The organism is Aquabacterium sp. CECT 9606 (genome assembly GCF_918741295.1).
Classification (GTDB): domain Bacteria; phylum Pseudomonadota; class Gammaproteobacteria; order Burkholderiales; family Burkholderiaceae_C; genus Aquabacterium.
The window spans coordinates 965553-1023084 of the sequence record NZ_CAKKNB010000002.1 but is presented as its reverse complement, the minus strand read 5'-3'; the positions used below and the strand labels follow the sequence as shown (position 1 = coordinate 1023084).

The window sequence follows — 57532 nt, the reverse complement described above, 5'->3', positions numbered from 1 at the left end:
GAGGCACGGTATCGATCTCGGGGGTTCGAATTCAGGAAATCTCGACCACGCCCGTTCAAAATCCCCTGCTGACTTTGTACAACGCTGGCCCCAGCAGCGAAACCTACCGTTGTCCGCTCACCTCCGAGGTGCTCTGCGCTCGGTTCAGCGATGCTGCTACAGGCAAGCCGGCATCATTTCCAATCACCCTGGCGCCAGGCACCTTCCGCATCCTCGTGCGGCAAGATACTGACTTCAAGGACACCGACCAAGACGGCGTGCCCGACATGCTGGACGCCTGCCCTGCCACAGACACTGATGACAGCGCAGACGAAAACGGCTGCTCCCTCGATCAGGATCAAGGCAGCCCGGCGCGAATCCCCGCCACCAAACCTTTGGCGGCGTTCTCGAACGAATAAGGCTTGACCGCCTCCCGGCATTGGCGGCTCATCTGGCCCCATTGCGCCTCGTTTGTCAGCATGCGCTCAGCACACACAGCCCAGCTGGCCACGTCCATGTCGAGGACATGGCCCGTTTCGTTATCCCGCACCAACTCATGGGCGACCCCTGCCTGGGGCGAAACAATCACGGGCACGCCCGAGGCACAGGCTTCGTTGGCCACCACGCCCCACGCATCACTGGAGGTGGGGAACAAGCTGACCTTGGCGCGGAGGTAATGCCCCGGGAGCTCCGCCTGGCGGGCAAAGCCGGGGAACTCGACCGCCACCAAATCGGAGAAATTGGCAGCACGTTCACGCAGGACCTCATCCAACGGGCCCGAGCCCACCATGAGCATGGAGACCCGGCGCTTCAGTCGGCGGGCCAATTCAGCCGCCACATCCAAGGCAAACAGCGGGTGTTTTTCGGGCACAAAGCGGCCGCAGAAAATCAGGTCCACATCACGGGTGCGTTCTGGCTGCGACATGAACAGGTCGTTGTCGGCGCAGAGGTGTGATGTGTGCATCTGCGTGGGGGACACGCCATAGCTGGCATACAGGGCCATGGTCTGCTTGCTTGGCCCGATGAAAATCGATATCCGGGGGTACAGAAAGCGCCGCACCATCCGGTGAGCCCAAGACAGACGCCCTTCCGTGAACACCGTTCCATCAATGAACAGCGCCAAACGAAGCTTGCGCTTCAGCGCGTACAAACAAGCCAACACATAGGTGGGGTTGAAGCCATTGACCATCACCAATTCGGGTTTGAACTCGCGCAAAAAGGTGATCACGTCAAAGTTCAAATGGATGAACTTGCCACCGATGCCGATGTAACGTTCCTTGAGGTAGTGTTGCTTGAAGCGGATCTGGCTCAAGTCCCAGGCCCGATCCGGCTCGCGCATGGTGCTGAACACAAACACCACCTCCAGATCATCCTCGTCTGCCACAGCATTGAAGATGGGGATTCGGTAGGGAGGAGGGTTATTGGTGATGATGGCGATGCGGCGTTTTGTCGTGTGCATTCCCAAGTCTCAGTTCATACCGGCTGGCCATCCAGACGACCAGGAGGGCCACCAGATTACCCACCGCCACGGCATAGATGGTGGTTTCAATGAAGGCCAGGGTCAGCACCATTTGCACGGCATAGGCCCCGCCAGATATCCACAACCATCTGTTTTGAATTTGTCGGCAAACAAAAACTCTCTCGTGCACAAAGTTGTGCGACAGCACCAAGGCAGATGCAGCATTGAGCAGCAGGAGTAAAAACAGGCGCTCCAGTTCGAGTTTGTACAACCACGCCAAGACGGGGCTGGCCGCCAACACCGCCACACAGCATGCCAGTGTGACGCGCAGACATCGGCGCAGCTCCTGGCGCACGATGGCGGGATCGATGTCACCGCCGGGCTTGGACTGTGCCTGCAACAAGCGGTGCATGATCGCGCCCCCCCAGCTGTTGGCCGGCAGCAGCATGACCACGCTCCACTGCAGGCCAACCGTGATGAAGCCCAAGCCCACAGGCCCATGCGCATGCATCACGAGGTACATGAAGCAAACCCAGTTCGTCAGACTGTTGAGTACATTGGCGCCAATCTCTGGCACCGCTCTGCCAAGGTAAGGCCACAGGTTAATGTGCTCCGGAGAGAGGGGGGCCTCGGCCAGGGCTTGTTTGCTCAGAACGGGCTTTCTCGTGGTGCGCCACCAAACCACCAATGCGGGCACGATGCCCACCAGTGCCGTGACCAGCAAGGCCCCCAAAAAACCATGCGCGGCCATGATGGCCATCGTGGTCAACAACCCGAGGGCGGTCATGGCAATGGTCGGGATCGTCATCAACTGGGGACGTCCATCGCCAGAGCAAACGCCCTGAGCAGTTTGCGTCAGAAACTGCCCCACCACCAAGGCAAGCAGCAAGGGGACCATGGCGATCAGCCCAAAGGAGGAGGATGCATCCTTGCCCATGCCCCCGCCAAAAGCCAACCACAAGGCCAAACCCCCACTGACGGCCACGCACAGCAACAAAGGCATGCGCGCCGCCCGCCATGCGCTGCGCAATCGATCAGGGCCTCGCCCATGGGCGGTTGCCTGGGTCACGGCATTGGCCAGCGCGACCGACAAGGGCGTTGAGGTGCTGCTGGCCGTGATCAACAGGAATGAATAGCTGCCCAGTGACTGCAAACCACTCCAGCGCGCCAACAACAGCGACACAAAGAAGCCGTATCCCCGCAAAGCCAAGGCTGCAAAAAACAACCAAAATGCAGGTGATCGCAAAGTGATCTGCAACCGCTCAACCCGCGTCACAAATCACCCTTCAGCGAAGCGTTGAGTTTTCAACAGCAATGGCTTTTTGTTCCAGCGCACACGCTCCAGATAGGCCGCCGTGGCCACGCAAATGCCAAAGGCCATCGTGGCTGGCGCGGCCGTGCCTGTGAAGGATTTTTCAGCGAACGAGTGCACCAATAAAAATCCAAGGCACTGCATGCCGCAGATGGTCAAGGCCCTGTCGCGTCCCTGGTCACCGACCACCGCTTGGCGCCCAGAGAAATAACGCACAAAAATGTACAGGCAGTAAAAGAAAGCAAGGAACAGCGGCACCGTGCCCACCAGACCAACACTGATCATGCTTTCCAGAACACCGTTGTGGGCCGTGGCGGCAGAGTTACCCCACATGTCTTCCCAGGTTCGCGGGATCTCGATCCGAACGCTGCCCAGGCCATAGCCAATCCAAGGACTGTCGTGGATCAAACGCACACAGGCCTTCCAGATTTCGTCTCGCCCGGTCAAGGACGACAACTCCGACACACCGCCACCGCGGGAAAACAGTTCAGCAGCCGTGGTCATGATCGCATTCATCACGCTGGGGTAGAGCATCATGAAGCCAAAGCAGGCCGCCAAAAACGCGGTCAGCAGCACACCCATGGAACCGTAGGTCATCACAACCCACACCGAAGTCACGCTCACCAAAAAAGCAATGATGCTGGTGCGGCTGTTGGTCAGCAGCAGCAAGACGCCCAGCATAGCGCATGCAAGGCCATGAATCCACCGCCACTCACGCTGGCTTTGGTGCTTCCACACCAACATGCCGGAGATCAAGCCGATGGCCATCACGGGCCCCAGACTGTTGGCCGAACCAGTCAGGCCACGCAATCGGAACGAGCCCGCCATGGTCATGTCCTGCGCCTGGAGAGGCGAAATGGCCAACACCACCAAGGAACCGACGGCCATGACCACCGACGCGATGTACAAGGTCCGCCAAAGGCGGAACAAATCCTCGTGCTCGCGAGTGGCGTAGTCAGCGGCCATGAACGCGATGGCCACCAGGGCCACGCCCGAACCAATGCCCAATATCACGGCACTTGAGTAATAAGACGACAGCAAGCCATAAGCCGCGTACATGAAGAAAAGGACGACGACCGGTCGCACAAGCAGGTGTTTGGCCCCGGTGAAAATGCCGTAAATCAAGAGGCACAACGAGAACAGGCCTTTGACCACGGACTGAAGATCGGCGCCCCCCCCCGCCACCAAGCCTTCTCGAAACGTCGCGTCAAATGAAAAGTAAAGCAACCCGACCAGAAAGAGCCCTGCCGCGCGCGACGGATTCACCAAATAAGAAATGCCGGACAGGAAAACCAGCAAGGTGCTCAATAACAGGAGGGGGCCATGCAATAAAAACATGCCCTCGCCACTGAACACCATGAAAAGGGCGAACAGGAACATCGCAATCGACGTGACAAAAATCACCGCCAGAAAGCGCTGGGAACCGGTCGCCAGAGCCCCTGGGTTGCCGATGGCTGCCCACTGATCGTTCAGCCTCAAGGCCTGTTCCCTCGACGAATCACCAGAAATGACTTTGTCATCCACAAGAACTTCTCAGCCTTGATGTCACAGCCTTTGAAAAGGGTGTGCACCTCAGACGCCGTCAACAAGCGAATGTTCTTGATGCAATCATCGATTTCCTGCTGCGCAGGTTTCGTCACCCAGCCCCAGACAGACAGCCAACGAACAAGCCTGCGTTGAATGCGGAAAGGCAGCCAATGGATGAAAGGCGCAATCAAATGAGGCTCTACAGGAAACCACTTGTTGGGCGTTTGCAGGTAGATGTCTCGCCCACAACGCAGCAACTCCCGGGCAAACTTTTGCTGCTCTGGCCAGCCACCAACGTGCTCGATCACCGAGTTTGAAAAAGCCAGGTCGAAGCTGCGATCAGCAAAGGGCAACTCGCACCCATTGGCGCAAGAAAATTTGTAGCCAGCCGCCACAACGGCGGTCTGGTGTGCCGTGTCCAGGTTAACGATGGTGATGTCCTTTGTCGTCACAGACATGTCCTTCCACCAGTTCGATGTTCCACCGACATCCAGCACGGTCGCGTGCTGGTTCAGATTCGGAAACAAGGACCGGATGGCCTGCATGCGCGCAGGCCTGAAACGCAACATGAAAAAACGATAGATCTTGTGAATATCCACCCAGATATCCTCTCAGGAACCGGAAAAAAGATTGCCGTAAAGCATGAAGCCTGCGATGTCCATCATCACTCGTGATAGTCATAGGCTTGGTAGCCGGCTTGCTTGACCAAACTGTCGCGCTTGGCCGCGGTGTAATCGCTCAAGACCATTTCAGCCACCAGTTGCTGCAAGGTGATCACCGGCGTCCAACCCAATTTGGTCTTGGCCTTGGTTGGATCGCCCAGCAGGGTTTCAACTTCGGTCGGACGGTAATAGCGAGGATCAACACGCACCACCACATCACCGACCTTGCATTGGGCCAGCATTTCACCGTTGACCGGCTCCACAGCCACCACTTTGCCCACCTCTTGCTCGGCATCGCCTTCAAAGGCCAGCGTGATGCCCAGCTCCTTGGCCGAGAACTCCACAAACTGGCGCACGCTGTACTGCACGCCAGTGGCGATGACGAAGTCCTCGGCCACCTCCTGCTGCAGCATCAGCCATTGCATCTCGACATAGTCGCGCGCGTGGCCCCAATCGCGCAGCGCGCTCATGTTGCCCAGGAACAGGCACTCTTGCAGGCCCAGCGCGATGCGGCTGATGGCGCGCGTGATCTTGCGCGTCACGAACGTCTCGCCACGCACCGGGCTTTCATGGTTGAACAGCACGCCATTGCAGGCGTACATGCCGTAAGCCTCGCGGTAGTTCACCGTGATCCAGTAGGCATACAACTTGGCCACCGCGTAAGGGCTGCGGGGGTAGAAAGGCGTGGTTTCCTTTTGCGGAATCTCTTGCACCAGGCCATACAGCTCGGAGGTCGAGGCCTGGTAAAAGCGCGTTTTCTTTTCCAGCCCCAGGATGCGGATGGCCTCCAGCAGGCGCAGTGCCCCGATGCCATCGGCATTGGCCGTGTACTCGGGCTCTTCAAAGCTCACGGCCACATGCGACTGCGCGGCCAGGTTGTAAACCTCGTCGGGCTGCACCTTTTGCATGATGCGCACCAGGCTGGTGGAATCGGTCAGGTCGCCGTAGTGCAGGATAAAGTTGCGGTTGTCAACATGCGGATCCTGGTACAGGTGATCGATGCGGTCGGTGTTGAACAGGCTGGAGCGGCGCTTGATGCCGTGCACCTCGTAGCCCTTCTTCAACAAGAACTCAGCCAGATAAGAACCGTCCTGCCCTGTCACCCCGGTGATCAACGCTATTTTTTTTGTCATGTCAGACACCATCAAGAACCAAAAAAACGAGGCCTGAAGCCCGAAGGCATGGCCTTTTCCAGATCTGCGATGAACTGGTCATGCAGACGGTAATCAGGCCTGCCCGCCAACGCGGCAGAAGGATCGGCCAGCGACGAAATGCGCATCAGCATCCCATCAACAATGTAGCCCTGCAGGCCGTAGCGCAATTGCTGCAACTTGCGGTCAAGGCCGGGCGTCGATGCGGTTTCATTGAGCGTCACCCAATAAGTGATGGGCTCAATGCGACGATCAGCCTGGGCCTCCAACCGCACGACATTCAAGGCATGGGCCGGCAATGCCACCGGCTCCTTGCCAAAACCCTTGATTGTGAACCCTTGCGCCACATAACAAAACTCCGGCCGGTGGGCGGCGGTTGATTCCGAGTTCTGGTTGCGGCCATAAGCAATCGACAGCATGACCCGTTGCCCCTGCGCATTGACGTAAGTGCGGTTCAGCGTTTCCGAATACAGCGTGTCCAACTGGTTTTGCACTGTGGGATCGGGTAACACAGGTGTCATGCTGGGATCGATCTTCCACCCACCAAAAGACTCTGGCACCACCTTGTTCAGCACGATGGCCGGCTTCTCGTCGGCGATCATCCTGGTGGGCTTCAGCCAGACCGCAGCGCCAGCACCAGCCAGCATCAAGGCCCCGGCCAGCAAAACCGCCAAGGGCACGCGCCGAGACACCTCGGCTTGCTTGCTCATCGCATCAGCGGCCATCGCGCGCACCTCCCAAGTCGTCAAAACGGGCCGCCAGCAGCCGGTCCAGACCATAGGTCAACACCAGCGCCACAGAGAACAGCACCAAGCCTGCGAATTCGTGCGCAAAGCCTTGCCCCACCTCATCGCCCAGGTAATAGGTGATCAGCACAAGGATGATCACGCGGGTCACATTGGCAACGAAGGAGATGGGGACGATGCCAATGGCCAGGATCACATTCCGGGTCTTGGACTTGTAGTTCATGATGTTCATGTACAGCAAACCCAGGGATTCGAGCGTGAACAATGAGTTCAGTCCGGAGCACGCATCGGCCACCAGCAATTGATAAGGTCCGATCATCAAAGTGACGCCAGTGCGCCCAATCGGGTAGCCCGCCCAGTACAGAATCTGTTCGGCCACCATGGACACGGCGCTTTTAAGCGGCAAAGTCAACGCCTGCACAAAGGCGCCCGGCAGAGGCACCATGAACAGCAGAAAAAAAATCGGAAACCACGCCCGTCGAACCGCTGCCACACCTTGGATCAAAAGCAGGCTGGCAACCAGCACCAGTATGAGAGAGCTTGCCTCGAACTCAATGACCCGCTGAGAGCGACCCACCACGTACATCAGCAGCGCAACCGCCAAGAGCAAAAAACCTGGCACCACTGCCGGCTTGGCCGGCTGGCGGAACAAGTCTGTGCGCATGCCCCAAAGCAGCCAGGCACAAGCCGCCAGGATCAAAGGGCCGTGCCCCTGCTCATCCGTGGCCCAAGTGGTCTGGGCCAGCGTCATGAATGTGGGGACGTACATGACCGCGAATGCAAGGCAAATCACGGCAAGCGACCACACCGGAAACTTGACAGGCGATGGAGTGCTGGGAAACGCCCCGGAGGTTGGTGCTGATTGAGCCATGAACCGCAGTCAAAAATGCAATGAAGCCACCACCCAGGGCGGCACCGGTGATTGTTACCGATTCACGCAGAAAGTTCGGTCGGATTACCCTGATTGAGCCATGGCAGCCCGATAAATTTCGATCAATTCAGCACAATTGCGCTCGGGTGTATAGCGCGCCTCGTATTCTTGACGAGCGGCCTGCCCCATGCGGATCATTTCTTGTGGATGCGACTGGGCCCATTCGATCTTGGCGGCCAGGTCTTCCGCGTCGCCCGGATTGAACAACAGCCCCGTCCGCCCATCGGCCACCAGCTCCGCCATGGACCCCAATCGACTGGCAATCACCGGCGTGCCACTGGCATAAGCCTCCACCAACGTTCGGGGAAAACCTTCGTAACAAACGCTGGGCAACACCAAAAATGCCGCCGAAGCCATGCGAGCCATGATGTCCTGCAAGGGCAAAAAACCAAGGTAACCGGCACCCGCAACCGCCTTAGCCTCCGCTTCAAAAGCACCGCCCCCAATGATCTCGACGCCTGGAGCCGGCATCAGGCGCATGGCAGCCAACATCACAGCAATGCCCTTCTCTTCAGACAATCGCCCCACAAACAGCCCGCCTGATCGACCACCCCATTCAGGCTGAGCAGGCCAAGACACGAAATTGGGCTTGATGCTGATTCGCTCTGCCGGCAGCCCGCCAGCCACAAACTTGTCCTTGCAGAACTGATTCAAGGCGATGTAGCGGGAAACCTTGTTTTGGAAGGTCCCAAGGGCACGGTGAGCCGAAAGCATCACCGCCACCGCCCCCGACTGCACCACAGATCCGCGGTAGCACCGGTGTTGCACAGCGCGCCAAGGCAATTTGCCCAAACAATCCTCGCAAACCTTGCCCTCCCTCAGAAAAATAGCCTGAGGACACATCAAACGAAAATTATGGAGCGTTTGAACCACCGGCACGCCCAAGGAGTTGGCCGCCCAATACACCGACGGCGACACCAGCGGCAGGGTGTTGTGCACATGCATGACATCGGGCCGAAACTTCTCGATCAGAGCCTTGATTTCCCTGGTGGTCTGCGTTGACCACAAGGTTTGGGCCGCCACATTGAGGCGCGACACCTTGTTGACGTCATCGTTGTGCCGCAAATGCAGGGCAACCTCATGCCCATGCTCCCGCAGCAAAGCCACCTCCGACTCAACCACACTGTCTTCGCCACCCCGCTGCTGGTAGGCGTTGTGCACCATCAAGACTCTCATCCACGACCATCCTGCCGCCCGGGTCAACCCCTGCACATTGTCGCCCAGACCCTACCCCCGGAACTTCCCGCATCAAAAGCACTCCATTCACCCACTTAGTGATAAATGCCAGCGCTTTCTGACACGGCTTTTGGCCAGACCACGCGCTAACCCTGAAGTTGCGTCCATGAGCCCTCCTCTAAAATTCATGCCATGTGTCCAAGAAGTGGCGGACATCAACAACAACCCCTGGTGGGCGTCTTATGAGACATCCAGATCCAAATTTCGGTTACCCATCTCTGTCGTTCTTGGAGCGGGAACAGGTGTTGGGCGGCTTGAAACAACAAGCGAAGAAGAAGATCATTCGTAGCGGCGCGTACGTCCTTGACACGTTCATCGACGCAACATCCTGGGATGAAGCCATCAGCCGCATCGCCGATTGGGGCGCTGAGCGCCAATCTCGCTATGTCACATTGTGCAATGTGCACTCGGTGGTCACCGGCAGCCAAACCGCCAAATTCGCGAACGTGATCAATGGCGCCGACATGGCCCTGCCCGACGGCGCCCCCGTCGCCTGGATGATGCGCAAGGAAGGTTTTGCCGAGCAGCAACGCATCAGCGGTCCCGATTTGATGCTGCGTTACCTGGCAGAAGCCGAGCGCCGCGGCCAGTCCGTCTTTTTCTACGGCAGCGTTGACGACACCCTGGCCAAACTGCGTGGCCGACTGATGGCCAAGTTCCCCAAGTTGAAAATCGCTGGCATGGCCTCGCCCCCTTTCCGCAAGCTGACTGAGCAGGAAGACGCCGAATACACCCAAAAGATCAACGCCTCCGGCGCCCATGTGGTGTTTGTGGGCCTGGGCTGCCCCAAGCAAGAGATCTGGATGGCCGAACACCGTGGCGCCATCAAGGCAGTCATGGTGGGCGTCGGTGCCGCGTTTGACTACCACGCCGGCACCCTGCGCCGCGCACCTGCATGGATGCAACAGCGCGGCTTGGAATGGCTCTACCGCTTTGTTTGCGAGCCTCGCCGCCTGGCACGCCGTTACATTGAAACCAACAGCGTGTTCGTGGGCAAGCTCATGGTCCGCTCGGTGTTCGGACGAAATCCCAAGCACCAAAAGGGTTGATCATCCGGCCAGCAATTACGGTTGCTAACAAAAGCCCCGCCCAGTATCGGCGGGGCTTTTTTTTGCCGGATTAAACTGGGACCTGGTCACCCTCGGGGCCCGAGCCCATGGAACCTTTCCGGCAGAACCAGGTCATTTATCACCAATGAATACACAAACATTGGCCCTCCCCATTGACAGCACCACACCCAGCAAGCTTGAGCTGGTGATATTGGCCCTTGGGCTATTGACCATGTACGTACCCACGTACATTGCCCTGGATCAAAACATCTGGAACGTCGTTGGCCAGGGACATGGCCCAGTCATGCTCGCCCTGACCTTGTGGTTGGGCTGGCAACGCTGGCCCACGCTCATGGCCTTGCCCAAACGCCACGCCAGCGTCAGCGGCACGATCTTGCTGGTGCTGGGCATGATGCTTTATGTGGTCGGTCACTCACAAGATCTGCTGTCCTTCGAAACGGCATCGCAAATCCCTTTGTTGGCGGGCCTTTTTCTGCTTTACAAGGGGGGCGCCGGCCTGAAGGTCATGTGGTTTCCTTTGTTCTTCCTGTTTTTTCTGGTTCCCATGCCAGGCTCCATCGTGGACGCCATCACCGCACCGCTCAAAGCAGGCGTATCCTACGTGGCTGAATGGGCGCTTCACGCTGCCGGCTACCCCATTGGCCGCCGGGGTGTCACACTCACCATCGGCCAGTATCAACTCCTGGTGGCCGACGCTTGCGCGGGCATCAATTCCATTTTTGCACTTGAGGCCATCGGGGTGTTCTACCTCAGCGTGGCCAAGCACACCAATCACCTGCGCAATGTGGTGCTGGCCGCGCTGATCATCCCCATTTCGTTCATCTCCAACACCTTGCGCGTGATTGTTCTCGTGCTGGTCACTTACTATTTTGGCGATGAAGCAGGCCAAGGCTTCGTGCACGGATTTGCTGGCATCCTGCTGTTCATGATGGCCACCATCCTGACCATCGGGGTCGATGCCGTTCTGGGCCGATTTTTCAAAGAACCCCCCGCATTACCGCAAGCCGCTCCCCAATGAATCAATCTGCCAAGATCTTTGTAGCCGGACACCGCGGCATGGTGGGCTCTGCCATCGTCCGCCGTTTGCAGGCGGCGGGCCATACCAACATCATCACCCGCAGCCGCAGCGAACTCGACTTGCTCAATCAGCAAGCGGTTCAAACCTTCATGCAGCTTGAAAAGCCCGACTACACCTTCGTGGCGGCGGCCAAGGTGGGCGGCATCCAGGCCAACAACACCTACCGGGCCGATTTCATCTATCAAAACCTGATGATTGAGGCCAATCTCATCCACGCCGCTCATCTGGCCGATGTGCAAAGGATGATGTTCCTGGGCTCCAGTTGCATTTACCCCAAACAGGCGCCGCAACCCCTCAAGGAAGAAAGCTTGCTGACGGGCGAACTCGAACCCACCAACGAGCCCTACGCCATTGCAAAGATCGCCGGCATCAAGCTGTGCGAGAGCTACAACCAGCAATACGGCCGCCAGTACATCAGCGTCATGCCCACGAATTTGTATGGGCTCAATGACAACTACGACCTCAACAACAGCCACGTGCTGCCAGCCCTGATCCGCAAGGCGCACGAGGCCAAGCAGCGTGGCGACCAATGCCTGGTAGTTTGGGGTACCGGCACGCCCATGCGGGAGTTCATGTACGCGGACGACCTGGCCGACGCCTGCTTTTACCTGATGAACCTGGGCTATGACGGCCCCTTGGTCAACATCGGCACCGGCACGGATGTCACCATCCGAGAACTGGCCGAAACCATCGTCAAGGTGGTTGGATTTGAAGGCGACCTCAGTTTCGACACCACCAAGCCAGACGGCACGCCCCGCAAATTGATGGACGTTTCTCGGATGACAGGCCTGGGTTGGCGCGCCAGCACCAGCCTCGAAGATGGCATTCGATTTGCTTACCAAGACTACCTATCCAAGCTTCCATGAAAATCAGCCTACGCACCCTCACCGTGACCAGCGCGCTGTTTCTGGCGGCCCTGTTGGGCACCTTGCTGCGCCCCACCATTGCAGAAGGCCACAAGCGGGCCACGCTGGGTGGGACTGTGCCCAAGCAAATCGGGGAGTGGCGTGAGCTGCCCAATCCCATGGTCCAGGTGGACACCTCGGTTCCCACCACCGAAGGCACCAACCGTGACCAGCCGTACGACGACCTGGTCTCACGCACTTACGTGAATGCCAAGGGCGAGCAGATCATGGTGGCGCTGGCTTATGGCAGCCAGCAGCGCCAAGAAATCAAGATTCACCGCCCGGAGCTTTGCTACCCAGCCCAGGGATGGCAAGTTGACAGCCTCAAACGCACCAACTTCCCGGTTCCCAACGCCCAGGGCACGGTCATTCCAGGCTTTCGCTTGGTGGCCAAGCAGAGCAATGGGCCCGGGTACGAACTGGTCAGCTATTGGATCCGCATTGGCAACAGCTACAGTGACAGCGCCTGGACCACCCGGCTGGCCATCATGAAAGAAGGTTTGCAGGGCCGCATGACCGACGGCGTTCTGGTGCGTGTTTCTCAGCGAAGCAATAAACCACCCGAAAGTGATGACGTTTTCAAACGCCAGGAGCAATTTGCCGCGCAATTGGTCGCAGCCACTGCGCCGGAAGGCAAAATCCTGCTGGTCCGCTGACTTTTCCAACTGGCTTGTTTCCTACATTGAATGAATAACGAAAAGATCGATGTACCAGGGGCGCTCACATGAAGGCCCTGAAAATCGCCATCGTCCACGACTGGTTGGTGAGCTATGCGGGGGCTGAACGGGTCGCCGAGCAATTGCTCATCATGTTTCCCCAAGCGGATCTTTTTTCCGTCGTGGATTTTGTTCCAGAGTCCGAGCGCGGATTTCTGAATGGCCGCACACCCAAAACCACCTTCATTCAAAAGCTGCCCCGGGCCAAGACAAGCTATCGCACTTACCTGCCCTTGATGCCGCTGGCCATTGAGCAGCTCGACTTGTCGGGATACGACCTCATCGTGTCCAGCAGCCATGCCGTGGCCAAAGGTGTGCTCACCGGCCCCGACCAGATTCACGTGAGCTATGTGCATTCCCCCATTCGTTATGCATGGGACATGCAACATCAATACCTGGAAGAGTCCAAGCTGACCAAGGGATTCAAATCCTTTTTGGCAAAGTCCATCCTGCATTACATCCGCATGTGGGACAGCCGAACCGCATCGGGCGTGGACGTTTTTGTGGCCAATTCCGCCTTCATTGGCCGGCGCATCCGCAAGGCGTATCGCCGCGACTCGCAAGTTGTCTTTCCGCCAGTGGACACCGAGGCTTTCACCCCTGCGGCCCAGAAAAAAGAGTTCTACCTGACTGCTTCGCGGTTGGTGCCTTACAAAAAGGTGCCTTTGATTGTTGAAGCATTTTCAAAAATGCCCGACAAACAATTGATCGTGATTGGCGATGGCCCGGAATGGGCGAAGGCCAACGCCGTCAAATCGGCCAATGTCACCTTGCTGGGGTACCAGCCCTTCAAGGTGCTCAAAGAGCACATGCAGCACGCCAAAGGCTTTGTGTTCGCGGCCGAAGAAGACTTCGGCATCACGCCTGTCGAGGCCCAAGCATGCGGCACCCCGGTCATTGCCTTTGGTCGCGGCGGGGCGCTTGAGACCGTCAAGGGGCTGGACACTGACCAGCCCACCGGGGTCTTCTTTGGCGAGCAATCGGTTGAGGCCATCATGGCGGCGGTGCGGTCTTTCGAGCAAAACAGCCACCGCTTCACCGTTCAAGCCTGCCGTGACAACGCAGAGCGCTTTTCCATTGCGCAATTCAGGTCGTCAATGATGAAAGTCATCAATGAGGCCATTTTTGAATTGATGGAGCCCCCCGTGGCCGCGCCGCAGGCTCAGCGCGCAAAGGTTAAATCAGTCATTTAAAATATTATAAAAATGACCGTTTTGGAAGTTAATACCCCCCCTAATCTTCAGCCAAGAGCCGTTGAAAAAGCACCAAGAATAGAATGGGTGGATGCCGCCAAAGGCATTGGCATCATATTGGTGGTCGTCGGGCATGCCATTGTCGGCTTGCGCGATGGCGCTTTGATTTCGCCGGACAGTGTATTAGCAATAGTTCTAAAGTTAATATACTCATTCCACATGCCGCTGTTTTTCTTCCTGTCCGGCATATTTATCGCAAAACGAGTTGCAAGTGGAGCCTGGGCTTTTTCAAAGTCATCAACCATCAAGCTGGGCAAGGCTTACCTCATTTGGCTGCCCGTTCAGATGCTGATGTTAAGCTTGGCAGGCTCCTTGGCAAACAAGCCATTCAATGGCCAGGTTTTCGATTATGTGTCGATACTTTGGGAGCCAAAATATAATTTCTGGTTCATTTATGCATTGCTGCTGATGAACATCATGTCAGCACTGGTTATGCCAAGATTGGGCGCGGGCATCATGATCGCCTCTTGTCTGCTGCTCTACTCATTGGCGCAATGGATGAAGCTGCCTCCAATGTTTTGGGGCATCTGCTGGTTCGCCCCTTATTATGGATTGGGCATCATTTTTGGCCTCCACCCCGTCAAACTCAACATCAACCGCCTGACATTGATCCTGGCGGCTATCTTGCTCACTGCGATATGGCTCTACCTTGCGTATGAAATTCGCCAGCGCGGTATAGCTTTGTGGGCTCTTTCCACCTTTGGTACAGCCATTACCGGCAGCATGGCTACTGTGCTTTGGATTGGCGGTAGCGGAAAAGCGATTTCCAATTTATTTGCATATTTGGGCAGGGAGGCTCTGCCCATCTACCTCATTCATGTCATGTTCGTTGCCGGCACACGCATCGCGTTGCACAAAATCCTGCACGTCGACAATGTATACGCCATCTTGTTTTTTGCCTCTGTGATGGGTATTGCGGGCCCCTTGGTCATCAAAAAAATAGCCGATCGGTTGAAAATATCCAGTCAGATAGGTTTGGCTTAGTCAAAGTAATGCACATGGACACCCCCAGCTTGAATGCCTACATCATCATCGCCACCAAAGGTAGAGCAGCCATCACCTTCGAGCTGCTGACCTGGCTGCAAAGCCAGACTCTGCCAGCCACGCATGTGGTGGTGGTGGGCTCGGAAGCCCGTGACGTCACCGATCTGGACACCCATCCTTCTGTGCTTGCAGGCAAAGCATCGGTTGTCGTGGCCAAGCATGCCGGGTCGTCTCACCAGCGCAATGTTGGCGTCGATGTGGCCAAAAAATTTGGCCTGCTGGGCGAGGCCCCCAGCTTTGCCGTGTTCATGGACGATGATTTCAGGCCAGCCAAGACCTGGCTTGAAGCCGCCCAAAAGAATTTCCAGGCGCAGCCTGATGTGGTGGGCATCACAGGCCATGTGTTGGCGGATGGGGCCCAGGGTACGCCATTGACCACGGATGATGCCCGCGTTTATCTCAGTGGCCGCAAGCCACCGGAGCCCCATTGGGCCAGTGGCGCCACCCAACGCCCGATGGAAAGCCTGTTCGGCTGCAACATGGCTTTCCGGGATACGGCGGTTCGCCAATGCGTGTTCGACGAAGCCCTGCCGCTTTACGGCTGGCAAGAAGATCAGGATTATTCCAGCCAGGCATCGCGGCTGGGGCGCAATATCTATTCACCCGACTGCATCGGCGTGCACTTAGGCAGCAAGTCAGGCCGCACATCCGGCCTGCGGTTTGGTTATTCCCAAATTGCCAACCCGCTGTACCTGATCAAGAAGGGCACGATGTCCCGGCGCAAGGCCTACAAGTTCATTGCCAAACACCTGGCGGCCAACACGGTCAAGAGTCTGCTTCGCCACCCAACGGTCGACTATCCCGGCCGACTGAAGGGCAATGTGCGCGCATTGACTGACCTGGTCCGGGGCCGTTGCGATCCTCGCCGCATCCTCGAATTTGTTTAAGGCAGGGTCACTGAAATTGGCAGCTCACTCCAAGCCACCCCTGTTCATCAACGGTCGATTTCTGGGCCAGGGCGTCACGGGCATCCAGCGTTATGCGCGCGAAACGCTGGCCTGCATGGATGACCAGTTGGCGCCCGGCGGGGCTTATCGCAACTTTGCTCCAGTCACGATTCTGGCCCCCCAAGGCACACCCGATCCGGGCTTACGCCACATCCGTTTTCAACACGTGGGCCGGCTTTCAGGACATGCCTGGGAGCAGACCGAACTGGCTTGGCATGCCCGCCGTGGCCTGCTCTTCACCTTCGCATTCGCCGGCCCGTTGCTGCACCGCTGGCAAGTCACCACAGTCCACGATGCGGGTGTCGTGAGGGTGCCCGAGGCGTACACGGCCAAGTTTCGGCTTTGGTACAACTTCATGGTTCGCTCGCTCGTCAAGCACTCGCCGTTGACCGTGGCCGTCTCTCAGTTCAGCAAACAAGAAGCCATCGCGTGCTTTGGCGCCAAGGCCGAGCGCATTGGCGTGACCACCGAGGGCTGGCAACACCTGGACAAAATCCTGGCGGACGACACCATCCTCGACAAGCACCAATTGCGCGGGCAGCCTTTTGTGCTGGCGGTCAGCAGCGCCAATCCCAATAAAAACTTCGGCAGCATCGTCAAAGCCTTGTCGTTGTTGGGCTCTAAAGCGCCCAGGTGCGTGGTGGCCGGCGCCACCAACTCGGCGGTCTTCCAACAAACCACCGAAACATCCGAGCACATGGTGAAGCTGGGGTACGTGAGCGATGGCGAACTCAAGGCCCTTTATCAGAACGCCTCGTGCTTCGTGTTCCCATCCTTCTACGAAGGCTTTGGCATTCCACCTTTGGAGGCCATGGCCAGTGGATGCCCCGTCATCGCCTCAACCGCCGATGCGGTCAAGGAAACATGTGGGGATGCCGCCCTTTATTTTGACCCGCACCGTCCTGAGCAACTCGCTCAAAGATTGACCGATTTTTTCAAGGACCCTGCGCTGGCACCAGCCATGGCCCAAGCAGGCAGGGCGCGCGCCGCGCAGTACTCGTGGCAGCGTTCAGCCACCCTCAACCTGGACTTGCTTCAAGCGGTCCTGAGCCAGCGTGGTCGCCCAGCATGAGCCCTCAACCGTCTGTCCTCGAAGCCTTGTCGGCGCCACGCATCTCGGTGGTGGTGTGCAACTACAACTATGAGCGCTATGTCAGGCAGACCATCGACTCGGTGCTGCAGCAAAGCTATCCGCCTCTGGAAGTGATCGTGGTAGACGATGGCTCCACCGACAACTCGCTGGACATCATTCGCCAATACGAAGCCCGTGGCATCAAGGTGATCGCCAAGGCCAATGGGGGCCAGATATCAGCCTACAACGCCGGCTTTGAACAGACCAGCGGCGATGTGGTGCTCTTTCTGGATTCGGATGACGCCCTGCTGCCCGAGGCCCTGGCGAACATCGCCCACCAGTTTGGCGCAGGGGTCGCCAAGGTCCATTTCAAGCTCGAACTCATCGGTCCCAATGGCGAAAAGGTGGGCGCCACCATTCCCAATGAATTGGCACAAGGTGACGTGGCCACGGCCTTCCTCAAGCATGGCGTGCCCCACTCTTCACCGCCGGCTTCTGGCAACGCCTATCGCCGCAGCGTGCTGACCCGTATCTTTCCGCTGCCCGCCGACGAGCAAGATCGCCATGGTGCGGATTTCTTCTGCATCTTTGGCTCCACCCTGTTTGGCACCGTGGCCGCTTGCGAGGGCATCCTGGGGCTGTACCGCATTCACCGCATGCCCGGCAAAGACAGCTCGTTCACCTTTGGCAATGCGGCCAAAGGCCTGTCATTGGACAAACGGCTGCAAGCGCGCATTGAGCGCTTTGGACGGTGGATGACCGAACGCAGCCAGGGCACCATCCAGTCCCCCACCACTCTGCTTGATTTTTCGAACGAGAAATCCGCCTATGCCATCACAGCCTTGGCTGGCAATGGTTGGTGGGCAGACAAGAAGGCGACCTTGCCACGCTTGCCCCGGTTGCTGCGCTCCATCGCGGTCCGAAACGATTACAGCCTGCTCAAGAAAGCCGGCCTGTTTGCATGGGCCGGCGTGGTGCTGCTGGCGCCCCGAGGCGTGGCCACCAAAGCCGCCCGCTATGTGTGTGATCCTGGCAGCCGAGGTTCCGCCCCAGGGGCGGCTCCATGACCAGAACAGCGTTTGTCTCACCCTTCACCAACACCACCAACCGCTACATCGACCTGCAAAAACGGCTGCTCAGCGACTGCGGTTTTGCCGTCAAGCCATTGAGCATCAAATCGGTCTTGACCGGTCAGGCTTGGGGGCTTTTCAAGCCTGGCAATGTGATGGCGTTCCATTGGCTTGAAACACGGCCCTTTGTTTGGAAGGGCGCCTCACCTCGTTTGGCCCTGAAAGGCAGCGTGGAGTTCTTGTTCTACCTGCTGCTCATGGCCGTCGCTCGGGCCAAGGTGGTTTACTTTGTGCACAACCATGCCGTGCACGACACCACAGGCTGGCACAAGAAGCTGTCCATTCGCTTGATCCGCCTGCTCAGGTCCATGGCCGATGTCCGCGTGGTCCATGACCCCAGCCACGCTGAACCGTACAGCGCTGTCTACCTGCCGCACCCCCTTTACTGGGATGATGGCCAGGCTGCAATAACACACGCCCCCCAGCCCGTGGCAAGCGTGCCTAGGCCACCCCAATTTGGCATGCTGGGGGCGGTCAGGCCCTATAAGAACATCCATGCCATCCTGGAGATCTGGCCGCCAGGCCTGCCTTTGGTCATCCGTGGGCGCGCCAGTGATGACTACGCTGCGAAATTGAAAGAGATCATCACGCGACGACAGTTGGCGCCACAGGTGGTTTTTCAGTCCGGCTACATGAGCGATGCAGACTTCGCGGCCAGCCTGGCCTCGCTTGACGTCTTGATCTTGGCCCACATCAACGACTCCATGCTGGTCAGTGGTGCCTTCTTTGAAGCGGTGGGCCAAGTCCCGGCGATTTGGGCACGCGAAAGCCCATTTATCCATTGGGTAGCCAGCGAACTGCCCAGCACCGTACCGTTCAAGGACGACGAGGAGTTGGTCGCTCGCGCCACTGCCTTGAAAGCCATCGCTCCCAGCAAATCGGATCAAGGCTTGACCGCCATTCGGCTCTTTGGCTGGAAAGAGTGTGTCAGGTCTTATTCCGCTGTGTTGAATCCAGCCCCAGGTAGAAATCAAAAATAACCCGATGGCTTCGCTCAACAAACATTTGATATCTGCCTATGCCGGGTATTTCTTCAGATACGTTTATCTGATTGTTCTCATCCCTTTTTACGCACGCGTTCTGGGCCCGGAGTCGTACGGCATTGTGCTGGCCGCGATGTCGGTGCAAAGCATTGTGTGGACGATACAAGGATGGGGGTTTTCATACACCGGCGCACGTAATTTTGCAGGCCTGAAAACCGATGAAGAACGCAATCGAGAATTCAGCCGACATCTGACTGGACGTTTTTTACTCGTTCCGCTGGCCATCGGTGTGGGCATTGCCTTCATTGCCGGATCACCTTTGCTGAGCAAGCACTTGGCCATTGCCAGTCTGGCGGTGTTTTGCGGCGTGGTGGCAGGCTTCAATCTAGGCTGGTACTTTCAGGGGCGATTGAATTTCACCACCCCGGTATTGATTGAAATCACCGGCTTTGTGATCACCTTGAGCATGGTACTGCTGATGGTGCGAGGCAGCAGCGATTCAATTTATGTGATGGTGGCCTTGGCCACGTCATCGGCATTGACCAGTTTCATCGCGTATTTCATTGTCGGGAAATCGCAAAGCTTTCAACCCTCCAATGTCACAGAAGGCTGGCGCCTGATCAGGCAATCCACACCGCTTTTCATCACGGGCGGCACCTACGCCTTGATGACCAACATTGGCACGTATTCGCTGGCGGCATTCTCCACACCAGACCAAGTGGCCTATTTTGGCACCGCTGAAAAAGTCATCACCACCGGGCTGAGCTTGCTGGTGCCAGCCGGCCAAGTGCTCCTGTCGTGGTTCTCAAAGATGCTTCAGGAGCATGGAAACGCCCAAGAGGTGTTTCGTCAGCAGCTGAAAGCCGTCAAATGGGTTTGCTTGGCGGGAGGCATGGCCACGCTGGCCTCACTGACAATTGCGCCACCGCTTCTGAACTTGGTGCTGGGCGCAAAATTTGAGCATGCCTCCACCATTCTGATGGTCATGGCCCCGATCTTTTTGCTGGCAGCGTTCAATAACGCCATTTCTGTCTACGTCTTCTTCCCAAGGCGGCTGGAAAGACAGGTCAGTGCCATCAATGTGGCCACCACCAGCTTTGGCATCTGTTTGACGGCTGCAGGGGCTTGGTACAACGGCGCGATTGGTGCCGCTGGTGGGCGTGTGCTGGCCGAGTTGATTGCATCGGTCGCTTTGTTCACTTTCTACAGGTACAAGCGGGAACTGTTCAAGGAAAGCGGCAACAACCAACATCCTTGACGACGCTCAGTCGACCCGTCAAAGCACTTGCAAAGCCACCTTGGGAGAAAGCCTGGCCTTCAGCGAGAGGAACTCAGGCGGTTGTAATAAATATTTCAGCCGCGTTTTTTTCATGAAACTCGTCAAAGCGAGTGAGCCGAAAACCCCGAAGAACATACCTAGCGCCAGATAAACAGGCACGGATTGGACGTTCAGGAATTTATCGAGAACGATGCGAACGGTGGCCACAAAAAGTATATGAACCAAATAGATGTCCATGGACCTTGAGCCCAAATTGAGCAGCCAATCCAGGCCGGAACTGGGCAGGGAATAGCAAATGGCCAGCATCAATGCCAACGAGCTGATGCCCAACCAGAACACATTGGGAGTGATGGATCTTGTGCTGCCAGTACTGACGCCCATGACCATGTGCGCAAAATACTCCAGCGCAAAAAGGGCGCAGGTTGCCACTACCAATGTTCCCCAAGACCCAACCTGGGTCTTGGGGAAGCGGTCGGCCAAAAAGACGCCTAATGCAAAATAAACCAAACTCATGCTGAACTCTCGCAAGCAGAATATGGCCGGAAGGTAGGGGTAGGCGAGCAACAGGCCAATACTGAAAGCCACTAAGGCGATTGGTGCTCGAGCTACTCCGAGCAGTTTGATTAGGATCTCAACCGAGATAAAAGCCATGAGCAGCGCATACAAAAACCAGAATATACCTTTCGGGCTCCACAGAAGGTGCATCAAATCATAGGGTGATGTGCTTCCGTTGCGCACACCGTTTCCCAATATCTCAAATGTGCCAATGATCAATGACCATATGAGATAAGGGTAAAAGATCCCATCAAATTTACCAGCGAGCTCGTTCATGCCATGGCGCTTTTTTATATTTGCGCCATAAAGCAAACCAGAAGCCATGAAAAAAGCCGGCATTGAAATAATAGTGCAAGCACTGCTAATAGCTTGTATAACGTGCTCGTCCACGCCCTTCAGTAGCCCCGAGCCTTGAAGTCCTCGCAACAAATGGGCGAATACCACAATTAAAATGCCGATTCCCTTGGCGTAATCAAGCGCCACGTTTCTCGTCTTCATACTGTACTCAGAATTTAAGCCAATTGGGGCAAAGCAAGCTTAGCATATGACAACCAAGGCAACACCCCCCAACTTAGGGTTCTCCCACCGGTCAGCGATGGCGAACCCGCTATTTGCGCGGCCAACCATCAGCTAGCTGTTGAATCAGTCAGGCACCGCATTTCTTCTTCTCAAAATATCAGCAAGCACACGCCCCATTTTCTGCGAAGGCAATTCGGCCCACCGGTACGCGAGCGCGGCAACCACCAATGACATAGCGACACCCAGCAACGCTGCATTTAAAACTTGGAAATTGTCGCTCAAGTGCCTTACCATGAAAAACAAGACGAGAGGATGAAATAGGTAAAGGCTATATGAGACCTTGCCGAGCCACTGCAATGGCTGGTGCAACAGCAAGGCCTCAATCTTTGGGCTGGTAATGGCCATGATGACCACCAGAGCCACACTTGGTAAAATCATCCAGTGGGTCAAAATCATGGGGAATTTTGCAAAAACTCCACCAAGATCTCTAATTTGGGGCGGGTAGGTGTAGCTGACAATGATCAAAGCCAATAAAGCAAATCTGGCTATGTTTGACCGCGCTTGGTACCAACGAGCAATCGCAGCAAGGTGCAGCGCAATCAACCCACCCACCACAAAAAACAACACATAGTGGCCCGTCAGCGCCCAATTGGCCAAAGGTAAATAGCCTTGCGACTTTGCAAAATAATGCAAAGCTACACAGGTCAAGCTGACAGCGCCATAGATGCTAAGTGCCTTTGACGGCCCCCACCGCAACAAGGTCATGTAGATCAATGGGAAAAGCAGGGAGATGCGCATTTCATAGACCAGAGTCCACGCTACAAAGTTGTAATGGGGCTCAAATGCTCCCAATAGCAAGACATGATCAATCACATCCTTGCCTGACAAAGGATGACCAGTTATTTTGCTGACCCATCCGCTTACATGCTCCCCAGTTGGCCACCCGAGCGTCGCAATGAAAACAACACTCAGGGCAATCGCCAATAGATACGGCGGCCAAATGCGCGCTACTCTTTTGACGGCGTACCCGACATAACCATCACGGCTATTTTGAAGCATTTTTGTCAAAGCGAAGCCGGACAATACAAAAAATAACAAAACTGCTGGCAAACCAATCAATATGCCACCCAAGGGGGTGAGCATGAAATAAGCCAATGCTTTATTCAAGCCATCTATATTGCCAGCAGGATCGGAGGCCATGACCGACGAGAAGTGCGACAACACAACTGCCAGTGCCGCCACTCCGCGAATGGCATCAAGCTGGTGAAAACGAGGCTGTTTTACTGACACCGCAGCAGCGCTAATTTGTGAGGTAGCGACCATTATCACAATCTTGAAACATTAAGGGATAGTACTAGGATTGGGCCTTACCCACTATATAAACCGTATTTACGCTCTCAAAAAATTGTAACGGGCAGATACAAATTTGCCAGGCACCACTTTTGTGCTTTTGCAAGATCTTCCCTAAGCGTGTCATTTTTACCTGTGCAATCGTTCACGTGCAAAGACCGCTCCACTTGCCTGATACGATATGTATATGGTTACAGGTTTGATCGCACGCTGACCGCCAACTTCATAAGATCAGGCTTCAGATCGATTTGATCAAATTTTTTCCTGAAATCGTAGTTTGTCTGGGTTTTATATGAAGCTGTTGTTTGGATATGGCGTGCTTGGCGCCCTGTTGATCACCTTGCAAGGTTGCGGCGGCGGCGGCGGCGATGCCACTAGCACCACAGGCGGCACAACGACGGTACCTGTCTCTACGGTTCCGACCACAACCCCCACGGCGCCCGCGCCAACATCGCCAACGACGGTCAACGTTGAAAGTTCAACCTACCTGGCTGCTGTGTCCAGCGTCAGTAGCCTGACCGTCGGCACCCAATTGGAAACTTTTGACACCTCGGGCAGCCTCGGGGGCGGGGTCACAGGTTGGTTGTATGAACCAGGCAGCGAGTTTCCAGGGGCCCGAGGCGGCCTGACGCTGGTCTCCGGCGAGAAGACGCCCAGCTTGGCGGGCAACTTGGCTGTGGATCTCAACTGCGGCGGGACCACCTACCAATTGGCGCTACCAAGTGGTTGCGGCAAGTATGTCGCCATGAGCCGCAAGCTCGGCTCTCTGTTCAGCACTGCGACGCCCGACACCGCCATGATCAGCATGGATGTGCAAACCAGCCAGCCTCTGCTGGGCACCGGTTTGCGCGTAGTGGATGGCAGTGGCCAAGTGCTGCAATACAAATTCACGGCTCGCAACCTGGAAACAGCCGCTGGTGGCACCTGGGCTCGCGTCATGGTGCCAGTGGGCTCATCGACGACTTATTGGGCAGGCGCCAATGACGGCCAATTACACAGCGGTATCACGGCGATGTCTGTCACGGCCACGACGCCCACCCTGGCCACGCCAGCCGGCAATCTGAAAGTCGACAATGTCAGGCTGGTCGACTCCGGTGCCAGCAACCTGGCGTTGTCCAGGCAGTCCGCCTTGCTGACCAATGGCGTGCTGCCCACGGTTGCTGGACGCTTCGCCGTCGCATCTCACTTTTGGCAGTTGTCCGACAAAGAGCTCAGCCAAGCCGCCAGCGTGGGCATCTCTGTGGTCCGGATCGGTTTCGATTGGCCGACCGTGCAGTCGGGTGGTACTTTCAACTTCAGCCACTACGACAACATCCTGAACCAGTTGGCCAAGCATGGCATGAAGGCCGTCGTCATCCTCGCCTATGGTCACCCTGACTATGGTGGCGGCGCGCCCGTGACCTCGACCAGCCGCGCAGCCTTTGCGGAGTTCGCTCGCCAATCCGCGCTATTCGCCAGGGGCCGCAATGTCATTGCGTTTGAAGTGTGGAACGAACCAGACAACAACAATTTCTGGGCTGGCAGCGATCCTGAAGCCTATGCACAGTTGCTCGGCGTCACTCGCCAAGCCATCAAGGGTGCCGATTCCACTCGCAAGGTGATCAATGGAGGCCCCTCCTGGGTCAACCTGCCGTACATCCTCAAATTGGCCAAAACCGGCCAGTTGAACAGCCTGGATGGTTTTGCGATTCACCCTTATCGCCCATGGGCTCCAGAAACCTTTGCGGCAGACGTTGCGCCCCTGAAAGCCGTGCTGAGCTCCCAAGGCATCACCAACCCATCCATTTGGGCCACCGAATGGGGTTACGCATCGGTGGGCTTGTTTGACACCGCCGTTTATGGCAACGGGCATGACCCCCGTGCCAGAGCACGGCAGGCCGTGATGGTGTTGCGCAGCGTGCTGACACAGACCGCCTTGAACCTGCCTTTGATGACGATCTACGAGTTGTCAGACTCAGGTCTGGATCCCAACAATGGCGAGCACAACTTTGGCCTGCTCACCAAGGCCGCAGACCCCAAGCCCGCTTTCAATGCCCTGCAAACGCTGTACAGCTTCACCAAGACACGGAACTACGTTGGTCTCGTCAAAGACGTGCCCGCCAATGTGCATGCCATGCGCTGGGACAGCAGCACCGATTCGGTGTTCGCTGTGTGGGTTGATTCGACTGACGTGCCGCTGACCTTGACCGTGCCGAAATCGGCCACCGTGACCTCATGGTCGGGTGCCGCTGTCACGACCACGGCCACCAGCAATCCGGCCACGGCTCAACTGAAGTTGACCGAAGCCACCGGGCCCGTGTTCGTTCGTTACTCGGTCACCGTCACGCAGTGATCGCAGGCTGGTTCTGACCAGCCTTGCCAGACGATTTCTCAGGTGCCGCATTGATCGCCCACGATTGATGCGGCACAACCGCTGCAGCGGCCAGGATGTAGAACACAACGCCCAGGTCGTAGACCACAGCCGACACACAGGCGGCCACCAAACTGGCCAAGACCGCATGACGCGCACCCAGCACCACCGCAGCGTCTAATGCGGGCATCTGTGCACGGCCACGGCCCATCAGCACGGACCATAAGAACAGGCCAAAAAACAGCACGCCAATCCAGCCCAGGTTGGACAAAAGCACCAGCGCAAAGCTAGAAGCACGGTTGCTGCCCAGCCCCGTACCCAGGCCGAACGAGTCGAAAAAGTTGTCATAGGCTCGGGCATTCATGGCGAACCGCACAGAGGCAGAGTCAGAGGTGACCTTCTTGCCGATCACCACGCCGAAATAGTCGGTCACAGCCTCAAGCACCGCAGGCACGAACAGCATCACCGCCACGGCACCAATCACGCCCAGCACCGCCATCCAGATGTACAGGCGGTATTTGCCGATGTCTCCGTGTTGCATGAAGTAGGCAACGGAATAGGTGAAGGCCATGGCAAAACAGATCGACAAACCCACGTAGGCCGTGCCAGATGTTGAGATCAACAACAGCCCAAGGTTGGCGATGGACAGTGGCGCCGACCACCTGGTGTAGACCTTGTTGATCCACAAGGTGTGGGTGAAGGCAAGCAAGGTCAAGGTGAACTGCGAGAAAGCCGAGGTCTCTGCAAAGGTGCCGGAAATTCTCATCAACCCAGCCACCTCGCCGCCCATCAACTTGTAATTGGCGTTTTTGATGAACGCGAGGATGGGCGGCGCCCCCAGGTGGTACTGGGCCAGGTCCAGCAAAGCCGCCACGATGTTCAAACCAGCCACCCACAGCATCGCCTTGGCCAGCACGGGGTAGGCGCCGGGCCTTTGCAGGGTGACCCGCATGGTCACGAACGCGAACAAGCCCAAAACGGCATACATGGCCTGCGTGATGTTCATGGACACCGGAGCGATGACCATCAAACCAAACTCCCCAGAGTCACGGTCCATTGAATTCACCATGAACTGCCCCTGGAAGAACCGAGGCATGACCACAGCGGAGATGGCGGCCCAGATCGTGAGGAGCAGCAGCCAGAAGCCGGGTTTCAGGAACGACATGGGTTCGAGGAAGCCCGTGACCCCTTCCTTGCGAAGCACACGCCAGGCTGCGAAGAGCTGCACCATCACGGCGGGTGTGATGTTGGCACCGCCCAAGGCCGTGGCATATGCGGCGGCCGTGGCGCCAAACAGGGTGGCAATGATCGCCAGGTAGACCATGCCGTTGGTTGACACAACCAGCGCCAACAACAGGATCAATATGCCAAATATCGAGGGGACCATGTTTACTGAACCAGGTCGTCAGACCAAAGAGGATTGTCGTTGGCGCCGATGCTCAGGTAGATGGGCTCCAGTCCCACCGGCAGGCTCTTCAGGTTTTTGAGGTCGATCTCCTTGCCCTGCAGATCAACGGCCTTTTTAACCGCCCACCGGCCATCCAGCTTGAATGTGCGGGGCTTGTTGTCTGCACTCCAAAGGGCCACCTTGCGGGTGTCGGCACCGGTGAACAGGTAGGCCTGCACACCCTGTGTTGGTTGGCCCTTGCCAGCAATCTGCTTGGTCAGGACGAGGTCGCCCAGCTCTGCGGACATGGTGCGGAATGCCTGGTAGGCGGGGCGACGAGTGCCATTGTTGGCGATCAGGCCCCAGTTGCCATCCACTGAATCTTGTGCACTGAACCAGCAGAGCACCTCTACCCCCGCCGCCGCAGAGGCGATGAATGAGCGGGGTAGAAACGCGGCAACCATGTGTTCGTCGACGGGACCATTGGGGCTCTTCGTTCCAATGGCCCATCCCCATTCCGTGATCCAGACCTCGAGTTTCTTGCCAAGCTTCTTCACGCCTTGCTCCCGCAGGCGGCGCACCGCCGACAAGAAGGAGCGATCTCGGTCAACCAGTTGAAACGGCAGCGCCCAGCCTGTTTTTTCGTAGGCTGCAGCCACCTCGGGCCCAGGAGCACTTTGGCCCGAATAAGGATGAATGCCCAGGCCATCCAACGATTTGGGCAATCCTTCTTCCAGGAACCAGTAGTGCGCCACCCAGACGTCTTCACTGTCGATGATCTTGACGGTGGCGTCTTGAGCTTTGACCTGCTCGGTGACCTCGCGGACCATGGAGACGTAATGCTTGACCCAGGGCGATGGCGGTTTGCCGTTCCACTGCCCACCCACCATTTTCCCGATGACGAAGTTGTGGGGCTCGTTCCAGACCTGGAGCACAAATTTGACGCCGGCCTTTTTGAGCAGGCCAGACACGTGCACGGCGTAGCGCCCATAAGCCTCAGGATCAATCGGGGCCAGGGGGTTTTCCTTGGTGGCCGGGTAGGCCTTGCCATTGGCAAAGGCCAGCACGAACACCACGCCAATCTTGTGCTCGCGGTAATAGGCCAGGCGCTGCTTGAAAGCAGCCGGGAAGTCGTTGTACTGCCCCGCCTTGGGCTCCATGTCGGGCCACAAGACAGCATCACGAACCCAGCGCACCCCCAGCTCATCCAACATGGGAAGCTGGCTCATGGGCTGGCCTTGTGAGAACTTCACCACCAGCCCGAAGGTGTTGCGAAATGGGCCATCACCCAGGCTTTGCGCATGGGCAATGGGTGCCAGGCAGGCACACAAAAATGCCATGATCACATGCACCAATTGGCGGCGGACGAGCATCCCGATGATCATGGTTTCGCCTCAACAGTTGCGGCCTTAGCCGCGGTAGTCGTTGAGCAGCACGCCGGCAAACAGCTCGCAGGTCTTCTTGAGGCTGTCGCACAAGGTTTTCATGGGCGCGACTTGCGTCACACCACCACGGCCAACCACCAGAGCTGCGCCGCACTTGGCGGCCACCACGCGCGCGTCGGCCCCGTGCACGGCGGCCGGGGTGTCCACAATGACGTAATCGAACTTGGGCAGCACGCTTTCGATCAGGTGGTCAAAGGCTTGTCCCTGGATCAGCTCCAAGGGGTTGGGCGGAATGACGCCCACCGGCAGCAGGTACAAGTTGGGCAAGGAGTCGATGGGCCTCTTGACATTCACTTCAGCCCGGCCTGATAGCACATTGCTGAGCCCCGCGGTGGATGCCTCGCCACCGAACAGCGTGTGCAAACGCGGCGTGCGCATGTCAGCATCGATGAGCAAGGTGCGCCCCGCGAGCTGGCTGAAAGCCACCGCCAAATTGGCGCTGAAAAAAGACTTGCCGTCTCCGACATCAGGACTGCAGACAGCCAGCGCCAACTTGTTCTCACGCTTGGGGTTGAAGACCGAGCCGAGCAACTGGGCACGCACATCGCGGAAGAACTCGGCGGTGGCATCAAAAGGATCGGTGGCCACCACCAGCTCGGAGGACACGCTTTCGAGCGTGCGGCCCTGGTAAGGGTATTTGAACTGTTGGGACAAGGCCCACAGCACGTCCTCGTGCTTGGCCAAGCCCAGCGCTACCGCCGCCTCGCCAAACTTGACGCCCTTTTCCTTTTGGTACTGAACGATCTGCTCAACCTGCGATGCGTCCAGGCTGTTGATGCGCGAGATGATGTCGCCAATGCTGGGATCTGTTTGTTCGCTCGTAGATGACATGGTGGTTGGGCTATGGTTATTTGCCAGTGGCGGGCAGTCGGAGCATGGCCGTGGAAGGCAGCTTGGGCGCGAACTGAATGGGCAGCGCACGCGCCCCCTTGGCCTTTGCACTGGGCATGTGGCCGATCAGGTCAGCCCCCACCAGTTCGGTCAGGTCCTGGTCACCACGGATGCGGCGGTGCTTGAGCTCTACCATCAGCACCAGGCCAATGCCCAGGAACAAGCCCACGAAGATGGCTTGCAAGGTGTAGAGGATCGGACGGGGTGAAGAGTGTCCGGCGGGTGGCGTGGCCACCTTGAGGATCGAAATGTTGGTCTGGTTGCTTTGGCTCTCGAGACTGGTCTGGCTGATGCGGGCCTGGATCGCATCAAATGCGCGCTGGGCACTTTCAACGTCTTTGACCATCAACTGAGCCTCGTCACGGATGGCCTTGAGCTTGAGCACCTTCGTGCGCTGCGCATCCAGCGCGGCCCTAGCCTGGTTTTCGCGCTGCTGACTGATCTGCAGCATCACATTGGACGACAGCCCGACGTTGCCAGATTCGGCCTTGATGCGGTTCTTGAGTTCGGCTATGCCTGCGCGCAGCTCGGTGATCTGAGGATGGCCTTCACCCAACCGCGAACTTGCCTCTTGCAGGCGCGCCTCTTGACGAGCCAGATCACCCTTCAGGGCCATGATGACGCCGCTGCCCATGCTGTCCGGGCTGTTGATGCCTGACTGGGCGCGACGGCTTTGGGCATCCGCAGTTTGAGCCTGCAAGCCCACCACCTGAGCGGACAACTCGCCGAGGCGGGCGGTTTCAACGTCAAGCCGCTCATCGGTCGCGACAATGCCTTTTTCTTGCTGATAAGCCGACAGTTTGCGCTGGGCTTCGTCCAGCTTGTCGCGGGATTGCTTGAGCTGCTCTTGGAACATCGTGCCGAACTGCCGGGCCGGCTCAACCCGCAATTCCAGGCTGGTGTCGATGTAGTTGTTGATGAACGAATTGGCCAGGACGGACGAGAAAGCCGGATCAGCGCCGGTGTAGCTCACGTTGATGACGTTGGAGTCACGGGTTGGCTTGACATCAAGCCCGTCGGAAATGAGGTTGACAATCCAGTTCTCGAACGAGCCCTGGCCGTCGGTGGCTTCACGCCAGCGCGCACGCAGGTCGGCGTTTTCGGCCATGCGAAGTGAGCGAACCACTTTCAGGCCCACACGCTCGCTTCGGATGATGTCCATCTGCGTGGCCAGGTAGTTGCCTGTCGTGACGGCCATGGTGCCATTGATGGGGTCTGGTGAACGCGAATCGATCAGAACCGACCCGGTGGCCGTGTACTTCTTGGGAAGTGCGAAGCCTGCGATCAGCGCGATGCTCACAAGCACACCCAGAACGCCTGCCAGGATCATCCAGCGGGCTCGCAAAATTGAAAGGAACTGAGAAAATTTCATCGACAGACCTTGGTCAGTTACTTCGAGCAGAGTAGTTTTGAGTCTACAGTGATTCGCTGAAGGGGTAGGCAAAGGGACAACTCAGCCCGCCGCCTGTGACGAGGCTGCAACGGGCCGAAGATACCTGCCCAAACACTGACCAGGCTGTTGGCGTTTAGTTCAGAAAATTTCTTCCCGCAGGCCCTGCGCTTGCACAGACCATGCCCGGATTCTCAGCTTGTCACCGCAGGAGCTGCCAATTTGACAACTTTGGCGATGCTGGGCACCCCATTTTTGTCAAACGCAAACAGGAAGTAATACCCCGGCGGGGCCATATTGGCACTCGTGGGGGCCGTGACCTTGTAAGCGGCGTTACCTTCCTTGGTGAAAGGCAAATCCAGGAAACGTTGGTCAAAAACCTGCACATGGGTGGATGAGCCCAGTTTGATCAAGGTCAATCGGGACACCTCAGCATCCACCTTCAATTCAAATTGGTGACCCCAGGCGATGAAATCCGGCGCACTGCCAATCACCGGTCGGCGAGCCAATTGACCACTGCCATTCTTTTCGTACAAATAAGGCGGGTAATAAATTTCTGCATTGAGGTTGTTTTCGGCCTTGGCATAACCAGCACCGCCGCCGCCCGTGAACACGGTGGCGTCAGGCAACAGCAAGGCCACCGAGTGGTAAAGCCTGTTTTTCTGAGCCACGTCGGCCATGGTGAATTTTTCTGTCACCGGATTCCAAATCATGGTCACGCGATTAGCCAATATGTGATCTTTGTCACTGTTATTGCGCAGGCCGCCACCGCTGATGAAAACACCGCCATCAGCCATCACCGTGGCGGACGCATAGTGTCGGGCCATGCCGAACCACTCCAACTTGGTGGGCACGGGCTCCTGCCCATTGATGTCAACCTTGTATGCCTCGCCATGGTTGCGCATGGAGAGGATCTTGCCCGGGGCGTACATCAGCGAGGGCACATCGACATGCCCAACCGACAACTTGGCCCCCAGTTTTTTAACGCTGCCTTTGCCTGTGACGTCCAGAGAAAAAATATCACCAGTACCGGATAATATGACCAGGTCGCCGCGCTGGGTTTGCCAGGCCCGGGGATAATCCCAGTTCTTAGAACCAAAAGCTTCATCACTGCTGGCACCCGTCAATGCACGCCAGCCTTTTTCAGGGGTGTATATCTCGGGGGTGGGCACGAAATGGGTGGGGTCAAGCCGCCCACCCAAAACCAGAACTTCACCATTCGCCAGCGTGGCCACAGTGGGATACCACCGGGGATTGGCCATGGTTTGCCCACTCGACTTCAGCTGATTGACTGCGTAACTGAAAACATTCACATCCGGCGACGACCAATTTCGCCGCCCATCAACGGTGCGATCCCCCCCCACCAGTAAAACAGTTTGGTTGGAAGGAATCAGGAGCTGTCCGCTGCAGAATATGTCGGTGCCCGTGGTATTGGGCAAAGTCAGGTGGGATTCAGGGCCCACGCCTTTTTTGGGATCCCAAATATCGTAGATTTCGAGCCCGCTTTGCCGGCCAGTGGCATCGGAGCCATAACTCAGCAAACGACCGTCTGGCAAGGTCAATACTTGCAATGGAATCAGCGGCCAGTTGACCACGGGCCCAAAATGACCACGCACATGGTACTGACCGGCGGACACCGGCATGAGCCTGATAAACCACCAAGCCAGGATTACAACGACAGCGACTGAGATCGCAGCCAATAGCGACAATGTCAATCGTCGGAAATTCATGATGCGGGACACACTCCATCCAAACTAACGGCAAAATAATGTAACAACTACATCAATTGCACTTTCGTCAAGGATAGGTCAGAAGCCCTTCAAATGGTAGGCAATTGTCGGCGCAACCCACGCTCACTCATGGGGGTTCGCCGCGTCATCCCAAGCCCCTGCAAGTTACAACTTGAGTTTGACAAACACAAACTCTGGAATTGTCTTGATGATGAACATGATCAGTTGCCAGAAGCCAGGGGTATAGACGATGCGGCGCCCTTTGTCGATGGCTTGGCTGATGTCCTTGGCCACTTGATCCGGCTTGGCCCACAGCGGCCCCTTGGGCAGGTGTGCGGTCATGGGCGTGTCCACAAAACCGGGTTTGACGGTGACCACATGCACGCCTTTTTTGGCCAGGCGCTGGCGCAAACCCGAGGTGAAGGCCGACACCATGGCTTTGGCACTGCCGTAAACGTAGTTGCTTTGACGGCCCCGATCACCCGCCACGGACGAGATGACGGCGATGGCGCCACGCCCTTGTTGCTCCAACTGGTTGGCCACCAGGGTCAGCAAGGCGATGACGGACAAGCCATTGGTGCCGATTTCAGCCAGGGCGTAATCCACATCGTGCTGGGCACGGTCCTGGTCGGTGAGCGTGCCGTGGGCGATCAACACCGTGTCCAGCCCTCCCAGGGTTTGGGTGGCGTCGGCCAGCAAGGCCGCGTGCTGGTCGTGCTGGTTGGCGTCAAAAACGCGGGAACCCACCTTGGTCGCGCCACGCGTTTGCAGGTCGGCGGCCAGGGATTGCAATTGCTGGGCGTTGCGCGCGGCCAAGAACAGGTGGTCGCCCTGTTGGGCCCAACGCCTGGCGCAGGCTTCGGCCATGGCCGAGGTGGCCCCGACGATCAGGATCTTCTTCATGTGGACTCCATGACCCGCCGCCAGAAACCTGACGAAAATCGCGGATCGACAAATTGGGAAAAAGCAGCCCACCGAGGGTGGCCGGCCTTGAAAATCTGCGCGCCCATGCGGCCATCCTTGGCAGGGTAGAGGCGGCCACCGGCGGTTTGCACAATGCCGTCCAATTGGGCGAACAGGCGGTGCAGCCGCTCGCCTTGATTGGGAAAGTCCAGGGCCAAGGTGGTGCCCGGCATGGGAAACGAGAGCATGCCGCGCGATGGCGGCGTGCCAAATTGCTTGAGCACTGCCAGGAACGAGCCCATGCCACTGTCCACGATGGTTTGCAGCAACTGGCGGGTGGCGGGCAAAGCTTGTTCGGGCGGAACCACGCACTGGTATTGGTAGAACCCTTTGGGCCCATAGATGCGGTTCCACTCCAGCAGCGCGTCCAATGGATAAAAGAAGGGGCGGTAGTGCTGTAGAGCCTGAACGCGATCGCCTTGCTGACGATTGAAATAGGCCAGATTGAAGGCCTTGAGCGACAGGTTGTTGATCAAGGAGATTGGCGGCGTGAAGGGCACCCGCCGACTGCTTTCATCAACAGGGTTGGGCAGTTGCTCGGCCAAGGCCGGGTTCATGACCGCAGGCGCGTGGTTGGCCCGGTTGAAGAGGCCACGCCCCAGGCGCTTGCCCGCAAAGGCGCAGTCAATCCATGAGACCGTGTACTCGTGATCCGCCTCCGAATCCTGGCTGAGTTCGAAGAACTCTTCAAGGCTGCGAAACCGAATGCTTTCGGTTTGCAGATAAGGATTGGCGATGCGCCGAAGCTGGATTTGCGCCCAGGTGATCATGCCGGTCAGTCCCAGGCCACCCACGGTGGCCGCAAACCAATCAGCATCCTGAGTGGGCGAGCAAAGGCGTCGGGTGCCATCTGAGCGCACCAACTCGAACTGCGTGACGTGGTTGCCGAAGGAGCCAACCAGGTGGTGGTTTTTGCCGTGTACATCATTGGCAATGGCCCCGCCCACGGTGACGAACTGCGTGCCAGGCGTGACTGGCAAGAACCAGCCTTGCGGCACGATGAGGCGCAGGATCTCTGACAACAGAACACCCGCTTCGCAAGTGATCAAGCCGGTGGCGGGATCGAATTCGATGAAGCGGTCCAGCTGGCGGCCCAACACCAGGGCGCCGCCCGGGTTCAGGTTGCTGTCCCCGTAGCTGCGGCCATTGCCATGCGGTAAAACCGTGGACCGGCCATCGGCAGGCAGGGGCAGGCTCGCATGGCGGCTGGGCATGCCCAGCACCTGCTGCTCCGGGCGCATGACCCGGCCCCACGAGGTGACCGCCTGGGTTGCCATGCCCTGGTTCGTCAAACGGCTAGCCACAACACCGCTGCGGCAGCCACACCGGTGAGCAAGCTGATCCGGTCTTTCAGGGCGAAGACAAGGGGATCGTCGTGCATGTGGCCGCGGTGCGTCTGCATCCACACCCGGCTGACCCAATACAGCATGATCGGACACAGCATCCACACCATTTTGGGATGCTTGTACAAGACGGCGATGTCTGGCGAGTTGACGTACAAGGCCAGCACCAGGATGCTGATGTAACCGGAAGAGCCGCCCAGGCTTTGCAGCAAGGCCAGGTCTTCAACCTGGTAGCCCCGCCCGCTGGCCTTGAGCTGGCCCTGCTTGCGCATGGCGTGCAGTTCGGCATAGCGCTTGACGATGGCCAGACTCAGGAAGATGAAGATGGCAAACAGCAGCAGCCAGAAAGACAGTGGAATGTCGGTGGCGGCCGCACCCGCCACGATGCGCACGGTGTACAGCCCGGCCAGGGTCAGGACATCGATCATGACCAGGCGCTTCAGGCCGAACGAATACGCCAGCGTCACCAGGTAATATGCCCCCAGCACCGCCAGGAACTTGAGCGGCAAGGTCAGTGCCAGCGCCAGTGAAATCAACAGCAAGGCCGGCGCGGCCAACAGGCCGAACAGCAGGCTGAGCGTGCCTGCCGCGAAAGGTCGCTTGCATTTGCGGGGATGCTGACGGTCGGCCTCCAGGTCCAGCATGTCGTTGAGCAGGTAGACCGACGAAGCGCACAAGCTGAACGACGCGAACGCCACCAGGCCCGCCACCAAGGTGGGCATGTCGCCCAGGCGGTGCGCAGCGGCCAGAGGCACAAAGATGAGCGCGTTCTTGGCCCACTGGTGAACACGCAAGGCCTTCAAGGCCACCCTGATGCCCGATTTGGGCGGCTGGAAAACGGCCTCGACCTGGGTACAAGCGCGGGCACTGGCTTCCAGCCGTGGCCCGGCGTTGACCACGATGGCTGCGCGCGCGTGCTGCCACACCTTGAGATCAACGTGGTCGTTGCCGCAATAGTCGAAGCCTTTCTCACCGAAGCGCTGAACCAGTTGGCTGGCCTTGTTGCTGCCCGACAGATTGGTGTGGCCGTCGCTGGCCAGCACACCGTTGAACAGGCCGACATGCCGAGCCACGGCCTGCGCCAGGCGCTGATCGGACGCGGTGCACAACCAGATCTCGCGCCCCTGTTCTTTCTGGCCCTTGAGCCAAGCGAGAAAGGCCTCGGAGTAAGGCAAAGCGGCGCCATTGATCTGCACGCGGCTGGCGATCTCGGCCTTCAACCTGGCCTTGCCACCCAGCAACCAAAATGGCACCAACAGCAGCAGCAATGGGTTCAGCTTGACCAGCAGCAGAAAAGACTCGAACAGCAAATCGCTGTGAATGAGCGAGCCATCCAGGTCCACGCACAGCGGGGTCGATTGAATTGGGGACATGAAACTTTTACCTTTGGCCTCGCAAAGCCCACACGCAAACCCAGCCGATGAGCACGGCCAACCACAGTGTCAAGAGACGACACACCAGTGTCAGAAGGATGGCATCGGGCAGCTGGTAGCCATGCGCATACAACAAGCTGGCCATGACGGCCTCGGTGCTGCCCAGACCACCAGGCAGGAAGGACAGGGCTCCGACGATGATGGCGATGGCATAAATACCCATCGCCGATGACAGCGGCAAGGGCGCCGGGGAAATCACATCGCCCACCAGTTTGAGCCCGACGGCCTCGGCACCCCAGGCCAACAAACCAAGGGACAGGCTCATGAACAAGATGCCCGGTGTGAGGAACTGGCGCGCACTGCCCAGCATGGTCACCACCGATTGCGCGGCCTTGAGCAGCTTGCCACCGGCCAAGCGGTGGTTGGCCATGCGCTGTGCCACCCAAGGCCAGGGCGTCAACGCCAGCATGGCCATCAAGCCGGACACCAGGCCGACGGCCACCCACAGCGCCTGCCGGTAGGCCTGCAACTCGGCCAGCACGGCCACGGCCAGCAAAATCATGGCCAGCAGGTCGAGCAGGCGTTCCACAAAAAAGCCGGCCATGAGGCCGGAAACGGGGATGCCCAAGGGCTGGTAATAACGGGCCCGCACCATCTCACCCAATTTGCCAGGCGACAAGGTGAAGGCAAAGCCCGACATGAACGTGAGCGACACAAAGCGCCAGGGCAGCGCATGCCCCAACCGCGTCAAATACATTTTCCACCGCACCACGCGCAAAGCGTAGTTCAGCAGGGACAAGGCGGTGGCAGCCAGAACCGCAGGCCAGCCTGCGATCAAGGGTGCCAGGCTGATCTTGGACAGGTCATGGTGAAACCCGATCACGCACCACACCGCAAAGCCAACAATGAGCCCGTAGGTGAATAGATTTCGCCAGAAGCTGGAAGGAGAGCTTGCCGGGGCACGTGGCATGGAAGACAACATGCCGGGATTATGCCGAGCGCAATACAGCGTTAGAAATAATCCGCATCCTTCAAACGCGGGGCCTGTGCATCTTTGGCAGCCAGACTGGGTATTAACCCGGCCAAGGGCCAATCGATGCCGATCTCTGGGTCATTCCAGACTATGGCCCGCTCGCAATCCTTGGCGTAAACATCGGTGGTTTTGTACAAGAAGTGCGTGTCGTCTGTCAGCGCCAAAAAGCCGTGGGCAAAGCCTTCGGGCACCCACAACTGCCGGTTGTTTTGCGCAGAAAGCTCAACGCCCGCCCACTGGCCAAACGTGGGCGAACCACGGCGAATGTCCACCGCCACGTCGAATGCGGCGCCTTGCACCACCCGCACCAGCTTGCCTTGAGCGCTGGGCGGCAACTGGTAATGCAAGCCTCGCAACACGCCTTTCTTGCTGCAGGAGTGGTTGTCTTGCACGAAGGGTCGAGGTGCCGGCAAACCCAACTTGGCCAGCTCGGCATTGAAGCGCTGCTGGTTGAAGCTTTCCATGAACCAGCCGCGGTCGTCGCCAAACACAGCGGGCTCGACGATGACGACATCGGGGATGCGCGTGGGGATCAGCTTCATGATCAGAACACCTGCTCGTTGATGACTTTGAGCAAGTACTGGCCGTAGCCGTTCTTGAGCATGGGCTGGGCCAGCTTTCTGACCTGTTCGGCGCTGATCCAGCCCGAACGGAAAGCAATTTCTTCAGGACAAGCCACCTTCAGGCCTTGGCGCTTTTCAAGCGTGGCGATGAACTGGCTGGCTTCCAGCAGGCTGTCGTGGGTGCCGGTGTCCAACCAGGCATAGCCACGGCCCATGATCTGCACATTGAGCTGGCCTTGCTTGAGGTACATGGCGTTGACGTCGGTGATCTCCAGCTCGCCACGCGGGCTGGGCTTGATCTCGGCAGCGATGTCGCACACCTGCTTGTCGTAAAAATACAAGCCGGTGACGGCGTAATTGCTCTTGGGGGCCTTGGGTTTTTCTTCGATGCTGAGAGCGCGCTTGTTGGCATCGAAGTCGACCACGCCATAGCGCTCGGGGTCGTGCACATGGTAGGCAAAGACGCTGGCGCCATCGGGCTGGCCAGCCGCGTCCATCAACAGGCCCTGCAGGTCGTGGCCATAGTAGATGTTGTCACCCAGGACCAGCGCGCTGGGGTTGTTGCCAACGAAGTCGCGGCCCAGGATGAAAGCCTGCGCAAGGCCATCAGGGCTGGGCTGCACGCAATAGCTGAGGTTCACGCCCCACTGGCTGCCATCGCCCAGCAGCGATTGAAAACGCGGCGTGTCTTGCGGCGTGCTGATGATGAGGATGTCGCGGATACCGGCCAGCAACAGGGTGCTGAGCGGGTAATAGATCATGGGCTTGTCGTAGACCGGCAGCAATTGCTTGCTGATGGCCAACGTGGCGGGATGCAGGCGCGTGCCCGAGCCGCCAGCCAGGATGATGCCCTTGCGTGTCGAGAGAGTCATGATGACGGGTTACTTCCCAGTGATTTCAGTGAGCATGCGCTGAACACCTTGCTCCCAATGGGGCAAGGTCAAGCCCAGCGTTTGCTGCAGCTTGGTGGTGTCCAGGCGCGAATTGAGCGGACGCTGCGCCGGTGTTGGATAGGACGCCGTGCCTGTGGATTCGATGGCCTCGGGGGCGACCTTGATGGGTTGGCCATGGGCCCGCGCCCACTCGATGACAAAACGGGCGTAGTCGAACCAGCTGGTTTCGCCTTGGGCCACCAGGTGGTAGAGACCGATCAACTCCGGACGCTGGGCCTGGCGAAAAGCCCGGATGGCATGCGCGGTGACGTCGGCCAGCAGATCGGCCCCGGTGGGTGCACCAATCTGGTCGTTGATGACTTTGAGCTGGTCGCGCTCGGCCGCCAGACGCAGCATGGTCTTGGCGAAGTTCCCCCCCCGCGCCGCGTATACCCAGCTGGTGCGGAAGATGAAGTGCGCACAGCCGCTTTGCTGGATCAGCTGTTCGCCTTCCAGCTTGGTGCGACCGTAGACGCTCAAGGGAGCGGTGGGGCTGGACTCGTTGCGGGCGGCAGAGCCACTGCCATCGAACACGTAGTCGGTGCTGTAGTGCACCAGCAGCGCCCCCAGTTTGGCCGCCTCGATGGCGATCAAACCAGGCGCGGTGGCGTTGATGGCCCGTGCCAGCTCTGGCTCACTCTCGGCCTTGTCGACCGCAGTATGGGCTGCGGCGTTGACGATCACATCGGGCTTGACCGCCTGCACGATCGCCGCCACTTGTTCGGGGTGGCTGAAATCAGCTCTGAGGTGGGGCGCGGCCTCGGGCCCCATGGAATCAAAATCAAGCGCGGTGACTTGACCCAGCAACGCCAGCGAGCGCTGCAACTCCCAGCCGACCTGTCCGCCTTTGCCCAGCAAAAGGATTTTCATGGTACTCAGGCCACGCGGCTTTGGTAGTTGGTATTGAGCCAGTCACGGTAAGCCCCGGAGCGGACCGAGTCAATCCATTCGGTGTTGTCCAGGAACCATTGAACCGTTTTGTCGATGCCAGAGGTGAAGGTCTCGGCCGGTTGCCAACCGATCTCGCGTTCGATCTTGCTGGGATCGATGGCGTAGCGGCGGTCATGGCCAGGACGGTCGGCCACGTAGGTGATCTGGTCCTCGTACTTGCCGGTGGCTTTGGGACGCAGTGCATCCAGCTTGCGGCAGATGGTGGTGACCACGTCGATGTTCTTGACTTCGTTTTTGCCGCCCACGTTGTAGGTTTCGCCAAGGCGGCCTTTTTCCAGGACTTGGCAGATGGCCTCGCAGTGGTCACGCACAAACAGCCAATCACGCACGTTCAACCCATCCCCATAAACAGGCAACGGCTTTCCGTCGAGAGCGTTGAGGATCATCAAAGGGATGAGCTTCTCCGGAAAATGGTAAGGCCCGTAGTTATTGCTGCAATTCGTGGTCAGCGTCGGAAAACCATACGTGTGGTGGTAGGCCCGAACCAGGTGATCGCTGCCAGCCTTGCTGGCCGAATAAGGGCTGTTGGGGGCGTAAGCGGTGGTCTCGTTGAAAGCGGGATCGGTGTCACTGAGCGAGCCATAGACCTCGTCGGTGGACACGTGCAAAAAGCGGAAATCCGCCTTGTCGGCGGCATTCATGGCGCCCCAATAGGCGCGGGTTTCCTCAAGCAGGCTGAACGTGCCCACCATGTTGGTGTGGATGAATTCACCGGGCCCATGGATGGAGCGATCCACATGGCTCTCAGCCGCGAAATGCAGGATGGCCCGTGGTTTGTGCTGCGCCAGGGCTTGGCGCACGGCGTCGCGGTCGGCGATGTCGGCTTGAACAAGGGTGGCGCGCCCGGCGTCCAGGTGCGCTTTGATCGTGAGCGGATTGCCGGCGTAGGTGAGCTTGTCAAAAACGAGCACGGGCTCCAGGGGGAGCCCGAGTTTGGCCAGACGCTCAAACCAATGGTGGACAAAATTGCCACCGATGAATCCTGCGCCGCCTGTGATGAAAATCATGTGAACAACCCAAAGGTTTTGGCCCAATTTGTTGGAATTATGCCCATCGCCCCCTTCACCTGCAGGCCCTACATCTGGGGGGTGTCGGCGAATACATGCACCAGATTGGTCCACTTGTTGCATGATGCTACCCCACATCAACATGGATCCATTGGTACGAGCAGCAGCATGGCAAAAGCAATGATTTTGGCAGCAGGGCAAGGCACACGAGTGCGGCCGTTGACCAAGCAGACACCCAAGCCCATGGTGCCCATCCTGGGCAAACCAGTTCTGGAATACATCATTGAACACTTGGCGCGTTATGGCATCAAGGAAATCATGGTGAACGTGGCCTTCAACCATTGGAAGATTGAAAACTACTTCGGAGACGGGCATCGCTGGGGCGTCGAGATTGGCTACTCGCACGAAGGCGCCCGCGAACATGGCGAAATCGTTCCCCGTCCGCTGGGTTCGGCGGGTGGCATGCGCAAGATCCAGGATTTCAGCGGTTTCTTTGACGACACCACCATCGTGATGTGCGGCGACGCCATCATCGACCTCGACATCAGCGCTGCCCTTTTCGAGCACAAGGTGAAAAAGGCCATGGCCAGCGTGGTGGCACTCGAAGTGCCCAAGGACCAGGTCAAGAACTACGGCATCGTGGTATCGGACAAGGAAGGCCGCGTGACCTCGTTCCAGGAAAAGCCCAGCCCCGAAGAAGCCAAATCCAACCTGGCCAGCACCGGCATCTACATCTTCGAGCCGCAAATTCTGGAAATGGTGCCTCAAGGCGTCGAGTTCGACATTGGCAGCCAGCTGTTCCCGCTGTTGGCCGAGCGTGGCCTGCCCTTCTTTGCGCAAAGCCGGCATTTCAACTGGATCGACATCGGCCGGGTGAGCGACTACTGGTCGGTGTGCCAGCGTGTGCTGCGCGGCGAAATCGCCCAGATGGACATGCCGGGCACCGAAGTGCGCCCCGGCGTGTGGGTCGGCCTGAACACGAAGATCGACTGGGACACCGTCAAGATCACCGGCCCGGTGTACATCGGTTCGGGATCGTGCATCGAGTCAGGCGTCACCATCCAGGGCCCGACCTGGATTGGCCACGGCTGCCGCTTGCGCAAGAACAGCACTGTGGTGCGCAGCGTGCTGTTCGAGTACACCCGCCTGAACGAAGGTGCCACGTTCAACGAAGTCGTGGCATCGCCTCTGTACAGCGTCGACCGACACGGCAACACCACTTACCAGGGCGACGAGTCCACCGCTTTGCGCTGGGGTGATGCGCGTGCTTGATGGACGTTCATGAAAGTTCTGGTGACCGGTGCGGCCGGCTTCATTGGGATGCACACCACCCTGGCATTGCTGGCCAGGGGCGATGCGGTGGTTGGCATCGACAATCTCAATGACTATTACGACCCACAACTGAAACGAGACCGCCTGGCTGAAATAGCCCGGCAAGCGCCAAGCGCGCCGTTTCGTTTCCTGCCGCTTGACATTGCCGACCACGATGGCCTGTTGGGCTTGATGGCCTCAGAGCAATTCGATGCCGTGGTTCATCTGGCGGCCCAAGCCGGCGTGCGCTACTCGCTGACCCACCCCCAGACCTATGTCCAGTCCAACCTGGTGGGCTTTGTGAACATGCTGGAGGCTTGCAGGCACCATCAGGTCAAGCATCTGGTGTATGCCAGCAGCTCCAGTGTGTATGGCGGCAATGTCAAGATGCCCTTTGCAGAGACCGACCCGGTGGACCACCCGGTCAGCCTGTATGCCGCCACCAAGAAATCCAATGAATTGATGGCGCACAGCTACAGCCACATCTTTGGCTTGCCCACCACCGGCCTGCGTTTTTTCACGGTGTATGGCCCGTGGGGCCGCCCGGACATGGCACCGATGCTGTTTGCCAGCGCCATCCTGGCCGGCAAGCCCATCACCGTATTCAACCATGGGCAGATGCAGCGCGATTTCACCTTCATCGATGACATCGTCGCGGGTGTACTGGCCACACTGGACCGCCCGCCCACAGCCCAAGCCGACTTCGATCGCGCGCAGCCCTCGTCATCAGCGTCCTGGGCCCCTTACCGAATTTTCAACATCGGGCACAGCGAACCTGTGCCGCTGCTGCAGTTCATTGAGACGCTGGAACAGGCCCTGGGCCAGCCGGCCATCAAGGACCTGCAGCCCATGGCAGCAGGTGATGTGGTGGCCACCTACGCTGACACCCAGTCCCTGGCTGCCTGGACCGGCGTTCACCCCAAGACCTCTTTGGCGGAGGGCATCGCTAAATTCGTGGATTGGTACCGGACTTATTTCACCAAATGAGGGCGGAAAACTGGGCCAATCGGGTTTGCCATGAAAACCGAACCCCCTTATTCACGGGGGAAAACGTGCCATTTGGTCGCTACCGCGTGTAGAGGCGTCACAACTAGTGACAACCACTCTCTGTCCTGAAAATCCACACCGTTACGCTTTGCTCACGTTAAACGTGGCATTGGGAGCGTGCAGTGAAAATAGGAATGGTTGGCCGGTGGTTGAGCTGCATTGGCATGTGCACACTGCTGCTCAGCGGCAGTGGGTGCGTGGTCGGTGAAGCTGAAGCGGATTTTCCCAATAATCGTTCCGAAGCCTGGCGCTTCCTGAACCACGCCACGTTTGGCCCGACCGAGGCCGACGTGGCGCACCTGAACACCGTCGGCTACACCGCGTGGCTGGACGAGCAGTTCGCGATGGCCCCGGAGACGACCTACCGCTCGTTCATGGAGCAGCGTGATGCCGAAGAACCCGGCAACCCCAACCGTGCCGACCAGGTGGTGGAAGGCTTTTACACCCGGGCTCTGACCGACCCCTCCCAGCTGCGCCAACGCGTGGTGTTCGCCTTGTCGGAGATCTTCGTCGTCTCGCTGAACAACACCGACGTCAGGGCGCGCCCGACCTTGGTGGCCGGGTACATCGACACCCTCAATGCCAATGTCTGGGGGAACTACCGCACCTTGCTGGAAGCGGTGACCAAGAGCCCAGCCATGGGCATGTACCTCACCTTCCGGGGCAATCAGAAGGAAGATCCCTCGACCGGCCGCATCCCCGACGAGAACTATGCGCGGGAAGTGATGCAGCTGTTCTCGATTGGCCTGCACGAGCTGAACATGGATGGCACGCCGGTGATGGGCGGCAATGGCCAACCCAAGCCCAGCTACACCAGCGAAGACGTGCAGGGCCTGGCCAAGATCTTCACGGGCTGGGGCTTTTACCGCGGCACAGCCTATGCCAGCCAGAGTGACTACGACTGCTTCCTGGGCGTGACCAGTTGCCTGGACCCCGAGGGCGCTTACCGCGCCATGGTGCCCTACCCGGCCTTCCATTCCACATCGGCCACATCCTTCCTCAAGGTCAGCCTGCCTGCGCGTTCCAGCTCGGATCCGCAAGCCGATTTGAAGATCGCCTTGGACACCTTGGCCAACCACAAGAACGTGGCGCCGTTTTTCAGCCGGCAGTTGATCCAACGCCTGGTCACCAGCAACCCCAGTCCTGCCTATGTCTCGCGTGTCGCGCAGAAATTCGTGGCCACGAACGGCAACATCAAGGAAGTCGTCAAAGCCATCCTCATGGACGAGGAAGCCCTGGGATCGCCTTACCGCGCCCTGGATTCGGACGGCAAACTGCGTGAACCTGTTTTGCGCCTGACCGCACTGCTGCGGGCATTCAACTTTGATGGGCCTGGCTTGAAAACCGGCAGCCAGCGGCTCAAAAACGTGGGCATCACGTCCACCGGCGACGCAGCCTCTTCCTTCGGGCAGTCGCCCTGGAATTCGCCATCGGTGTTCAATTTCTTCCGCCCGGGCTACGTGCTGTCGCAAAGCAAGAGCGCATCCTTGGGCATGGTGTTGCCAGAGATGCAGATCACCAGCGAAATCAGCGTGACAGGGTATGTCAATGCCGTGATGTCGGTGCTCAACAACGGCATTGGCAAGGTGAGCAATCAAACCGGCGTGCGCCTGGTGTTGACGGATCAACGGGCGCTGGCCAACACCCCGGATGACCTGGTGTCCGACTTGTCGAACCGCTTGTTGGGCGGGATCATGAGTCAAGCCTTGCGCAAGGACATCACCACCGCGATCACGACCATCCCCGTGCCGGCGCTGAACGAGACCAGCACCAACACCGCAGACATCAACAGCGCGCTGGACAAGCGCGTCAATGCCGCCATCCTGATGACCGCCGTGTCACCGGAATTCCTGATTCAAAAATGAGGTTGCCGACATGAGCACCAACCAACGTCGATCATTTCTGAAACAAGCTGGCGTGCTGGGCGCCGCTGGCCTGGCCACGCCTTGGGCATTGAACCTGGCCTCGATGGGCGTCGCCTCCGCCCAATCAAGCACCACCACCGATTACAAGGCCCTGGTGTGCATTTTCCTGAACGGGGGCAACGATGCCCACAACACCGTCATACCCACCGACGAGGCCTCCTGGTATTACTACAGCGTGGCGCGTGATTCCAACGCGGCCATCGTGGCCAATGGGGGCACACCGGTGCCGGGCGCATTGTCGATTGCCTTGAAGCGCTCCGAGCTGCTGCCTATCACCGTCAAGGACGCGGGGGGGTTCAACGCCGACCGCAACTTCAAATCATTTGCCCTGCACCCGCAACTCAAGCGGATCCGCGACATGTACGTGGATGGCAAAGCGGCCGTGATCGCCAATGTGGGGCCTTTGATCACGCCCACCAACAAGATCGACCTGTTCAGCCTGAGTTTCCCCGTGCCCTCCAACCTGGGATCGCACAACGACCAGCAATCGATGTGGCAATCGTTCGGGACCGAGGGCACCGTGGCAGGCTGGGGCGGCCTGATGATGGACAGCCTGATGTCGCGCAACACCGTGGGCACCTTCTCGAGCATCGGGATCAATGGGGGGGCGGTGTGGCTGTCGGGCAAGCAGGTCATGCCCTACCAACTGAGCACATCGGGCCTGAGCCGCATGGCCGGCGAAGGCAGCACCTACGGCAGCGCGGCGGTTTACCAGGCAGTGCGCAAGATCGCGTCCACCCCCACCAACTCCGACGTGCTGGCCCAGGATTACACCAAAATCGTTCAACGGGCCCTGAGTGTGGAAAGCACCTTGCTGAGCGCCCTGCCCTCTGCCGCGCAGGCGCCCTGGGGCACCCCAGGCGCGGCCACCAGCGCCAGCGATCCCTTGCTGAAATACACCGACCCCAACACGGGCCTGAGCACGCTCAATCCGCTGGCGCAGCAACTGCAAGTGGTGGCACGCATGATCGCCGCAAGGGGCGCGACCGGCATTGGCGCCAAGCGCCAGGTGTTCATGGTGACGCTGAACGGCTTTGACACCCATGACAACCTGCTGGTCGGCCACAACGATCTGATGGCCCGACTGGACCATGGCGTGGCTTATTTTTACGACGCGCTCTCCAAGATGCCTGGCGGCCAGGACATGCGCTCGAACGTGACCTCGTTCACCGCCTCGGACTTTGGCCGCGCGCTGAACAACAACGGCGACGGCACCGATCATGGCTGGGGCGGTCACCACTTTGTCTTCGGCGGCAGCGTGAAGGGTGGCGACATGTATGGCCGCTTCCCGGACTTCAGCCCCTTCGACCAAGGCACCTATTTCAGCGCCCACCTGCTGACCAACGGCGTGCTGCTGCCCTCGCAGTCTGTCGATCAGGTGGTTTACACGCTGGGCAAGTGGATGGACGTGCCCGAGTCGAGCCTCACCGGCAGCGGCGGCGGCGTGGGCATTGCTCCCAACATCGCGAATTTCGACGTGTCAACCCGTAACTTGGGGTTCATGGCGTAAAGATGAGGGGGTGACACTGGCCGGTGTTCTGACAGAATGCAGTCAGTGTCTTAATCCAACCTTTGAGCGTCCATGAAAGTATCAGTTGTTGGCACCGGCTATGTGGGCCTGGTGACCGGAGCCTGTCTGGCAGAGATGGGCAATGACGTCCTGTGTCTGGACGTAGATCCAAACAAGATTCGCATTCTGGAAGAGGGTGGCATCCCCATCCACGAACCTGGCCTGGATCTGGTGGTGGCCCGCAACGTCAAGGCTGGCCGCCTGGCATTCACCACCGACATCGCCCGCGCTGTGGCGCACGGCACCTTGCAATTCATTGCCGTGGGCACCCCCCCGGATGAAGACGGCTCGGCCGACCTGCAATACGTGCTGGCCGCCGCCCGCAACATCGGCCGCCTGATGACCGACTACAAAGTCGTGGTGGACAAGAGCACGGTGCCGGTGGGCACGGCCGACAAGGTGCACGCAGCGATCGCCGACGAGCTGTCCAAGCGGGGCAGTAACACGCCATTCGCCGTGGTGTCCAACCCCGAATTTCTGAAGGAAGGCGCGGCCGTTGAAGATTTCATGCGCCCCGACCGCATCGTGGTCGGGGCCGACGACGAGCAAGCCATCCTGCTGATGCGCGCCCTTTATGCACCCTTCTCGCGCAACCGCGACAAGGTGCTGGTGATGGACGTTCGCAGCGCCGAGCTCACCAAGTACGCCGCCAATGCCATGCTGGCCACCCGGATCAGCTTCATGAACGAGCTGGCCTTGCTGGCCGAGAAAATGGGCGCTGACATCGAATCCGTGCGCCAGGGCATTGGTTCCGACCAGCGCATCGGCTTCCACTTTTTGTACGCCGGCTGCGGCTACGGTGGCAGTTGCTTCCCCAAGGACGTCAAGGCCCTGATCAAGACGGCCAGCGGCGAAGGGCAGGACCTCAAGGTGCTGCAGGCCGTGGAAGACGCCAACGACGCGCAAAAGATGGTGCTGGTCAACAAGGTCACCAAGCGCTTCGGGCAAGACTTGACGGGCAAGCGCTTCGCGGTGTGGGGCCTGGCCTTCAAGCCCAACACCGACGATATGCGCGAAGCCACCAGCCGCGTGGTGCTGGAAGAGTTGTTCAAGCGCGGGGCCACGGTCACCGCCTACGACCCGGTGGCCATGGAGGAAGCCCAGCGCATCTTCGGCAAGCACCCCGGCCTGAGCTACGCCGACTCGCCCATGGGCGCCTTGCAAGAGGCCGATGCCCTGGTCATCGTCACGGAGTGGAAGGAATTCCGCAGCCCCGACTTTGCCCAGATCAAGGCCAGCCTGAAAACGCCGGTCATCTTCGACGGGCGCAACCTCTACGAGCCCAGCCTGGTCAAGGCTTCCGGCCTGGACTATCTGGCCATTGGGCGGGCTGCTTCGGCAGGGTGATCACAAAGCGGCTGCCCCCGCCTTCGCGGGCTTCGCAGCGCACCTGGCCGCCATGCCTTTGGGCAATCTGGCGGACCAGGCTCAAGCCCAGGCCCACGCCGCCCGCGTGTTCCGAGTGGCCGGGCAAGCGGTAAAAGGGCTCGAAGATGCGCTCGCATTCTTCAGGCGGCACACCAGGCCCCCGGTCGCTGACGCTGATCTCAACCAGCAAGGGCCCGGCGGCCACGTGCAGCAAGATGGGTTCGCGGTCACCGCCGTAGCGTTTGGCGTTTTCCAGCAGGTTGCGCACCGCGCGTCGCACCAGACGCTCATCAAACTTCACCACCTGGCCGGCAGCCTCATCGGCTTCCAGCACGGCGTCCACACGGCGCGCCTCTTCGGCGGCCAAGCCCACCAGGTCGACTGGCTGGCGGTCAAGTTCGGACTTGGCGTCCAGGCGACTGGCGAGCAGCACCTCTTCCACCAGGGCGTCCAGCTCCTTGATGTCCTGGTTGATTTCCTGGCGCAGGGCGTCGCTGCGCTCGGGTGGCAGTTCGGCCATCATGGACACGGCCATCTTCAGCCGGGCCAGGGGTGAGCGCAGCTCATGGCTCGCATTGGCCAGCAGGTTGCGGTGCGCGCCAATGAGGTCTTCGATGCGCTGGGCAGCCTGGTTGAAGCTTTGCGCCAGGTCGGCCACTTCGTCCTTCCCCTCCACATCCACGCGGTGCTGCAATTGGCCCGAGCCAAATGTTTCAACGCCCTGCCGCAGGGCCTTCAGGCGCCGCGTGAGGCGGTTGGCCACTGGCCAGGCACCAATGGACACGGCCACGAACAGCAGCAGCAAGGACAGGATCAAGGCCGGCGCGCCGCTGAGTAACCAGGGCGGCGGCACCAACCAACCCAAAGGCCCGCCAAACCAGTGCGGCGGGCCGACCATGCCTGCGGGCGGCGGGCCGCCCTCGCCGTTAGGCGGGCCTCCTCGGCCCCGTGCGCCCGTCAATGAGGGGCGCAAGATCCACAAGACACGGCCATCAGAGAGGCGAATCTCTTGAAGGCGGACCAGGGATCCGCGCTGGCGCAGCAAACGCTCCTGCATCAAGTCGGAGGTGGCGATGCGGCGACCCTGGGGGTTGTCCAGCGCCAAGGGCAAGCGCAGCCGTGTCGCCCATTCCAGCAGGGCCTGCGCCTGATCACCCTCGGGCTGGTTGGCCGCCGGCAGGCTGTTTTCGATGAGCTCGCCCCAGGCGGCGGCCCGCTCGTTGGAGGCGGCTTGGGACTGGAGCTCGTTGCGCTCGTGCTCCATGTGGCGCTGCGCCAGCCAGCCGGTGCCCAGCGTGAACAGCAGCAAGACCGTGACCACGGTCAGGTAGATCCGCAGCGCCAGGGTCTTCATGCGGCTTCGATGTCAGCGTCCTGCTTCTTGGCGAACACGTAGCCTGCACCACGCACGGTGAGGATGCGTTTGGGCTCTTTGGGATCGTCTTCGATGGCGGCACGGATGCGCGAGATGTGCACGTCGATCGACCGGTCGTAGGCCTCCAGCGGGTGGCCTTTGAGCGCGTCCATGATGTGGTCGCGGCTGAGCACGCGGCCTGGGTGCTGGGCCAGCACGGACAGCAAATCGAACTGGTACGAGGTCAACTCGCAGGGCTGGCCAGCCAAGCGCGCCTGGCGCAGGCCGGCATCGATCTCCAGCCGGCCAAAGCGCCACACGTCGTCATCCTGGGCGGCAGGACTGGTGCGGCGCAGCAAGGCCCGCAGGCGCGCCAGCAATTCGCGGGGCTCGAAAGGTTTGGGCAGATAGTCGTCGGCGCCCACCTCCAGGCCGACGATGCGGTCGGTGGGCTCGCCCCGGGCGCTGAGCATCAGCAAGGGCAAGGCGCGGGTGCGCGAGGCCGAACGAAGCTCGCGGCACAGGTCCAGCCCGTCGCCATCGGGCAGCATCAGGTCCAGGACCAGGGCATCGACCGCCTGGCGCGCCAGCAGTTCACGGCCGGCGCTCAGGGTGGGCGCACTGGAGACCTGGTAGCCATGGCTGCGCAGGTAGTCGCCCACCATGGCGCTCAGGCGCAGGTCGTCGTCGATCAATAGGATGTGCTCGCTCATGTCCAGCATTGTCGCCCCCTCCAGCCTCAATGCTCAAGCTGAGCATGGGCCTGGCCACGCGACTTCATCCGGTCGTGGTGCTTTTGCACCTTGGCGACCAGTTCAGCACGTTGCTCGGGGGTCAACACCTTGCTGGCATCCAGCGCGAACTGCAACATCCGCTTGCTCATGGCGTCGTGGCTGGCCAGGCCTTGCTGGCGCAGCTTCTCGGCCGCGGCGGCATCCACCTGGGGTTGGGCAAACAAGGCCAGCGTTTGTTCATGAACGCTGCGCCCGGCTTCATGCAACGGCTTCAGGTCGGCCTGAGCAGATTTGGCCAATGCCTTGATCTGCGTGCGCTGGGCGTCGGTCGCCTTGACCTGGTCCAGCACGCGGTCGAGTCGGCGGCCTTCCAGCGGCATCATGCCTGGACCGCCGTGGCCGGGGCCATGCATCATGCGGCCCGGGTGATGGGGATGCTCACCGCGAGCCGGAGCGCTGGCCGCCGCAGTGGGTTCTTCGGCCTGCGCCAAGGTGCTCATGCTGAAAGCCGACACGGCCGAAATGACCAACAAGGCACTGCCCATGGCCAATGGCCTCCAGGCGGCAACGTGAGTGAGTTTTGCGATCTTGCCCATGTTTGTTTCCTTTGCGGGAGATGGCCCTTGCCACCTGTCCATGACGCCATGGTGCGAGCCGGGGGTAAAGGCGTTGTGGCCGGCCCGTAAAGATCTGTGAAAAGAAAAGCCGCCAAGGCAGCACTATTTCCTTTATTCAAAACGCCCCATCGCCAGAAAATAGGACAAGCAATACATACAAGCCAGGTCGACTCATGCTCAGTGAATCAGCTCAAAACCTCGCGCGCCCCAAGCACGCGGTGCCAGTTGCAGGTGGCTCATGGGAATTCTTCCGGTACCACGGTGCCTGGGCACCTGGCGTCAGGCTGTTTCGACGCATCGATTTCAAAACCAAGGCCCTGACCATTTCACTGGTGTTCGCCATCCCGCTGTTCTGGTTGTCCTGGCAGTACTTTGGCGACAAGGCCGCCATGATCGGGTTCTCGGCCAAGGAGCGCATCGGCGTGACCTATGCGCGCCAGGTGATGCCGCTGGTGAGCGCCTTGCAGCGCCAGCGTTCCATGGCCTTGGCAGAGGCGGTCAGCCACGTGCCACCGACCGACCTGGCCGCGGTTCAACAACAGGTCGCGGCCCTGTTGAAGCGGCTTGACGCAGAACAGCAGGCCGACGGTGCCACGCTAGGCACGGACAAGCCCTACCAGGATTTCCTGGAGGCCCACCGCCAGATCGCCTCGCCCTCGGCCGGCTTCGACACCGTCTGGGCCACCCACACCCGGCAACTCGACCAGTTGATCACGCTGCTGGCGGCCTCGACCGACGGCTCGAACCTGACGCTGGACCCTGACATCGACAGCTACTACCTGATGGACGCGTCGATGTTCCGCCTGCCCTTGCTGAGCGACCACCTGGCGCAGCTGGGTGAGTTGGGATCGGCCATGCTGGCCAATTCAGGAGGCACCCCGGCCCAGATTCGGCGGGTGACGGAGCTGCTGGTGCTGGCCAACGGCCAACTGCAGGCGGTTCGCGACGGCCTGGACAAGGTGTACGCCTACAACACCGACTCGCGCTCGCAGGTGAATGCCGATGAAGCGATGAGGCAAATCAGCGTATTCCTGCAACAGGCCGAAGCCAGCCTTTTGCGCCCGGAAGGACCGCGGGGCAATGCCCGTGCGCACCAGGCCTCGGCGCTTCAGGCGCTTGAGCAACTGGCCGGCTTGACCGCCCGGGCCACGAGCCACATGGATGGGCTGATCGAAACCCGCGTCGACGCCATGACCCGGGCCCGCGACATCACCACCGCCGTGATGGTGCTGTGCGTGGCGGCGGCTTTGTACCTGTTCCTGTCCTTCAAGAAGGTGCTGGACGGCGGCCTACGCGAAATCGCCTCGCACCTCAACGCCATGCGCGAGGGCAACCTCGCCACCGAACCCAAGGCTTGGGGCCGCGATGAGATCGCCCAACTGATCCATTGCGTGAGCGACATGCAAGACTCGCTGGGCGGCCTCGTGCAGCAGGTTCGGCAGTCGTCCGACTCGCTGCTCAGCGGGGCCAGCGAGATCAGCTTGGGCTCGATGGAACTGTCGGCCCGAACCGAGGCCAACTCGGCCAGCCTGGAGCAAACCGCGGCCTCCATGAGCGCCATGACCCAGACCGCCCACGTCAGTGCCGACCACAGCCGTGCTGCATCGGACTTGGCGCGCGACAACGCCAACGCGGCCAGCCAGGGACAAGCCATCATCCAGCAAGTCATGACCAGCATGAACGCGGTCAAGGACAGCTCGCGCCAGATCGGCGACATCATCGCGGTGATCGACGGCATCGCCTTTCAAACCAATATCCTGGCCCTGAACGCAGCGGTGGAAGCTGCGCGCGCAGGGGACGAAGGCAAGGGCTTTGCCGTGGTGGCGGGCGAGGTGCGAGCGCTTTCATTGCGCTCAGCCACCGCCGCGCGCGAGATCAAATCCCTGATCACCGACAGCATGGGCCGGGTCGATGACAGCACGCAAGTGGCCCAGTCCGCCGGCAAGACCATGGGCGATCTGGTGGGCAATGCGCAGCGCATGAAAACCCTGCTGGAAGAGATCTCGGCCTCGGCCCGCCAGCAGAACTCTGGCATCACCGACATTGGCGCGGCAGTGCAGGACCTGGACCGCTCGACCCAGCAGAACAGCGCCCTGGTGGAAGAAACCGCCGCCGCGGCCTTGTCGATGAAAAAACTGGCTCAGCAACTGGCCGAGCGCGTCAGCATGTTCAAGGTCGCTGGCTGAACCGCCTCAAATCATGCTGGCGGCCATGTTGATGGTCAGGGCCAGCAAGGTGGTGTTGAACAAGAAGGCCAGCACGCAATGGACCAGGCCGATGCGCCGCATGGCGCTGTTGGTGAAGCTGACATCGGCCGTTTGGGCGGAGGTGCCAATGACAAAGGAAAAGTAAACGAAATCGCCGTAATCCGGGTTCTCGGTGCCCGGGAAATCCAGCCCTCCTACAGCGCCCTGGTCGCCATCCAGGTAATAGTCGTGGGCGTAATGCAGGGCGAACATCACATGTGTGAACGCCCAGGAGGACACGATGGTGATGATGGCCAACCCGATGTGCATGAACTTGGTGGCCCGGGCCATGTCCTTGACCAGAGACAGTTCAGCCACGATGGCCGCCAGGCTGGCCACGGCGGCCACGATGACCAGGGCCAGGATAACCAGTTGCCCTTCGTCTTCCAGGTTGGCACGCCAGCGGATTTTTTCACGCGACGAACGCGCCATCATGACCCCGGCCAGCAGCAGGTACAGCACCACCCCGCTGTTCCAGCCAATCAGCATCCGGGTGGTGAGGCTTTCCACCACACTGGCGGGCAGCAGTGCCATGATGGCCACAGCCAGCCCGGCGGCGATGAACAGGCGAGGCCGGACCTGGACCTGGCGGATGATTCGGTTGCGATGCAGGGACATCTCGGGAGTATCCAGCAGGAACAAGCCGCGCCGCCGTGCTAACGTGTCTCAGCTTTTGGAGTTTCCCCATGTCTGAGCTCAATGGGCCCGCCCGGCCCCGCGCACGCCGCCCGCGTGCCAGCACCAAAGGCGCCGTCACGCCCCCACCAGCCTTGCCCACGCGCCTGGACACCCTGCGCGACGCCCTGGTTGCTTGCGTCGATTTGCTGAAACAACGCCGCGCCGACCTGATTCCCCCCAGTGACATTGACGAATTCATCGACCTGGACTGGATGGTCTGGGATGGCGGCAACCTGACCCTGACGCTGACAGGCAGCAATATTTGCCGACAAGCGAGGACACGCGCCGGGTCAACCGATGGCTGAAGTCAAGCGCACCGTGCTGTGGGTGGCGCTCGCGCTGGTGGGCCTGACCGCCGCCTGCCAGGACGCCACCTCCGTGCAGGGCCCGCTCGAAACCCGCCAGGCCAACGCAGAGACGCAACACCCAACCTTTGCCGGCCAGACCCGCGCACCGGGCGTGACCGCCAAGGTGGCCTTCAAGCTGACGGTGCTGACCAAGGAATTGCACCGCCCCTGGGCCGTGGAGCCCCTGCCCGATGGGGCACTGTTGGTCACCGAGAAGGTGGGCGCGATGCGCATCGTGTCGGCCACGGGCGAGGTGGGGCCGCCTTTGGCGGGCTTGCCCCCCGTCGAGGTGCGTGGCCAGGGCGGCCTGCTGGACGTGGCCTTGAGCCCGACTTTCGCCACCGACCGACTGATCTACTGGACTTTCACCGAGGCACGTGGCGGCGGCCTCAACGGCACCAGCCTGGCGCGCGGTGTGCTGTCCAAAGACCGCTTGCGCATCGAGCAGGCCAAGGTGATCTTCCAGTCCATGCCGGGCTTTGATGGTGGGCTCCACTTTGGTTCGCGGCTGGCATTTGGCCCGGACGGCATGCTGTACATGACGCTGGGCGAGCGCTCGGACACCCAGATGCGGCCGCACGCGCAGAGAATCGACAGCCACCTGGGCAAGATTTTGCGCCTGAAGCCCGATGGCACCGCCCCTGCCGACAACCCCTTCGTGGGCACACCCGGGGCGAAACCCGAGATCTGGAGCCTGGGGCACCGCAATGTCCAATCGGCCGCCTTTGACGCGCAGGGGCGTTTGTGGACCGCCGAGATGGGGCCGCAAGGCGGCGACGAGCTGAACCTGATCGGCCGGGGCAAAAACCACGGCTGGCCACTCGTGTCGTTCGGCGAAGAGTACTCGGGCCAGCCCATCGAGGGTGCCCTGACCGACCGGCCCGGGTTTGAGCCACCGGTGTACTACTGGGACCCTGTGATCGCGCCTTCAGGGGCGCAGTTCTACACCGGCTCGGCCTTTCCGGCCTGGCGCGGCAGCCTGTTCCTGGGATCCCTCAGAGAGGGGTGGCTGGTGCGCCTGGAGATCAAAGGCGATCGGGTGGTGGGTGAAGAGCACCTGCTGGACCGCAAGCAACGCATGCGCGATGTGCGCCAGGGCCCGGACGGCGCCCTCTACATCGTGACCGACCGCGAGCGCGGCGAACTCTGGAAGATCACGCCGAACTAGTCAGCGAGACGTTGGCCTCGCGGCGCAGCACCGCCATGGCGTCTTTCAGGGCGTAATCGGCATCGCTTTTCAAGGTAGCCTGCGCCTCACCGATGAACGATTGCCACAACTGCACGTAGTCGTCCTGGTGCTGCATGGGCGCGTGGTCGCGGATGTACTGGATGGCCAGTTCGGCGTCCAGCCCGGTCTTGCGGATCTTGCGGATCAGGGTGGCCGCACCGCGTTCGGTCAGCATGGTTTTGGGGGCGGTGCCGGTGGCCACGCACAAGAACAAGGTGATCAGCGAGCCCTCGTCACTGTGCCCCGCGGTGACTTTCTTCCAGCTGGCGGAGGCGGAGCGGTCGTGGTGGTCCACCTCGCTCAGGGCATCTTCGATCCAGAAATAGCGGCCCCGGAAAGCCGCCGTTTTGTGGAACAGCTTTTGCGGTGTCACGCTGGCATCCAGGATCTTGGGCAGGTCGGCCAGGACCGATTCCCAGGCCTCGTCAACCACGGGCCTGAGGTGGGCCGGCAACTTGGGCGGGATGCCCCCCGACAAGGTGGCTGGCGGCTTTTTGCGCAAGGCGCTCACCATCTTGTCGAAGGCGGCCCAGTCGGGCATGTCGGTGCGCTTGGTGGCCATGGCGAGCAGCGCGGTGCGGATGACCGCGTCGGCGTCGGCACCGGCTTCTTCCAGCTCGGCGGCCTCGAAGCCCAGGGCCTCGGACAGCCAGATGGCCGCGTCCATGGCCTGCGCCGCGTGGCTGCGTTGGGCCAGTTCGGCCCGGTAATCGGCCAGGCTGCGCAGGGACCACTTGGCCAACTGCGGGATGTGGTCGTCGGTGAAGCCATGGCGCTCGTTCATGCCGAAGTGGCTGGTCTGCGGCATGGCGATCAGGCGCTTGAGCATGTCCGAGCCCCCTTTGGAGCGCGACAGGAAAGAGTTGTCGCGCAGGGATTCGGCGGCCTGGCGCAGGTCACCGCCGCAGCTCTCTTCAAGGTAAAGGCTGACCAGGTTGACCAGCCGGTCTTTCGCTTTTTCAAGCTCGGGCTGCAGGAACTCGCTGCCAAAATAGCTGGCGATCTGCACCATGCCCTTGGGGGCGTCGTTGCAGATGGCGTCGAGCTTGGCCTGGTCGATGATGCCGTTTTGCACGCCATACTGCAGGGCCTTCTCGAAGAAAGGCCGTGCGTCGTAGAGCGCGATGGATGAAGCTGGATCGGAAGAGGTACTGCCCGTCATTTAGATCGCCGACTCTTCTTCCGATTCCAAATTGGCAGGCGTGATCTTGCCGCGGTCGGTGTCGGCCAGGTCCACCTTGCCATCGCCTTCTTCGGCTTCGTCCGCCTCTTCCTCGCCAGCATCGAAGGCGCGCGATTTGGCGCGCAGCACCAGCAGCATCTCGATGAACAGGTCCGGGCATTGGTAGCGCAGGATCCACGCCAGCTCCATCCAGTCCTGGTCGGCCACCTCGTCCTGATCGACAGTGGGCTTGGCATAAGCCGAGGCGTACAGCGCGGTCTCGGACAGCATCTGGCCATCGTCTTCCAGGGCATCGAAGTTGCCAGTGCGGGCGAAGGTCTCGACCCGGCTCCACTTGTCGGCGAAATAGTCGGCCAGGGCTTCGCTGCCGCCCTCCAGGTCGCCCACGGCGGTGAGGAACTCCACCGGGTTGGCGTCTTCGCGGAAGATGATGGAGTTGACCATGCCGCGCAGGTGGGTGCGGGTCAGGTCCTTGTAGCGCTTTTCGATCACGACCGCGCGGGCGAACTGGGCCGGGGTGACCATCAGGTTGATGATCGACTCCTTGGAGTTGTCGTACTCGCGGATGACGGCCAGGATGTCCTTGGGGGGCAGTTGGTCCAGCACGACCATCAACGCGCCATCGCCCTCGGTGTCGGCCAGCTCGACCAGGGCGGACTCGGCCCCCACGATGTCGCCGGCGGCGATCAGGCTTTGGGTTTTGGCGATCAGGGCAAGGTGGTTGCTGCTCATCAAGGTGCTTTCTTCAATTAATCAGTCTTTGCGGTCGAAGCCTTGCTCGACCATCCAGTCGGCACCGGCTTCCTCGCGTGCGCGGGCTTCTTCATTGTCGTCATGCTCAAAAGTGCCATCACCATCGCGGTCTTCGCCGTCCTCCTCGTTGTCTTCATCAGCGGCGGCCTGCGCCGGGTCGGCCTTGCCGTGCAGATATTCCAGGCCGGCGGCCACGATCAGAAAACGGCCTCCGGAAGCCTCTTTCAGGAAAACCTTGGCCAGCTCCTGGGCCCACGGGGTCAGCTGGATGACGTTCTCCAGGCTGTCCCACTCGGGGAAATCGTCCGGTTCCAGGCTGAGCAACTGCTCCATCAACACCGGCTGCGGAAAGCGAAAGCCCTGGTGGAACACCACCGCGACCATCTCGGGGCACAGCTCGACCATCTGTAGCAAGAAATCGACCTCCTTGCGCTTGGCGGCCAGGCGCTGGCGCAGCACATCCTTGCCTTCGGAGTCAGAGGCCAGGTCGTCGAGTTCAGCCTGGTAGGCCGAGCGCAGTTCGTGGAAGAAGGGAGAGATGCTCATGTGGGGCTGAAATTCGTCAAAGCAAGGCGCTGAAATAGTTTTGCCAGATGTCGCGGGCGGTCTCGATCGGGCTGTCGAGCAGGTTGCGGCGGCGGTTGTCGTCGTAGGCCTGACGTTTGGCCGTGTCGGACAGGACGTCGTACGCCTCTTGCACCGCCCGAAAACGCTCGGCCGCGTCGTCGGCGGCGTTGCGGTCAGGGTGGTAAAGCGAGGCCTTCTGGCGAAAGGCCTTCTTGATGTCAGCCAGGGACGCGGCGCTGCCCAGGCCGAGGCTGGCGTAGTGGTCTTTCATGCGCTCTCCGGGCGGGTGCTGGGGTTTGCACGGTGTGTGCAAAGACCGACATTATTTCATCCGGCGCGCGA

At 59.6% G+C, this 57532-nt stretch carries 51 protein-coding genes and 1 pseudogene (1 of these 52 running past the window's edge); 21 read left to right on the top strand and 31 right to left on the bottom strand.

The window, feature by feature from the left end; genetic code table 11:
• Nucleotides 1-398, top strand: the end of a protein-coding gene (locus LQ232_RS12430; protein ID WP_230180624.1) for a right-handed parallel beta-helix repeat-containing protein. The gene continues 2362 nt to the left of window position 1, outside the view; the window shows 398 of its 2760 coding nt (coding positions 2363-2760); the start codon falls outside the window, past its left edge; its stop codon occupies nt 396-398.
• Here the strand turns inward: LQ232_RS12430 and LQ232_RS12425 are convergent.
• The 8 genes from LQ232_RS12425 to LQ232_RS12390 form a co-directional block, all read right to left on the bottom strand.
• On the bottom strand, nt 338-1438 hold the full coding sequence (locus LQ232_RS12425; RefSeq protein WP_230180623.1) for a glycosyltransferase family 4 protein: 1101 nt from the start codon (nt 1436-1438) through the stop codon (nt 338-340). The genes LQ232_RS12430 and LQ232_RS12425 overlap by 61 nt on opposite strands.
• Entirely contained in the window at nt 1398-2663 is a 1266-nt protein-coding gene (locus LQ232_RS12420) for a hypothetical protein (protein WP_230180622.1), read from the bottom strand. Before LQ232_RS12420 ends, LQ232_RS12425 begins: the two co-directional genes overlap by 41 nt.
• 54 nt (nt 2664-2717) lie before the next feature.
• Nucleotides 2718-4229, bottom strand: a complete 1512-nt coding sequence (locus LQ232_RS12415) for an O-antigen ligase (protein ID WP_230180621.1) — start codon at nt 4227-4229, stop codon at nt 2718-2720.
• Entirely contained in the window at nt 4226-4846 is a 621-nt protein-coding gene (locus tag LQ232_RS12410; RefSeq protein WP_256450045.1) for a methyltransferase domain-containing protein, read from the bottom strand. Before LQ232_RS12410 ends, LQ232_RS12415 begins: the two co-directional genes overlap by 4 nt.
• A 95-nt stretch (nt 4847-4941) precedes the next feature.
• A complete protein-coding gene (gene gmd, locus LQ232_RS12405; protein ID WP_230180619.1) occupies nt 4942-6072 on the bottom strand; it encodes a GDP-mannose 4,6-dehydratase in 1131 nt (376 codons plus the stop codon).
• 11 nt (nt 6073-6083) lie between these two features.
• Entirely contained in the window at nt 6084-6815 is a 732-nt protein-coding gene (gene epsI, locus LQ232_RS12400) for an exosortase-associated protein EpsI, B-type (RefSeq protein WP_230180618.1), read from the bottom strand.
• The gene (xrtB, locus tag LQ232_RS12395) at nt 6805-7707 is read right to left on the bottom strand and encodes an exosortase B (protein WP_256450040.1); all 903 of its coding nucleotides are present in this window, start codon (nt 7705-7707) and stop codon (nt 6805-6807) included. Before xrtB (LQ232_RS12395) ends, epsI begins: the two co-directional genes overlap by 11 nt.
• Nucleotides 7708-7791: 84 nt before the next feature.
• Nucleotides 7792-8931 carry a glycosyltransferase gene (locus tag LQ232_RS12390; protein ID WP_230180727.1) on the bottom strand — a complete coding sequence of 380 codons (1140 nt, stop codon included), beginning with the start codon at nt 8929-8931 and terminating at the stop codon, nt 7792-7794.
• 326 nt (nt 8932-9257) lie between these two features.
• Here LQ232_RS12390 and LQ232_RS12385 point away from each other — a divergent pair, with 326 nt between their 5' ends.
• The 11 genes and pseudogenes from LQ232_RS12385 to LQ232_RS12335 all read left to right on the top strand — a co-directional run bounded on the left by LQ232_RS12385 (nt 9258) and on the right by LQ232_RS12335 (nt 20459).
• On the top strand, nt 9258-10052 hold the full coding sequence (locus LQ232_RS12385; protein WP_230180616.1) for a WecB/TagA/CpsF family glycosyltransferase: 795 nt from the start codon (nt 9258-9260) through the stop codon (nt 10050-10052).
• 145 nt (nt 10053-10197) lie between these two features.
• Nucleotides 10198-11091: an exosortase B gene (gene xrtB, locus LQ232_RS12380; RefSeq protein ID WP_256450039.1), complete on the top strand. Its 894-nt coding sequence runs from the start codon at nt 10198-10200 to the stop codon at nt 11089-11091.
• The gene (locus LQ232_RS12375) at nt 11088-12017 is read left to right on the top strand and encodes a GDP-L-fucose synthase (RefSeq protein ID WP_230180614.1); all 930 of its coding nucleotides are present in this window, start codon (nt 11088-11090) and stop codon (nt 12015-12017) included. The genes xrtB (LQ232_RS12380) and LQ232_RS12375 overlap by 4 nt, the downstream gene beginning before the upstream one ends.
• Nucleotides 12014-12712, top strand: a complete 699-nt coding sequence (locus LQ232_RS12370) for an exosortase C-terminal domain/associated protein EpsI (protein ID WP_230180613.1) — start codon at nt 12014-12016, stop codon at nt 12710-12712. The genes LQ232_RS12375 and LQ232_RS12370 overlap by 4 nt, the downstream gene beginning before the upstream one ends.
• A gap of 71 nt (nt 12713-12783) precedes the next feature.
• Nucleotides 12784-13896, top strand: a pseudogene (locus tag LQ232_RS12365) (glycosyltransferase family 4 protein); the annotation flags it as partial.
• A gap of 81 nt (nt 13897-13977) precedes the next feature.
• Nucleotides 13978-15009: an acyltransferase family protein gene (locus LQ232_RS12360; RefSeq protein ID WP_230180612.1), complete on the top strand. Its 1032-nt coding sequence runs from the start codon at nt 13978-13980 to the stop codon at nt 15007-15009.
• A gap of 14 nt (nt 15010-15023) precedes the next feature.
• On the top strand, nt 15024-15956 hold the full coding sequence (locus LQ232_RS12355; protein WP_230180611.1) for a glycosyltransferase family 2 protein: 933 nt from the start codon (nt 15024-15026) through the stop codon (nt 15954-15956).
• Nucleotides 15957-15972: 16 nt separating this feature from the next.
• Nucleotides 15973-17088, top strand: coding sequence for a glycosyltransferase family 1 protein (locus LQ232_RS12350; RefSeq protein WP_230180610.1), 1116 nt, complete (start codon nt 15973-15975; stop codon nt 17086-17088).
• Nucleotides 17085-18155, top strand: coding sequence for a glycosyltransferase family A protein (locus LQ232_RS12345; RefSeq protein WP_230180609.1), 1071 nt, complete (start codon nt 17085-17087; stop codon nt 18153-18155). Before LQ232_RS12350 ends, LQ232_RS12345 begins: the two co-directional genes overlap by 4 nt.
• Nucleotides 18152-19198 (top strand): glycosyltransferase, encoded by a 1047-nt coding sequence (locus LQ232_RS12340; RefSeq protein WP_230180608.1) that lies wholly within the window; start codon nt 18152-18154, stop codon nt 19196-19198. The genes LQ232_RS12345 and LQ232_RS12340 overlap by 4 nt, the downstream gene beginning before the upstream one ends.
• Before the next feature lie 4 nt (nt 19199-19202).
• Complete coding sequence (locus LQ232_RS12335) at nt 19203-20459, top strand: lipopolysaccharide biosynthesis protein (RefSeq protein WP_230180607.1); 1257 nt, start codon at nt 19203-19205, stop codon at nt 20457-20459.
• 18 nt (nt 20460-20477) lie between these two features.
• On the opposite strand, the gene LQ232_RS12330 is transcribed toward LQ232_RS12335, so the two are convergent.
• Together LQ232_RS12330 and LQ232_RS12325 are read right to left on the bottom strand one after the other, a co-directional pair.
• Nucleotides 20478-21533, bottom strand: a complete 1056-nt coding sequence (locus tag LQ232_RS12330) for an acyltransferase family protein (protein WP_230180606.1) — start codon at nt 21531-21533, stop codon at nt 20478-20480.
• Between the two features lie 144 nt (nt 21534-21677).
• Nucleotides 21678-22877, bottom strand: a complete 1200-nt coding sequence (locus tag LQ232_RS12325; RefSeq protein WP_230180605.1) for an acyltransferase — start codon at nt 22875-22877, stop codon at nt 21678-21680.
• Between the two features lie 319 nt (nt 22878-23196).
• Here LQ232_RS12325 and LQ232_RS12320 point away from each other — a divergent pair, with 319 nt between their 5' ends.
• Nucleotides 23197-25236, top strand: a complete 2040-nt coding sequence (locus LQ232_RS12320; protein WP_230180604.1) for a cellulase family glycosylhydrolase — start codon at nt 23197-23199, stop codon at nt 25234-25236.
• Here the strand turns inward: LQ232_RS12320 and LQ232_RS12315 are convergent.
• The 13 genes from LQ232_RS12315 to rfbB all read right to left on the bottom strand — a co-directional run bounded on the left by LQ232_RS12315 (nt 25226) and on the right by rfbB (nt 40262).
• Nucleotides 25226-26641 carry a hypothetical protein gene (locus tag LQ232_RS12315; protein WP_230180603.1) on the bottom strand — a complete coding sequence of 472 codons (1416 nt, stop codon included), beginning with the start codon at nt 26639-26641 and terminating at the stop codon, nt 25226-25228. The two genes, LQ232_RS12320 and LQ232_RS12315, sit on opposite strands and share 11 nt — an antisense overlap.
• Before the next feature lie 2 nt (nt 26642-26643).
• Entirely contained in the window at nt 26644-27981 is a 1338-nt protein-coding gene (locus LQ232_RS12310) for a hypothetical protein (RefSeq protein WP_230180602.1), read from the bottom strand.
• A 69-nt stretch (nt 27982-28050) separates the two neighbouring features.
• Nucleotides 28051-28917, bottom strand: a complete 867-nt coding sequence (locus LQ232_RS12305) for a polysaccharide biosynthesis tyrosine autokinase (RefSeq protein WP_230180601.1) — start codon at nt 28915-28917, stop codon at nt 28051-28053.
• A gap of 16 nt (nt 28918-28933) precedes the next feature.
• Nucleotides 28934-30349: a chain length determinant protein EpsF gene (epsF, locus tag LQ232_RS12300; RefSeq protein ID WP_230180600.1), complete on the bottom strand. Its 1416-nt coding sequence runs from the start codon at nt 30347-30349 to the stop codon at nt 28934-28936.
• 212 nt (nt 30350-30561) lie between these two features.
• A complete protein-coding gene (locus LQ232_RS12295; protein ID WP_230180599.1) occupies nt 30562-32097 on the bottom strand; it encodes a glyoxal oxidase in 1536 nt (511 codons plus the stop codon).
• A gap of 165 nt (nt 32098-32262) precedes the next feature.
• Nucleotides 32263-33000: an SDR family oxidoreductase gene (locus LQ232_RS12290; RefSeq protein WP_230180598.1), complete on the bottom strand. Its 738-nt coding sequence runs from the start codon at nt 32998-33000 to the stop codon at nt 32263-32265.
• Nucleotides 32997-34337, bottom strand: a complete 1341-nt coding sequence (locus LQ232_RS12285; RefSeq protein WP_230180597.1) for an FAD-binding oxidoreductase — start codon at nt 34335-34337, stop codon at nt 32997-32999. Before LQ232_RS12285 ends, LQ232_RS12290 begins: the two co-directional genes overlap by 4 nt.
• 11 nt (nt 34338-34348) lie before the next feature.
• Nucleotides 34349-35767, bottom strand: a complete 1419-nt coding sequence (locus LQ232_RS12280) for a UbiA family prenyltransferase (protein ID WP_230180726.1) — start codon at nt 35765-35767, stop codon at nt 34349-34351.
• A gap of 16 nt (nt 35768-35783) precedes the next feature.
• Nucleotides 35784-36746, bottom strand: coding sequence for a lysylphosphatidylglycerol synthase transmembrane domain-containing protein (locus LQ232_RS12275; protein ID WP_256450044.1), 963 nt, complete (start codon nt 36744-36746; stop codon nt 35784-35786).
• Nucleotides 36747-36787: 41 nt separating this feature from the next.
• Nucleotides 36788-37351 (bottom strand): dTDP-4-dehydrorhamnose 3,5-epimerase, encoded by a 564-nt coding sequence (gene rfbC / locus LQ232_RS12270; RefSeq protein ID WP_230180595.1) that lies wholly within the window; start codon nt 37349-37351, stop codon nt 36788-36790.
• A gap of 2 nt (nt 37352-37353) precedes the next feature.
• Nucleotides 37354-38244 carry a glucose-1-phosphate thymidylyltransferase RfbA gene (gene rfbA, locus LQ232_RS12265; protein ID WP_230180594.1) on the bottom strand — a complete coding sequence of 297 codons (891 nt, stop codon included), beginning with the start codon at nt 38242-38244 and terminating at the stop codon, nt 37354-37356.
• A 9-nt stretch (nt 38245-38253) separates the two neighbouring features.
• Nucleotides 38254-39174 carry a dTDP-4-dehydrorhamnose reductase gene (rfbD, locus tag LQ232_RS12260; RefSeq protein WP_230180593.1) on the bottom strand — a complete coding sequence of 307 codons (921 nt, stop codon included), beginning with the start codon at nt 39172-39174 and terminating at the stop codon, nt 38254-38256.
• Between the two features lie 5 nt (nt 39175-39179).
• A complete protein-coding gene (gene rfbB / locus LQ232_RS12255) occupies nt 39180-40262 on the bottom strand; it encodes a dTDP-glucose 4,6-dehydratase (protein ID WP_230180592.1) in 1083 nt (360 codons plus the stop codon).
• Nucleotides 40263-40430: 168 nt separating this feature from the next.
• Here rfbB and LQ232_RS12250 point away from each other — a divergent pair, with 168 nt between their 5' ends.
• The 5 genes from LQ232_RS12250 to LQ232_RS12230 all read left to right on the top strand — a co-directional run bounded on the left by LQ232_RS12250 (nt 40431) and on the right by LQ232_RS12230 (nt 47462).
• Complete coding sequence (locus LQ232_RS12250) at nt 40431-41534, top strand: sugar phosphate nucleotidyltransferase (protein WP_230180591.1); 1104 nt, start codon at nt 40431-40433, stop codon at nt 41532-41534.
• A 9-nt stretch (nt 41535-41543) separates the two neighbouring features.
• Nucleotides 41544-42560, top strand: a complete 1017-nt coding sequence (locus LQ232_RS12245) for an NAD-dependent epimerase (RefSeq protein WP_230180590.1) — start codon at nt 41544-41546, stop codon at nt 42558-42560.
• Nucleotides 42561-42784: 224 nt separating this feature from the next.
• A complete protein-coding gene (locus tag LQ232_RS12240; RefSeq protein ID WP_230180589.1) occupies nt 42785-44485 on the top strand; it encodes a DUF1800 family protein in 1701 nt (566 codons plus the stop codon).
• 10 nt (nt 44486-44495) lie between these two features.
• Complete coding sequence (locus LQ232_RS12235) at nt 44496-46055, top strand: DUF1501 domain-containing protein (protein WP_230180588.1); 1560 nt, start codon at nt 44496-44498, stop codon at nt 46053-46055.
• A gap of 72 nt (nt 46056-46127) precedes the next feature.
• Nucleotides 46128-47462, top strand: a complete 1335-nt coding sequence (locus LQ232_RS12230) for a UDP-glucose/GDP-mannose dehydrogenase family protein (protein WP_230180587.1) — start codon at nt 46128-46130, stop codon at nt 47460-47462.
• Here the strand turns inward: LQ232_RS12230 and LQ232_RS12225 are convergent.
• From LQ232_RS12225 to LQ232_RS12215, 3 genes are read right to left on the bottom strand one after another with little or no spacing between them, the layout of a single operon-like run.
• Complete coding sequence (locus LQ232_RS12225) at nt 47407-48837, bottom strand: HAMP domain-containing sensor histidine kinase (RefSeq protein WP_230180586.1); 1431 nt, start codon at nt 48835-48837, stop codon at nt 47407-47409. The genes LQ232_RS12230 and LQ232_RS12225 overlap by 56 nt on opposite strands.
• Nucleotides 48834-49550 (bottom strand): winged helix-turn-helix domain-containing protein, encoded by a 717-nt coding sequence (locus tag LQ232_RS12220; protein ID WP_230180585.1) that lies wholly within the window; start codon nt 49548-49550, stop codon nt 48834-48836. Before LQ232_RS12220 ends, LQ232_RS12225 begins: the two co-directional genes overlap by 4 nt.
• Before the next feature lie 26 nt (nt 49551-49576).
• Nucleotides 49577-50167, bottom strand: a complete 591-nt coding sequence (locus LQ232_RS12215) for a Spy/CpxP family protein refolding chaperone (protein ID WP_230180584.1) — start codon at nt 50165-50167, stop codon at nt 49577-49579.
• 194 nt (nt 50168-50361) lie between these two features.
• Between LQ232_RS12215 and LQ232_RS12210 the strand changes: the two genes are divergently transcribed.
• Entirely contained in the window at nt 50362-52374 is a 2013-nt protein-coding gene (locus tag LQ232_RS12210; protein WP_230180583.1) for a methyl-accepting chemotaxis protein, read from the top strand.
• A 6-nt stretch (nt 52375-52380) separates the two neighbouring features.
• Here the strand turns inward: LQ232_RS12210 and LQ232_RS12205 are convergent, their stop codons facing one another.
• The gene (locus LQ232_RS12205) at nt 52381-53052 is read right to left on the bottom strand and encodes a DUF1345 domain-containing protein (protein ID WP_230180582.1); all 672 of its coding nucleotides are present in this window, start codon (nt 53050-53052) and stop codon (nt 52381-52383) included.
• A gap of 68 nt (nt 53053-53120) precedes the next feature.
• Here LQ232_RS12205 and LQ232_RS12200 point away from each other — a divergent pair, with 68 nt between their 5' ends.
• Both LQ232_RS12200 and LQ232_RS12195 read left to right on the top strand, forming a co-directional pair.
• Entirely contained in the window at nt 53121-53417 is a 297-nt protein-coding gene (locus tag LQ232_RS12200; RefSeq protein ID WP_230180581.1) for a hypothetical protein, read from the top strand.
• Nucleotides 53410-54627, top strand: a complete 1218-nt coding sequence (locus LQ232_RS12195) for a PQQ-dependent sugar dehydrogenase (protein ID WP_230180580.1) — start codon at nt 53410-53412, stop codon at nt 54625-54627. The genes LQ232_RS12200 and LQ232_RS12195 overlap by 8 nt, the downstream gene beginning before the upstream one ends.
• Here LQ232_RS12195 and LQ232_RS12190 read toward each other — a convergent pair.
• The 4 genes from LQ232_RS12190 to LQ232_RS12175 are packed head-to-tail and all read right to left on the bottom strand — an operon-like array spanning nt 54614 to nt 57461.
• Nucleotides 54614-55849: a hypothetical protein gene (locus tag LQ232_RS12190; RefSeq protein WP_230180579.1), complete on the bottom strand. Its 1236-nt coding sequence runs from the start codon at nt 55847-55849 to the stop codon at nt 54614-54616. The genes LQ232_RS12195 and LQ232_RS12190 overlap by 14 nt on opposite strands.
• A complete protein-coding gene (locus LQ232_RS12185) occupies nt 55850-56602 on the bottom strand; it encodes a hypothetical protein (protein WP_230180578.1) in 753 nt (250 codons plus the stop codon).
• Nucleotides 56603-56623: 21 nt separating this feature from the next.
• Entirely contained in the window at nt 56624-57169 is a 546-nt protein-coding gene (locus tag LQ232_RS12180; RefSeq protein ID WP_230180577.1) for a hypothetical protein, read from the bottom strand.
• Between the two features lie 16 nt (nt 57170-57185).
• Nucleotides 57186-57461: a DnaJ domain-containing protein gene (locus LQ232_RS12175; RefSeq protein WP_230180576.1), complete on the bottom strand. Its 276-nt coding sequence runs from the start codon at nt 57459-57461 to the stop codon at nt 57186-57188.
• Nucleotides 57462-57532 lie beyond the last annotated feature (71 nt).

What these genes read in the sequence shown, in the direction of transcription:
- LQ232_RS12195 (WP_230180580.1), top strand. Translation starts at nt 53,410, where the DNA reads ATGGCTGAAGTCAAGCGCACCGTGCTGTGGGTGGCGCTCGCGCTGGTG.
- gmd (WP_230180619.1), bottom strand. Translation starts at nt 6,072, where the DNA reads ATGACAAAAAAAATAGCGTTGATCACCGGGGTGACAGGGCAGGACGGT.
- LQ232_RS12200 (WP_230180581.1), top strand. Translation starts at nt 53,121, where the DNA reads ATGTCTGAGCTCAATGGGCCCGCCCGGCCCCGCGCACGCCGCCCGCGT.
- LQ232_RS12250 (WP_230180591.1), top strand. Translation starts at nt 40,431, where the DNA reads ATGGCAAAAGCAATGATTTTGGCAGCAGGGCAAGGCACACGAGTGCGG.
- xrtB (WP_256450039.1), top strand. Translation starts at nt 10,198, where the DNA reads ATGAATACACAAACATTGGCCCTCCCCATTGACAGCACCACACCCAGC.
- LQ232_RS12285 (WP_230180597.1), bottom strand. Translation starts at nt 34,337, where the DNA reads ATGGCAACCCAGGCGGTCACCTCGTGGGGCCGGGTCATGCGCCCGGAG.
- LQ232_RS12425 (WP_230180623.1), bottom strand. Translation starts at nt 1,438, where the DNA reads ATGCACACGACAAAACGCCGCATCGCCATCATCACCAATAACCCTCCT.
- LQ232_RS12320 (WP_230180604.1), top strand. Translation starts at nt 23,197, where the DNA reads ATGAAGCTGTTGTTTGGATATGGCGTGCTTGGCGCCCTGTTGATCACC.
- rfbA (WP_230180594.1), bottom strand. Translation starts at nt 38,244, where the DNA reads ATGACTCTCTCGACACGCAAGGGCATCATCCTGGCTGGCGGCTCGGGC.
- LQ232_RS12345 (WP_230180609.1), top strand. Translation starts at nt 17,085, where the DNA reads ATGAGCCCTCAACCGTCTGTCCTCGAAGCCTTGTCGGCGCCACGCATC.
- rfbC (WP_230180595.1), bottom strand. Translation starts at nt 37,351, where the DNA reads ATGAAGCTGATCCCCACGCGCATCCCCGATGTCGTCATCGTCGAGCCC.
- epsF (WP_230180600.1), bottom strand. Translation starts at nt 30,349, where the DNA reads ATGAAATTTTCTCAGTTCCTTTCAATTTTGCGAGCCCGCTGGATGATC.
- LQ232_RS12215 (WP_230180584.1), bottom strand. Translation starts at nt 50,167, where the DNA reads ATGGGCAAGATCGCAAAACTCACTCACGTTGCCGCCTGGAGGCCATTG.
- LQ232_RS12175 (WP_230180576.1), bottom strand. Translation starts at nt 57,461, where the DNA reads ATGAAAGACCACTACGCCAGCCTCGGCCTGGGCAGCGCCGCGTCCCTG.
- LQ232_RS12410 (WP_256450045.1), bottom strand. Translation starts at nt 4,846, where the DNA reads ATGTTGCGTTTCAGGCCTGCGCGCATGCAGGCCATCCGGTCCTTGTTT.
- rfbD (WP_230180593.1), bottom strand. Translation starts at nt 39,174, where the DNA reads ATGAAAATCCTTTTGCTGGGCAAAGGCGGACAGGTCGGCTGGGAGTTG.
- LQ232_RS12290 (WP_230180598.1), bottom strand. Translation starts at nt 33,000, where the DNA reads ATGAAGAAGATCCTGATCGTCGGGGCCACCTCGGCCATGGCCGAAGCC.
- LQ232_RS12210 (WP_230180583.1), top strand. Translation starts at nt 50,362, where the DNA reads ATGCTCAGTGAATCAGCTCAAAACCTCGCGCGCCCCAAGCACGCGGTG.
- LQ232_RS12335 (WP_230180607.1), top strand. Translation starts at nt 19,203, where the DNA reads ATGGCTTCGCTCAACAAACATTTGATATCTGCCTATGCCGGGTATTTC.
- epsI (WP_230180618.1), bottom strand. Translation starts at nt 6,815, where the DNA reads ATGGCCGCTGATGCGATGAGCAAGCAAGCCGAGGTGTCTCGGCGCGTG.
- LQ232_RS12305 (WP_230180601.1), bottom strand. Translation starts at nt 28,917, where the DNA reads ATGTCATCTACGAGCGAACAAACAGATCCCAGCATTGGCGACATCATC.
- LQ232_RS12315 (WP_230180603.1), bottom strand. Translation starts at nt 26,641, where the DNA reads ATGGTCCCCTCGATATTTGGCATATTGATCCTGTTGTTGGCGCTGGTT.
- LQ232_RS12185 (WP_230180578.1), bottom strand. Translation starts at nt 56,602, where the DNA reads ATGAGCAGCAACCACCTTGCCCTGATCGCCAAAACCCAAAGCCTGATC.
- LQ232_RS12225 (WP_230180586.1), bottom strand. Translation starts at nt 48,837, where the DNA reads ATGAAGACCCTGGCGCTGCGGATCTACCTGACCGTGGTCACGGTCTTG.
- LQ232_RS12325 (WP_230180605.1), bottom strand. Translation starts at nt 22,877, where the DNA reads ATGGTCGCTACCTCACAAATTAGCGCTGCTGCGGTGTCAGTAAAACAG.
- LQ232_RS12245 (WP_230180590.1), top strand. Translation starts at nt 41,544, where the DNA reads ATGAAAGTTCTGGTGACCGGTGCGGCCGGCTTCATTGGGATGCACACC.
- LQ232_RS12375 (WP_230180614.1), top strand. Translation starts at nt 11,088, where the DNA reads ATGAATCAATCTGCCAAGATCTTTGTAGCCGGACACCGCGGCATGGTG.
- LQ232_RS12275 (WP_256450044.1), bottom strand. Translation starts at nt 36,746, where the DNA reads ATGCCACGTGCCCCGGCAAGCTCTCCTTCCAGCTTCTGGCGAAATCTA.
- LQ232_RS12330 (WP_230180606.1), bottom strand. Translation starts at nt 21,533, where the DNA reads ATGAAGACGAGAAACGTGGCGCTTGATTACGCCAAGGGAATCGGCATT.
- LQ232_RS12340 (WP_230180608.1), top strand. Translation starts at nt 18,152, where the DNA reads ATGACCAGAACAGCGTTTGTCTCACCCTTCACCAACACCACCAACCGC.
- LQ232_RS12370 (WP_230180613.1), top strand. Translation starts at nt 12,014, where the DNA reads ATGAAAATCAGCCTACGCACCCTCACCGTGACCAGCGCGCTGTTTCTG.
- xrtB (WP_256450040.1), bottom strand. Translation starts at nt 7,707, where the DNA reads ATGGCTCAATCAGCACCAACCTCCGGGGCGTTTCCCAGCACTCCATCG.
- LQ232_RS12355 (WP_230180611.1), top strand. Translation starts at nt 15,024, where the DNA reads ATGGACACCCCCAGCTTGAATGCCTACATCATCATCGCCACCAAAGGT.
- LQ232_RS12220 (WP_230180585.1), bottom strand. Translation starts at nt 49,550, where the DNA reads ATGAGCGAGCACATCCTATTGATCGACGACGACCTGCGCCTGAGCGCC.
- LQ232_RS12390 (WP_230180727.1), bottom strand. Translation starts at nt 8,931, where the DNA reads ATGGTGCACAACGCCTACCAGCAGCGGGGTGGCGAAGACAGTGTGGTT.
- LQ232_RS12230 (WP_230180587.1), top strand. Translation starts at nt 46,128, where the DNA reads ATGAAAGTATCAGTTGTTGGCACCGGCTATGTGGGCCTGGTGACCGGA.
- rfbB (WP_230180592.1), bottom strand. Translation starts at nt 40,262, where the DNA reads ATGATTTTCATCACAGGCGGCGCAGGATTCATCGGTGGCAATTTTGTC.
- LQ232_RS12240 (WP_230180589.1), top strand. Translation starts at nt 42,785, where the DNA reads ATGTGCACACTGCTGCTCAGCGGCAGTGGGTGCGTGGTCGGTGAAGCT.
- LQ232_RS12180 (WP_230180577.1), bottom strand. Translation starts at nt 57,169, where the DNA reads ATGAGCATCTCTCCCTTCTTCCACGAACTGCGCTCGGCCTACCAGGCT.
- LQ232_RS12295 (WP_230180599.1), bottom strand. Translation starts at nt 32,097, where the DNA reads ATGAATTTCCGACGATTGACATTGTCGCTATTGGCTGCGATCTCAGTC.
- LQ232_RS12360 (WP_230180612.1), top strand. Translation starts at nt 13,978, where the DNA reads ATGACCGTTTTGGAAGTTAATACCCCCCCTAATCTTCAGCCAAGAGCC.
- LQ232_RS12235 (WP_230180588.1), top strand. Translation starts at nt 44,496, where the DNA reads ATGAGCACCAACCAACGTCGATCATTTCTGAAACAAGCTGGCGTGCTG.
- LQ232_RS12310 (WP_230180602.1), bottom strand. Translation starts at nt 27,981, where the DNA reads ATGGCATTTTTGTGTGCCTGCCTGGCACCCATTGCCCATGCGCAAAGC.
- LQ232_RS12190 (WP_230180579.1), bottom strand. Translation starts at nt 55,849, where the DNA reads ATGACGGGCAGTACCTCTTCCGATCCAGCTTCATCCATCGCGCTCTAC.
- LQ232_RS12205 (WP_230180582.1), bottom strand. Translation starts at nt 53,052, where the DNA reads ATGTCCCTGCATCGCAACCGAATCATCCGCCAGGTCCAGGTCCGGCCT.